Origin of the sequence: Sinorhizobium arboris LMG 14919 (assembly GCF_000427465.1) — a bacterium.
GTDB classification, from domain to species: Bacteria; Pseudomonadota; Alphaproteobacteria; order Rhizobiales; family Rhizobiaceae; genus Sinorhizobium; species Sinorhizobium arboris.
In genome coordinates this window covers 734,187-789,050 of record NZ_ATYB01000014.1, presented here as the reverse complement: position 1 = coordinate 789,050, position 54,864 = coordinate 734,187, and the positions used below count along the sequence as shown (strand labels likewise).

General features: G+C 62.7%; 60 protein-coding genes and 1 pseudogene (2 of these 61 running past the window's edge). 26 read left to right on the top strand and 35 right to left on the bottom strand.

Annotated features, from left to right (window positions below; genetic code table 11):
• From SINAR_RS0114895 to feuN, 10 genes are all read right to left on the bottom strand, one after another.
• Positions 1-496, bottom strand: partial view of a response regulator transcription factor gene (locus tag SINAR_RS0114895; RefSeq protein WP_027999845.1) — the 5' portion only. 206 nt of this gene lie to the left of the window's left edge; 496 of the gene's 702 nt are visible here — the first part of the coding sequence; the start codon lies at positions 494-496; its stop codon lies beyond the left edge, outside the window.
• Between the two features lie 148 nt (positions 497-644).
• On the bottom strand, positions 645-2,198 hold the full coding sequence (locus tag SINAR_RS0114890; protein ID WP_027999844.1) for a Do family serine endopeptidase: 1,554 nt from the start codon (positions 2,196-2,198) through the stop codon (positions 645-647).
• Positions 2,199-2,463: 265 nt separating this feature from the next.
• A complete protein-coding gene (locus SINAR_RS0114885) occupies positions 2,464-2,919 on the bottom strand; it encodes a cytochrome c-type biogenesis protein (protein ID WP_027999843.1) in 456 nt (151 codons plus the stop codon).
• Positions 2,916-4,898 carry a heme lyase CcmF/NrfE family subunit gene (locus SINAR_RS0114880; protein ID WP_027999842.1) on the bottom strand — a complete coding sequence of 661 codons (1,983 nt, stop codon included), beginning with the start codon at positions 4,896-4,898 and terminating at the stop codon, positions 2,916-2,918. The genes SINAR_RS0114885 and SINAR_RS0114880 overlap by 4 nt, the downstream gene beginning before the upstream one ends.
• Positions 4,895-5,347 carry a cytochrome c maturation protein CcmE gene (gene ccmE / locus SINAR_RS0114875; protein ID WP_027999841.1) on the bottom strand — a complete coding sequence of 151 codons (453 nt, stop codon included), beginning with the start codon at positions 5,345-5,347 and terminating at the stop codon, positions 4,895-4,897. The genes SINAR_RS0114880 and ccmE overlap by 4 nt, the downstream gene beginning before the upstream one ends.
• A complete protein-coding gene (ccmI, locus tag SINAR_RS0114870) occupies positions 5,344-6,480 on the bottom strand; it encodes a c-type cytochrome biogenesis protein CcmI (protein WP_027999840.1) in 1,137 nt (378 codons plus the stop codon). The genes ccmE and ccmI overlap by 4 nt, the downstream gene beginning before the upstream one ends.
• A gap of 173 nt (positions 6,481-6,653) precedes the next feature.
• Positions 6,654-7,100 carry an RT0821/Lpp0805 family surface protein gene (locus SINAR_RS0114865; RefSeq protein WP_027999839.1) on the bottom strand — a complete coding sequence of 149 codons (447 nt, stop codon included), beginning with the start codon at positions 7,098-7,100 and terminating at the stop codon, positions 6,654-6,656.
• Positions 7,101-7,316: 216 nt separating this feature from the next.
• On the bottom strand, positions 7,317-8,702 hold the full coding sequence (feuQ, locus tag SINAR_RS0114860) for a two-component system sensor histidine kinase FeuQ (protein ID WP_027999838.1): 1,386 nt from the start codon (positions 8,700-8,702) through the stop codon (positions 7,317-7,319).
• Positions 8,692-9,363, bottom strand: coding sequence for a two-component system response regulator FeuP (gene feuP, locus SINAR_RS0114855; RefSeq protein WP_027999837.1), 672 nt, complete (start codon positions 9,361-9,363; stop codon positions 8,692-8,694). Before feuP ends, feuQ begins: the two co-directional genes overlap by 11 nt.
• Before the next feature lie 40 nt (positions 9,364-9,403).
• On the bottom strand, positions 9,404-9,655 hold the full coding sequence (gene feuN, locus SINAR_RS0114850; RefSeq protein WP_027999836.1) for a two-component system FeuPQ modulator FeuN: 252 nt from the start codon (positions 9,653-9,655) through the stop codon (positions 9,404-9,406).
• Positions 9,656-10,144: 489 nt separating this feature from the next.
• On the opposite strand from feuN, the gene SINAR_RS1000000137370 reads away from it, so the two are divergent.
• Both SINAR_RS1000000137370 and SINAR_RS0114840 read left to right on the top strand, forming a co-directional pair.
• A complete protein-coding gene (locus SINAR_RS1000000137370) occupies positions 10,145-10,285 on the top strand; it encodes a hypothetical protein (RefSeq protein ID WP_167333601.1) in 141 nt (46 codons plus the stop codon).
• Positions 10,286-10,354: 69 nt separating this feature from the next.
• Positions 10,355-10,690: an MmcQ/YjbR family DNA-binding protein gene (locus SINAR_RS0114840; RefSeq protein WP_027999835.1), complete on the top strand. Its 336-nt coding sequence runs from the start codon at positions 10,355-10,357 to the stop codon at positions 10,688-10,690.
• Between the two features lie 64 nt (positions 10,691-10,754).
• On the opposite strand, the gene SINAR_RS0114835 is transcribed toward SINAR_RS0114840, so the two are convergent.
• Entirely contained in the window at positions 10,755-11,222 is a 468-nt protein-coding gene (locus tag SINAR_RS0114835; RefSeq protein ID WP_027999834.1) for a YcgN family cysteine cluster protein, read from the bottom strand.
• Positions 11,223-11,342: 120 nt separating this feature from the next.
• On the opposite strand from SINAR_RS0114835, the pseudogene SINAR_RS01000000133540 reads away from it, so the two are divergent.
• From SINAR_RS01000000133540 to SINAR_RS0114820, 3 genes and pseudogenes are all read left to right on the top strand, one after another.
• Positions 11,343-13,578, top strand: a pseudogene (locus SINAR_RS01000000133540) (transglycosylase domain-containing protein).
• A 97-nt stretch (positions 13,579-13,675) separates the two neighbouring features.
• Entirely contained in the window at positions 13,676-14,263 is a 588-nt protein-coding gene (locus SINAR_RS0114825) for a DUF1214 domain-containing protein (protein ID WP_027999833.1), read from the top strand.
• The gene (locus tag SINAR_RS0114820) at positions 14,256-14,801 is read left to right on the top strand and encodes a DUF1254 domain-containing protein (RefSeq protein ID WP_027999832.1); all 546 of its coding nucleotides are present in this window, start codon (positions 14,256-14,258) and stop codon (positions 14,799-14,801) included. Before SINAR_RS0114825 ends, SINAR_RS0114820 begins: the two co-directional genes overlap by 8 nt.
• Positions 14,802-14,907: 106 nt before the next feature.
• On the opposite strand, the gene SINAR_RS01000000133535 is transcribed toward SINAR_RS0114820, so the two are convergent.
• The 3 genes from SINAR_RS01000000133535 to SINAR_RS0114805 all read right to left on the bottom strand — a co-directional run bounded on the left by SINAR_RS01000000133535 (position 14,908) and on the right by SINAR_RS0114805 (position 16,448).
• The gene (locus tag SINAR_RS01000000133535; RefSeq protein ID WP_419761334.1) at positions 14,908-15,123 is read right to left on the bottom strand and encodes a hypothetical protein; all 216 of its coding nucleotides are present in this window, start codon (positions 15,121-15,123) and stop codon (positions 14,908-14,910) included.
• A gap of 241 nt (positions 15,124-15,364) precedes the next feature.
• Positions 15,365-15,649, bottom strand: coding sequence for a hypothetical protein (locus SINAR_RS0114810; RefSeq protein WP_027999831.1), 285 nt, complete (start codon positions 15,647-15,649; stop codon positions 15,365-15,367).
• 157 nt (positions 15,650-15,806) lie between these two features.
• Entirely contained in the window at positions 15,807-16,448 is a 642-nt protein-coding gene (locus tag SINAR_RS0114805; RefSeq protein WP_027999830.1) for an SH3 domain-containing protein, read from the bottom strand.
• Between the two features lie 248 nt (positions 16,449-16,696).
• Here SINAR_RS0114805 and SINAR_RS0114800 point away from each other — a divergent pair, with 248 nt between their 5' ends.
• Complete coding sequence (locus SINAR_RS0114800; protein ID WP_027999829.1) at positions 16,697-17,752, top strand: DUF2336 domain-containing protein; 1,056 nt, start codon at positions 16,697-16,699, stop codon at positions 17,750-17,752.
• Between the two features lie 51 nt (positions 17,753-17,803).
• Here SINAR_RS0114800 and SINAR_RS0114795 read toward each other — a convergent pair whose 3' ends face one another.
• The 3 genes from SINAR_RS0114795 to SINAR_RS0114785 all read right to left on the bottom strand — a co-directional run bounded on the left by SINAR_RS0114795 (position 17,804) and on the right by SINAR_RS0114785 (position 20,739).
• Positions 17,804-18,151: a DUF1491 family protein gene (locus SINAR_RS0114795; RefSeq protein WP_027999828.1), complete on the bottom strand. Its 348-nt coding sequence runs from the start codon at positions 18,149-18,151 to the stop codon at positions 17,804-17,806.
• 88 nt (positions 18,152-18,239) lie between these two features.
• Positions 18,240-19,193, bottom strand: coding sequence for a peptidoglycan-binding domain-containing protein (locus tag SINAR_RS0114790; RefSeq protein ID WP_027999827.1), 954 nt, complete (start codon positions 19,191-19,193; stop codon positions 18,240-18,242).
• The gene (locus SINAR_RS0114785) at positions 19,165-20,739 is read right to left on the bottom strand and encodes a sensor histidine kinase (protein ID WP_033057442.1); all 1,575 of its coding nucleotides are present in this window, start codon (positions 20,737-20,739) and stop codon (positions 19,165-19,167) included. Before SINAR_RS0114785 ends, SINAR_RS0114790 begins: the two co-directional genes overlap by 29 nt.
• Positions 20,740-21,251: 512 nt before the next feature.
• Between SINAR_RS0114785 and SINAR_RS0114775 the strand changes: the two genes are divergently transcribed.
• Complete coding sequence (locus SINAR_RS0114775) at positions 21,252-21,689, top strand: DUF5330 domain-containing protein (RefSeq protein WP_027999825.1); 438 nt, start codon at positions 21,252-21,254, stop codon at positions 21,687-21,689.
• A gap of 155 nt (positions 21,690-21,844) precedes the next feature.
• Positions 21,845-22,267: a SufE family protein gene (locus SINAR_RS0114770; RefSeq protein WP_027999824.1), complete on the top strand. Its 423-nt coding sequence runs from the start codon at positions 21,845-21,847 to the stop codon at positions 22,265-22,267.
• Between the two features lie 139 nt (positions 22,268-22,406).
• On the opposite strand, the gene mucR is transcribed toward SINAR_RS0114770, so the two are convergent.
• The 8 genes from mucR to SINAR_RS0114730 form a co-directional block, all read right to left on the bottom strand.
• Positions 22,407-22,838 (bottom strand): exopolysaccharide biosynthesis transcriptional regulator MucR, encoded by a 432-nt coding sequence (gene mucR, locus SINAR_RS0114765; RefSeq protein WP_027999823.1) that lies wholly within the window; start codon positions 22,836-22,838, stop codon positions 22,407-22,409.
• 405 nt (positions 22,839-23,243) lie between these two features.
• Complete coding sequence (gene mnhG / locus SINAR_RS0114760) at positions 23,244-23,594, bottom strand: monovalent cation/H(+) antiporter subunit G (protein WP_027999822.1); 351 nt, start codon at positions 23,592-23,594, stop codon at positions 23,244-23,246.
• On the bottom strand, positions 23,594-23,980 hold the full coding sequence (locus SINAR_RS0114755; RefSeq protein WP_027999821.1) for a cation:proton antiporter: 387 nt from the start codon (positions 23,978-23,980) through the stop codon (positions 23,594-23,596). Before SINAR_RS0114755 ends, mnhG begins: the two co-directional genes overlap by 1 nt.
• A complete protein-coding gene (locus tag SINAR_RS0114750) occupies positions 23,977-24,453 on the bottom strand; it encodes a Na+/H+ antiporter subunit E (RefSeq protein WP_027999820.1) in 477 nt (158 codons plus the stop codon). The genes SINAR_RS0114755 and SINAR_RS0114750 overlap by 4 nt, the downstream gene beginning before the upstream one ends.
• Positions 24,450-26,009, bottom strand: a complete 1,560-nt coding sequence (locus tag SINAR_RS0114745; RefSeq protein WP_027999819.1) for a Na+/H+ antiporter subunit D — start codon at positions 26,007-26,009, stop codon at positions 24,450-24,452. Before SINAR_RS0114745 ends, SINAR_RS0114750 begins: the two co-directional genes overlap by 4 nt.
• Positions 26,010-26,013: 4 nt before the next feature.
• Positions 26,014-26,391 (bottom strand): Na+/H+ antiporter subunit C, encoded by a 378-nt coding sequence (locus SINAR_RS0114740; RefSeq protein ID WP_027999818.1) that lies wholly within the window; start codon positions 26,389-26,391, stop codon positions 26,014-26,016.
• Complete coding sequence (locus SINAR_RS0114735) at positions 26,391-26,810, bottom strand: Na(+)/H(+) antiporter subunit B (protein ID WP_027999817.1); 420 nt, start codon at positions 26,808-26,810, stop codon at positions 26,391-26,393. The genes SINAR_RS0114740 and SINAR_RS0114735 overlap by 1 nt, the downstream gene beginning before the upstream one ends.
• Positions 26,807-29,182 (bottom strand): putative monovalent cation/H+ antiporter subunit A, encoded by a 2,376-nt coding sequence (locus tag SINAR_RS0114730; RefSeq protein WP_027999816.1) that lies wholly within the window; start codon positions 29,180-29,182, stop codon positions 26,807-26,809. The genes SINAR_RS0114735 and SINAR_RS0114730 overlap by 4 nt, the downstream gene beginning before the upstream one ends.
• Before the next feature lie 251 nt (positions 29,183-29,433).
• Here SINAR_RS0114730 and msrB point away from each other — a divergent pair, with 251 nt between their 5' ends.
• A complete protein-coding gene (gene msrB, locus SINAR_RS0114725; RefSeq protein WP_027999815.1) occupies positions 29,434-29,841 on the top strand; it encodes a peptide-methionine (R)-S-oxide reductase MsrB in 408 nt (135 codons plus the stop codon).
• 189 nt (positions 29,842-30,030) lie between these two features.
• Entirely contained in the window at positions 30,031-30,522 is a 492-nt protein-coding gene (locus tag SINAR_RS0114715) for a hypothetical protein (protein WP_027999814.1), read from the top strand.
• Between the two features lie 67 nt (positions 30,523-30,589).
• Here SINAR_RS0114715 and trhA read toward each other — a convergent pair whose 3' ends face one another.
• From trhA to SINAR_RS0114700, 3 genes are all read right to left on the bottom strand, one after another.
• Positions 30,590-31,252 (bottom strand): PAQR family membrane homeostasis protein TrhA, encoded by a 663-nt coding sequence (trhA, locus tag SINAR_RS0114710; RefSeq protein ID WP_027999813.1) that lies wholly within the window; start codon positions 31,250-31,252, stop codon positions 30,590-30,592.
• Between the two features lie 228 nt (positions 31,253-31,480).
• Positions 31,481-31,825 carry a TraR/DksA family transcriptional regulator gene (locus tag SINAR_RS0114705; protein ID WP_027999812.1) on the bottom strand — a complete coding sequence of 115 codons (345 nt, stop codon included), beginning with the start codon at positions 31,823-31,825 and terminating at the stop codon, positions 31,481-31,483.
• A 60-nt stretch (positions 31,826-31,885) separates the two neighbouring features.
• On the bottom strand, positions 31,886-32,308 hold the full coding sequence (locus SINAR_RS0114700) for a universal stress protein (RefSeq protein WP_027999811.1): 423 nt from the start codon (positions 32,306-32,308) through the stop codon (positions 31,886-31,888).
• Between the two features lie 368 nt (positions 32,309-32,676).
• Here SINAR_RS0114700 and SINAR_RS0114695 point away from each other — a divergent pair, with 368 nt between their 5' ends.
• Complete coding sequence (locus SINAR_RS0114695) at positions 32,677-33,567, top strand: VOC family protein (protein ID WP_027999810.1); 891 nt, start codon at positions 32,677-32,679, stop codon at positions 33,565-33,567.
• A 43-nt stretch (positions 33,568-33,610) separates the two neighbouring features.
• Here SINAR_RS0114695 and SINAR_RS0114690 read toward each other — a convergent pair whose 3' ends face one another.
• On the bottom strand, positions 33,611-33,886 hold the full coding sequence (locus SINAR_RS0114690; RefSeq protein WP_050577506.1) for a DUF2798 domain-containing protein: 276 nt from the start codon (positions 33,884-33,886) through the stop codon (positions 33,611-33,613).
• 130 nt (positions 33,887-34,016) lie between these two features.
• Here SINAR_RS0114690 and SINAR_RS0114685 point away from each other — a divergent pair, with 130 nt between their 5' ends.
• From SINAR_RS0114685 to SINAR_RS0114660, 6 genes are all read left to right on the top strand, one after another.
• On the top strand, positions 34,017-34,937 hold the full coding sequence (locus tag SINAR_RS0114685) for a LysR family transcriptional regulator (RefSeq protein WP_027999808.1): 921 nt from the start codon (positions 34,017-34,019) through the stop codon (positions 34,935-34,937).
• Positions 34,938-35,112: 175 nt separating this feature from the next.
• A complete protein-coding gene (locus SINAR_RS0114680; protein ID WP_027999807.1) occupies positions 35,113-37,221 on the top strand; it encodes a S9 family peptidase in 2,109 nt (702 codons plus the stop codon).
• Between the two features lie 12 nt (positions 37,222-37,233).
• Complete coding sequence (locus SINAR_RS0114675; RefSeq protein WP_027999806.1) at positions 37,234-37,764, top strand: DUF1697 domain-containing protein; 531 nt, start codon at positions 37,234-37,236, stop codon at positions 37,762-37,764.
• A gap of 180 nt (positions 37,765-37,944) precedes the next feature.
• A complete protein-coding gene (locus SINAR_RS0114670; RefSeq protein WP_027999805.1) occupies positions 37,945-38,901 on the top strand; it encodes a homocysteine S-methyltransferase family protein in 957 nt (318 codons plus the stop codon).
• 159 nt (positions 38,902-39,060) lie between these two features.
• A complete protein-coding gene (locus SINAR_RS0114665) occupies positions 39,061-40,566 on the top strand; it encodes a protein adenylyltransferase SelO (protein WP_050577505.1) in 1,506 nt (501 codons plus the stop codon).
• Between the two features lie 384 nt (positions 40,567-40,950).
• On the top strand, positions 40,951-43,284 hold the full coding sequence (locus tag SINAR_RS0114660; protein ID WP_027999803.1) for a glucose/quinate/shikimate family membrane-bound PQQ-dependent dehydrogenase: 2,334 nt from the start codon (positions 40,951-40,953) through the stop codon (positions 43,282-43,284).
• 50 nt (positions 43,285-43,334) lie between these two features.
• Here SINAR_RS0114660 and bla read toward each other — a convergent pair whose 3' ends face one another.
• Complete coding sequence (gene bla / locus SINAR_RS0114655) at positions 43,335-44,225, bottom strand: class A beta-lactamase (protein ID WP_027999802.1); 891 nt, start codon at positions 44,223-44,225, stop codon at positions 43,335-43,337.
• A 287-nt stretch (positions 44,226-44,512) separates the two neighbouring features.
• Between bla and SINAR_RS0114650 the strand changes: the two genes are divergently transcribed.
• Both SINAR_RS0114650 and SINAR_RS0114645 read left to right on the top strand, forming a co-directional pair.
• The gene (locus SINAR_RS0114650; RefSeq protein ID WP_027999801.1) at positions 44,513-44,926 is read left to right on the top strand and encodes a MerR family transcriptional regulator; all 414 of its coding nucleotides are present in this window, start codon (positions 44,513-44,515) and stop codon (positions 44,924-44,926) included.
• A 198-nt stretch (positions 44,927-45,124) separates the two neighbouring features.
• The gene (locus SINAR_RS0114645) at positions 45,125-45,628 is read left to right on the top strand and encodes a GNAT family N-acetyltransferase (RefSeq protein ID WP_027999800.1); all 504 of its coding nucleotides are present in this window, start codon (positions 45,125-45,127) and stop codon (positions 45,626-45,628) included.
• Positions 45,629-45,650: 22 nt separating this feature from the next.
• On the opposite strand, the gene SINAR_RS0114640 is transcribed toward SINAR_RS0114645, so the two are convergent.
• The 3 genes from SINAR_RS0114640 to SINAR_RS0114630 all read right to left on the bottom strand — a co-directional run bounded on the left by SINAR_RS0114640 (position 45,651) and on the right by SINAR_RS0114630 (position 47,976).
• Positions 45,651-46,562: a c-type cytochrome gene (locus SINAR_RS0114640; protein ID WP_027999799.1), complete on the bottom strand. Its 912-nt coding sequence runs from the start codon at positions 46,560-46,562 to the stop codon at positions 45,651-45,653.
• Between the two features lie 123 nt (positions 46,563-46,685).
• Positions 46,686-47,132 carry a c-type cytochrome gene (locus tag SINAR_RS0114635; protein ID WP_027999798.1) on the bottom strand — a complete coding sequence of 149 codons (447 nt, stop codon included), beginning with the start codon at positions 47,130-47,132 and terminating at the stop codon, positions 46,686-46,688.
• Between the two features lie 205 nt (positions 47,133-47,337).
• Positions 47,338-47,976 carry a LysE family translocator gene (locus tag SINAR_RS0114630; protein WP_027999797.1) on the bottom strand — a complete coding sequence of 213 codons (639 nt, stop codon included), beginning with the start codon at positions 47,974-47,976 and terminating at the stop codon, positions 47,338-47,340.
• 129 nt (positions 47,977-48,105) lie between these two features.
• Here SINAR_RS0114630 and SINAR_RS0114625 point away from each other — a divergent pair, with 129 nt between their 5' ends.
• Positions 48,106-48,819: a helix-turn-helix transcriptional regulator gene (locus tag SINAR_RS0114625; protein WP_027999796.1), complete on the top strand. Its 714-nt coding sequence runs from the start codon at positions 48,106-48,108 to the stop codon at positions 48,817-48,819.
• A 179-nt stretch (positions 48,820-48,998) separates the two neighbouring features.
• Here SINAR_RS0114625 and SINAR_RS0114620 read toward each other — a convergent pair whose 3' ends face one another.
• Positions 48,999-49,601, bottom strand: coding sequence for a superoxide dismutase (locus SINAR_RS0114620; RefSeq protein ID WP_003537242.1), 603 nt, complete (start codon positions 49,599-49,601; stop codon positions 48,999-49,001).
• A gap of 233 nt (positions 49,602-49,834) precedes the next feature.
• Between SINAR_RS0114620 and SINAR_RS0114615 the strand changes: the two genes are divergently transcribed.
• Positions 49,835-50,245 carry a VOC family protein gene (locus tag SINAR_RS0114615; protein WP_027999795.1) on the top strand — a complete coding sequence of 137 codons (411 nt, stop codon included), beginning with the start codon at positions 49,835-49,837 and terminating at the stop codon, positions 50,243-50,245.
• A 71-nt stretch (positions 50,246-50,316) separates the two neighbouring features.
• Here SINAR_RS0114615 and SINAR_RS0114610 read toward each other — a convergent pair whose 3' ends face one another.
• Positions 50,317-51,198 carry a branched-chain amino acid aminotransferase gene (locus SINAR_RS0114610; RefSeq protein WP_027999794.1) on the bottom strand — a complete coding sequence of 294 codons (882 nt, stop codon included), beginning with the start codon at positions 51,196-51,198 and terminating at the stop codon, positions 50,317-50,319.
• Positions 51,199-51,353: 155 nt separating this feature from the next.
• Between SINAR_RS0114610 and SINAR_RS0114605 the strand changes: the two genes are divergently transcribed.
• The 5 genes from SINAR_RS0114605 to SINAR_RS0114585 form a co-directional block, all read left to right on the top strand.
• A complete protein-coding gene (locus SINAR_RS0114605) occupies positions 51,354-52,394 on the top strand; it encodes a zinc-dependent alcohol dehydrogenase family protein (protein WP_027999793.1) in 1,041 nt (346 codons plus the stop codon).
• Between the two features lie 68 nt (positions 52,395-52,462).
• Positions 52,463-53,014, top strand: coding sequence for a tyrosine phosphatase family protein (locus SINAR_RS0114600; protein WP_027999792.1), 552 nt, complete (start codon positions 52,463-52,465; stop codon positions 53,012-53,014).
• A 176-nt stretch (positions 53,015-53,190) separates the two neighbouring features.
• Complete coding sequence (locus SINAR_RS0114595) at positions 53,191-53,853, top strand: haloacid dehalogenase type II (protein WP_027999791.1); 663 nt, start codon at positions 53,191-53,193, stop codon at positions 53,851-53,853.
• A gap of 13 nt (positions 53,854-53,866) precedes the next feature.
• Positions 53,867-54,640 (top strand): trans-aconitate 2-methyltransferase, encoded by a 774-nt coding sequence (gene tam, locus SINAR_RS0114590; RefSeq protein ID WP_027999790.1) that lies wholly within the window; start codon positions 53,867-53,869, stop codon positions 54,638-54,640.
• A 190-nt stretch (positions 54,641-54,830) separates the two neighbouring features.
• Positions 54,831-54,864, top strand: partial view of an aldo/keto reductase gene (locus tag SINAR_RS0114585; RefSeq protein ID WP_027999789.1) — the beginning only. It continues 794 nt past the right edge of the window; only the first 34 of its 828 coding nucleotides appear in the window; its start codon is at positions 54,831-54,833; its stop codon lies beyond the right edge, outside the window.

Here is a 54,864-nt window from a genome sequence, read left to right as displayed (position 1 = left end):
GATATTCGAGGAGCCGGAATTCGCGCGGCTGCAACGGGATCTCCTTGCCCTGCCGCCGGACGGAATGGGAAAGGCGATCGAGCTCGAGGTCGCCGACGCGATAGACCATGTCCTGCTCGGGTGCGCCCTTTCGCCGGCCGAGCACCTCGACGCGGGCGAGAAGCTCGCTGAAGGCGTAGGGCTTCGGCAGGTAATCGTCGCCGCCGGCGCGAAGGCCCGTGACGCGGTCGTCCACCTGGCCAAGTGCGGATAGAATGAGCACCGGCGTGTGGATGTCCTTGCGCCTCAATTCCGTGATCAGCGACAGGCCGTCGCGGCGGGGAAGCATGCGGTCGACGACAAGCACATCATAGGCATTCTCACTCGCCATGAACAAGCCGCTCTCACCGTCGCTCGCGTGATCGCAGACTATGCCTGCCTCGCGGAAGGCCTTGGCAAGATAGGCGGCGGCCTCGAGATCGTCTTCAACAATCAGAATCTTCATACGGGTGACCATAGTCCCGGACCTTTGTTCGTCTCAACCGGTTTCGGTTTGCTGTGGCTTGCGGGATTCGAAACACAAAGCGCCGCGACATGCGCTGGATGTCGCGGCGCTCTGAAGTCGGAGCGGGTTCGCAAAGTCCGCGCCCCCGCTCCACGGTGTCTCAGCTCTGAGCGATGGGAAGCGCGACGAAGCGGCTGCCTTCCTGGGCCTCGATCTGGAACAAAGCCTTGCTGCGCCCGTCCTTCTTGGCGTTGTTGATCACCTTAAGAACGTCGTCTGCCGACCTCACTTCCTGGTTGTTGACGGAGACGATCTTCTCGCCTTCCTTCAGGCCGCGATCGCCGGCGTCGGAGTCCGGATCGACGGATGCGATCGTGACGCCCTTGCCGTCGTCCGACGGCACCACCGTCAGGCCGAGGTCGGCCAGCGCCTCTTCGCCGGCCTGCCCTTCGTCGGGCTGCGCTTCACCGGTAGCCGGTGCCGTCTCCTTGGCATCGCTCGGCAGCGTGCCGATCTCGAGCTGGACCGTCTCGGACTTGCCGTCGCGCCACAGCGAAACCTCGGCGGTGGAACCGGGGCGCAAGGCCGCGACGCGCCGCGCAAGGTCGCGCGGATCCTTGATCGGCTCGCCATTCAGCGCCGTCACGACATCGCCGTTCTTGATGCCTGCCTTTTCACCCGGCGAACCTGCCTGCGGTTCGATGACGAGGGCGCCCTTCGCCTCGGAAAGGCCGAGCGACTCGGCGATATCCTTCGTCACCGGCTGGATCTGGACACCCAGCCAGCCACGCGAAACCGTGCCGTCCTTGATCAGGGCGTCCACGACGTCCTTCGCGACCGAGGCGGGAATTGCGAAGGCGATGCCGACATTGCCGCCGGAGGGCGAGAAGATGGCCGTGTTGATGCCGACGACCTCGCCTGACAGGTTGAAGGTCGGGCCGCCGGAATTGCCGCGGTTCACCGCTGCGTCGACCTGCAGGTAATCATCGTAGGGACCGGAGCCGATATCGCGACCCCGAGCGGAGATGATGCCCGCAGTCACCGTGCCGCCGAGGCCGAAGGGATTACCGACAGCCACGACCCAGTCACCGACGCGCACCTTTTCGTCGTCGGCGAAGGTGACGTGAGTGAACTTGCGCTTGTCATCGACCTTGAGCACGGCGAGGTCGGTCCGGCTGTCCTTGCCGACGAGCTTGGCGTCGAGCTCGGTTCCGTCGTTCATGATAACGGTAAAGGCCGAGCCGTCGGAAACGACGTGGTTATTGGTGACCAGGTAGCCATCCTCGGTGATGAAGAAGCCGGAGCCTTGCGCACGCGGACGGAGACGACCTTCACCGCGGGGACCGCGGCGGTCGCGCCAGCGATCGGCACGATCGTTTTCACGCGGAGCGAATTCGCGGAAGAAGCGCCGCAGCGGATGGTCTTCCGGCAGATCTTCGAATCCGCGGCCGCCGAAATCGAAGGTGAAGTTGCTTTCGTCGTCGCTGACGCGCTCACGCGCCTGCACGCGGACGGAGACGACCGCCGGCGAAACGGCGTCGACCACATTGGCGAAACTCGGAACGGCCGGGGCCTGCACTCTCACGGCTTCGGCGAAGGACTGCGCGACTTCGGCCGGCAGGCCGGTCGTCAGCAGCACGGCTGCGAGGCCGGCAACCGTCGTAGTCTTCAGCACAGTCTTCAAGGAGGGACGGGGAGCTTTGAACGTAGACATTCGTTTTGCCTTCTCTCTTTCATGAAGCCCGCCTGCGCGGCAGGCTACGAACCTTTTCCCCGAGCCGGGTCCAACGGCCTCACCGCCGGAGACCCGCTCGTATGGCTGTGACTGGAGGAAACAGCCCGTGCCGTAAGATGTAACGGGCGGGACATTACTGAGTTCTGTCCGGCGGATGAATTTTTGGTAATGTTCCGGTCAAGCAGACGAGGCAGGGAATGGATGGGCCGTTCGCGCAATGCCCGAGCGTACCTCCCGCCCGAGGTCAGGACCTCAGAAGCCTGTCCAGCCTTTCCTTTTCCTCGTCCGAAAGCGGCACGCCCGGAGCTCTTGCGCCGCGGCGGCGTGCTGCCACGACGAGGGTGAGGATGCCGACCACGAGCAGGATAGCGGGCATTCCCCACAACACGAGCGTCTTGGCTTCGAAGCGGGGGTTCAGGAGAACGAATTGACCGTAGCGCGAGACGACGTAGGAGATCACCGCCTCGTCGGTGTCGCCGTTCTTCAGGCGCTCGCGTACGAGCAGCCGCAGATCCTTGGCGAGTTCGGCATTCGAATCGTCGATCGATTGGTTCTGGCAGACCATGCAGCGGAGCTGGGCAGAGATCGCGCGGGCGCGCGCCTCGAGTGCCGGATCCGCGAGCACCTCGTCCGGGTTGACGGCAAAGCTCGGAACGACGGACGCCAGGAAAAGCAAGAGCGCAAGCAGCAGCCGGATCATTCGGCGGCTCCCACGGCAAGCGCCTTTCTGGCACGCGCGGGCGCGCCCACGCGAAGGCGCCGGTCACTGAGCGAAACGATGCCGCCGGCCATCATCACGAGCGCGCCGCCCCAGATGCAGAGAATCATCGGTTTCCACCATATGCGGACGACGACGCCGCCATCTGCCATATCGTCGCCCAAGGAAACATACAGCTGGCTCAGGCCGAAGGTCCGGATTCCGGCCTCGGTCGTCGGCATGCGGCGCGCCGAATAGAGCCGTTTCGACGACCAGATATCGGTAACCGCAACGCCGCCTCGGCTGACGGTGAAATGGCCGGCCTCCTCGGTATAGTTCGGCCCGCGCCCTTCACGCATGCCGTCAAAACGCAGGCTGTAACGCCCGACATCGACCATCGCCCCCGGTTTCATCTCGACGACCGTTTCCGTCTCGAAAGCCGTAACGCTGACAATCCCGATCAGGGTGATGCCAACCCCGATATGGGCGAGCGACGTGCCGAATGCCGAACGCGGCAGGCCCGAAAGCCGCCTCCAGGCGACGCCTGCGGCCACCTTGCCGAGACCGGATCGCAAAACAAGATCGGTGAGCGCTCCCAGGATCAGATAGACGCCGAGGCCGATGCCGAGGGGAGCCAGGACCGGACCACCGTTTAGCGCATAATAACAGATCGCCGCGGCAAGCAGACCGACGGCGGCAGCTGCGAACAGCCGTTGCGACGCACCGGCGAGGTCGCCGCGCTTCCAGGCAAGCAGCGGACCGAAGGGAACGACGGCGATGAGCGGCAGCATCAGCAGACCGAACGTCATGTTGAAGAAGGGTGCGCCGACCGAGATCTTGTCGCCGGTCAGTGCTTCCAGCACCAGCGGATAGAGAGTGCCGGTCAGCACCGTCGCCGTGGCCGTCGTCAGAATCAGGTTGTTCAAGACGAGTGCGCCCTCGCGCGAGATCGGCGCGAATATTCCCCCGGCCTTGAGATGGGAGGCACGAAAGGCGAAGAGCGAAAACGCGCCGCCTATGAAGACGACCAGGATGGCGAGAATGAAGACGCCGCGCGTCGGGTCGGTGGCGAAGGCATGCACGGATGTCAGCACCCCCGAGCGCACCAGGAACGTGCCGAGCAGCGACAGCGAGAAGGTCATGATCGCCAGCAGCACGGTCCAGATCTTCAGCGCTTCGCGCTTCTCCATGACCAGAGCCGAGTGCAGAAGCGCCGTTCCGGCAAGCCAAGGCATGAAGGAGGCATTCTCCACCGGGTCCCAGAACCACCAGCCGCCCCAGCCGAGCTCGTAATAGGCCCAGTACGAGCCCATGGCGATGCCGGCGGTGAGAAAGGTCCAGGCCGCGAGTGTCCACGGCCGCACCCACCGCGCCCATGCGGCATCGATCCGCCCCTCGATAAGCGCGGCGACCGCGAAGGAGAAGCATACGGAAAATCCGACATAACCGAGATAGAGCAAGGGCGGGTGGATCGCCAGCCCGATATCCTGCAGCACGGGGTTGAGGTCCCTGCCCTCGCCCGGCGCCGGCACGAGCCGAGCAAAGGGATTGGAGGTCAGCAGGACGAAGAGTGCGAAGGCTGTCGCGATCCAGGCCTGCACTGCAAGCACGTTCGCCTTCAACGTCTCCGGCAGGTTGCGGCCGAAGAGCGCCACCATGGCGGAAAAGAAGACGAGAATCAGCAGCCAGAGAAGCATGGAGCCTTCATGGTTTCCCCACACTCCGGTGATCTTGTAGATCAGCGGCTTGAGGGAATGCGAGTTCTCCCAGACATTCTTGACGGAGAAATCCGACGTTACATAGGCGAATGTCAGCACCGCGAAAGAGAAAGCGACCAGCAGGAAGCAGACGAGCGCCGCGTTTGCTGCCAGGCCCATCAAGGAAGGATCGCCGCGCCGCACCCCCAGTACCGGCAGGACGCCCTGGATGATCGCGGTCGCGAGCGCCAAGACCAGTGCATAGTGCCCGAGTTCGATGATCATCGGATGTTTTCCTCCCCGCCGAGCGTGACGCCCTGCGCTTTCAGGCGGTCGGCGACATCCTTCGGCATGTAGGTCTCATCATGCTTGGCGAGCACGGTGTCCGCAACGAAAACCGGGCTGCCGCCGACGAAAGCCCCTTCGGCCACCACACCCTGACCCTCGCGGAAGAGGTCCGGCAGGATACCCGTATAGGTCACCGGAACGGTCGCAAGCGTATCCGTCACCGCGAAGGTGACCGTCCTGCCCTCGCCACGCTTGACGGAGCCCTCCTCGACAAGTCCGCCCAGCCGGATACGCGTCCCCGGCGCGACGTCGGCCTTCGCAAGATCGCCCGGAACATAGAAATAGGCGACGGCCTGGCTGAAGGCGAACATGACAAGCAGCACCGCGGCCGTCAGGAATGCCACGCCGCCGCCGATTATTGCCAATCTTTTCTGCTTGCGTGTCATTCAGCCTCTCCGCTGGCGTCGATCCCCAGTTCCCGAGCCAGGGCCAGCAGCTGCTTGCCCTGCTCGCCCGTTGCCGGGAAAGCCCTCAGTCCTTCATGCAATGCATCCTTCGCCCTGTCTCTCTGGTCGAGCACCGCATAGGAGCGGATCAGGCGCATCCACCCTTCCAGGTTGGCCGGGTCGTCCTTCAGGCGGCTCGCGAGACTGTCAACCATGCCGCGGATCATCTCCTGCCGGTCGCCGGCATTCATTTCCTTTGCGGCCGCGATATCACCCGGCGCCGGATTCCCCGGCGTGGCGGGGCCAGGTCCGGCGGCGAGCTCCGCGATATGCTGGTTCACCAGAGACAGCCAGGGCGCATCGGCCGGCGAGCGCGCCGCAAGTTTGCGGAATGCCGCAAGCGCCTCGGCATGTTTGCCCTCCTGCTTCAGGCCGAGCGCGAGGTAGAATGCGGAGCGTGGATCGTCCGGATCGAGGGCAAGCGCCTTTTGCAGAGCGCTCTGCGCCTCGGATGTGACCAGGCCGCCGGCCTGCGCCACCAGAGCCTCGGCGTAACCGCCCATTCGTGTCGGGGTTTGCCCCAGCAGACGAATCGCGCGGTCGTAGGCGGCAACGGCATCGTCCACGCGGCCATGGCGCATGTAGATCGGCGCCAGCAGATCCCAGCCGGCGCCGTCTTCCGGATTGAGCGCCAGGTGGTTCTCGGCCTTCGCGATCAGAATGTTGACGTCGCCGCCCGGGTCGGCAAGCCGTGCCGCGAGCGGCTGCGCCGGTACGCCGGGGCTCCCGGTCGTCAAATACAGACAGAGGCCGACGGCCGGAAGACAGAGGAAAATGAATACCTGGGCGAGGCGGTTGGAAAGAAGCCGCTTCGGCGCGCGCTCCGCGGCCGCCTGATCTGCGGCACTGGCGGCCAGCATGCGGCGGGCGATCTCGGCCTTGGCAAGCTCGGCTTCCTCGCTGCCGATCAGTCCAGCCTCCCGATCCCTCGCCAGTTCGCCAAGCTGATCACGATAGACCTCGATGTCGTGACTATGGCGAGACGGCAATGGCGCTGCCGCCCGCATGAGCGGCAGAAGAAGCACGGCTGCGACAGCCGCCGTCAGAATGGCGACAAGGATCCAGAAAAACATGCTTGGGGAATACTATGAGGTCCATGTCATTCCAACTCGAAAACCGGCAATGACGGAGATTTGAGGCGTTTCGTCGCAAGAAGTGCGCCGAGCGAGAGGAATCCGCCCGCCCAAAACAATCCGGCCGCGCTCAACGCCCAGCCAAAAACGGCCGGAATGGGAGACGGACCGGCTCAGGTGAGCGGCGTCCAGCTTCCATCGCTGTTGCGGCATGCGGCGCCGCGTGCCGTGGCCTGTTGGCCTTTGACGGTGACGGTATGACTGTATTGTCGGCAATTCTGCGATCCGACCTGATAGGGAGCTGCCGCCACGACGGAGCCGCTGACGCCCCGCCCCTGCCAAGCGACCGGCTGACCGCCCGGTGCGGCCTCGAGCGCCCGATACTCCGCCTCAAGCGCCCTCTGCCGATCCGACCTGCCGAGATCGACGCCGCCAAGGCGCGAAACGACGCCGCCCTGGAGCGCCTCGATATAAGTCGCAGACGACGCAACGCGCGTGGAAGCTGCGCCAAGTCCGGCAATCGCCCCGCCTTGACCGGACGAGGTCGTGCCACAGCCAGCGAGGGCTACACCCGAAGCCACCACTGCGATCCTGCCGCGTGACGCGAAAGCTCGCGTCATTTGTGCGTAATTCCTCATGATACGCGCTACTCAATTCCTGTTGTCGGTCGCCGGCGTGCCTCGGGGCATATCCATCGAAACAGCGGGCTCCGGTCGAATTCTTTTTGCACCACCTGCGGTTAGAGGCAACTGCCGCTTGCCGGCACCGGCATTTTCAGACACGGGTGTGACCGCCGGATCACGATCGGCGCGCTTCCGCCGCAACCCGGCTTGCGCTCAGACCGCGGCCGGGAGTACGAGCGTTGCCCGCAGCCCGCCCACATCGCGGCGGCTCAGTTCCACGCTGCCCTGATATTCGCCCACGATCTCGCTTACAATCGAAAGACCGAGTCCGGTTCCGGGCTTGCTCTCGTCGAGGCGCTTGCCCCGCTTCATGGCCACCGCGATCTGATCGGGGTCGAGCCCCGGTCCGTCGTCGTCGATCTGGAGCACGATCCATTGGCGGCCCGGCTCCTTTTCGCGCGCATCTTCGGGGGCCGGCTCAACATTCAACGAGATCTTATCATGAGCGTAACGGGCGGCGTTTTCCAGCAGGTTCCCGACCGTTTCCTCGACGTCCTGCTGCTCCATCGCCAGCACCAGTCCGGGCGGGTTGATCGAGAGGCTGAATTGCTTCTCCGGGTTTAGGCGCCGCATCACCCGCATGATCCTTTCGAGTGCCGGCTGGGCTTCGGTCCGCGCCAGCACGGACCCTCTCTGGGCCGCGATCCTGGCGCGGCTGAGATAGGATTGCACCTGTGTCTGCATGGCGTCCGCCTGGGCCCTGACCAGCTCGCCGTGCGGTACCTCCAGCACTCTCGCCTCGTTGAGCAATACCGCAATCGGCGTCTTGAGTGAGTGGGCCAGATTGCCGACCTGCATGCGCGCGCGCTCGACGATGCGCCGATTGCTGTCGATCAGCGCGTTCACCTCGTTGGCAAGCGGCTGGATCTCCCGCGGGAAAGCGCCGTCCAGCCGCTCGCTCTCCCCCGTGCGGATCTTTTCGAGCGAACGGCGCACCTGGTCGAGCGGCTTCAGCCCGAAAAGGATGGTCAGTGCGTTCACCCCGAGGCCGCCAAGACCGAAAATCGACAAGGCGATCGTGAGGTTGCGCGTGAAGCGGTCGATATCCGCCTCGAGCACATCGCGGTTGCCGGCAACGCGGAAGCGCGCGGCGTGGCCCTGAATGTCGAGAACGACCTCGGTTTCGGCCACCTCGACCTCGTTTCCGAACGGATCCGTCGTCGTGTAGAACCGCTCGTAGCGGATATCGAAGGGGACCTCGTCAACGCTGACGATCGGCAGCTTCGCCGTACCGAGTGAAGTCGATATCAGCGGCGGCGTGTCGAATTCGCCGATCGGCTCGACGATCCAGTACCAGCCCGTCTGAGGCTGGGAAAAGCGCAGGTCTCCGAGCTGCGGGCTTCCGGAGAGCGCGGCCTTCTCGTCGACAGAGATCGAGTTGATGACGTTGTAGAGCTGCGCCCGCAACAGATCCTGAAAGCCGCGCTCGGACCCCTGCCGGTAAAGGGCGGAGATAACCACCCCGATAACCACGAGGGCAACGACGGCCCAGACGGTCGAAACCGCCAGAACGCGCGCCGTGAGAGATCTAATGGCCATTGCCGGGTGCTTGCATGCGGTAACCGAGGCCGCGCACCGTTTCGATCAGATCATTGCCGATCTTCTTGCGGAGCCGGCCTATGAAAACCTCGATCGTGTTGGAATCGCGATCGAAGTCCTGATCATACATGTGCTCGACGAGCTCGGTGCGGGAAACCACCTGTCCCATATGGTGCATGAGATAGGAAAGCAGGCGGAACTCGTGCGAGGTGAGCTTCAGCGCCACGCCGCCGACAGTCGCCTTGGAGCCCTTGGTGTCGAGACGGACGGGGCCGCAGACGATCTCGGAGCTCGCATGTCCGGCGGCCCGGCGAATCAGCGCACGGATGCGGGCGAGCACCTCCTCGACATGGAAGGGCTTCGCAACGTAATCGTCGGCGCCGGCATCGATGCCTGCGACCTTGTCGCTCCAACGGTCGCGGGCCGTCAGGATCAGTACCGGCATGGTCTTTCCGTCTGCGCGCCACTTTTCGAGAACGGTGATGCCATCCATCTCCGGAAGGCCGATGTCGAGAATGACCGCATCATAGGGCTCCGCGTCCCCGAGATAGTGGCCCTCCTCGCCGTCATAGGCCTGATCTACGACATAACCGGCCTCCTTCAGAGCTTCAGCCAGTTGCCTGTTCAGATTGGTGTCGTCCTCGACGATCAGAATGCGCATTCTCGTCCACTTCCCTTGCTTTCGGAGACCCCGAAAGAGCTTACATAGGCACTTTCACCGTGACTTTCTTGGGGCGCCCTCCATTGCCGGGGATCAGCACCGTCACCACGCACTGCCCGTCGCCGGTCGGTTGGGCAGAAAGCAGCTCGCCACCCGTCTCGGCGACCACCTGCGCGGCGGCCGCGCTGCAATCGCCAGCCACGCGGACGACAACCGCAGGCATGTTGACGGCAGGCGGCGAAAAGCCCGCGAGGCCTGCGGCGAGCGCGGCTATGGTCATTGCTGAAGACATGAACGCACTTTCGACTTGGGAAGCACTATGGCAAAATGTTTAACCGATACAGGCTGAATGGCAAATGAATGTCGGCCCCGAGGCCGGGCGCACCGCGTCCAGCGGATGCTTGACTTCCGATAGCAGAAAGCGACCATAGATTGTAGCCCGGCAGCCGCCACGCAAGCGTCCCTTCAGGGCGCAAGCCTCTTCCGGAATTGACGACCCTTCGAGCCGCTTGGCTGCGCTTACTCAATGGAAACCAGATTTTTCTGGACGCAGACCAAGTGAAGTCGGACTGCTTGCGAACGCACCTGTTCACTCGCAGCTTCTTTTCCGACCCGGCAAGGGCGCGGCACGAGGGCTGGCCTCGTTCCTGTGGATTGGCTTGAAAGTTAATCGATTTAAATATTTTTCAATCGTTTAAATCATTTAAACCGCTGATTTACAAAGTCTTTATCATGTGAAATCGTCCGCCCATTCCAATCGTCTCGCCCAAAGGAGGACCGGATGAAGACGCTCGCGAACAAGCCGCCGGTATCACCGCAGTCCAGAATTCCTCAATCGCTGCTCGAGCGGTTTGAAAACGAGTGGCGCGAAATGCGCACGGTCGGCGAGGCTGCACAGAAGCCTGTTCCGCCGGCGGAGTGAACTGCGCCGGCCGCGTCCCCGTCGGCGTGGGATTTTTGCCAAACGGCAATTCCATGCTAATCTTCCAGCATGCTGACCGAAGAAATCGAAAAGCTGGCCCTGAGCCTTCCGGGAACCCAGGAAAATGCCCATTTCGGTGCACGGGATTTCCGTGTGGGCAACCGGATTTTCATGTCCCTGCCGGAGGCCGGCCGCGCGGTATTCAAATTCACACCCGACCAGCAGCGCATGCTTCTGGAGATGGAGCCGGGCGTCTGCGCCGCAGTTCCCGGCGGCTGGGGTGCACGCGGTTGGACGTCGCTCTATTTCGTCGGCGCCGACGACGAACTCGTTCGCCAGTCCATGGAAACCGCATGGCGCAACGTCGCGCCGAGGAGCCTCGTAACCAAAGACGGCCGTCACTGACGACGATACGGCGTCTCGCGTCTCATCGGAGACGCAGAGCCGTTGCAGCAAGCGGCACCAAGCGCTACTCGGCCGGCTCCATGCCAACCTCGAGCGGCCACGTCACAAGGTAATCTTCATAGTCTTCGACATCGATGCCGTCCTCGGCAACGGTGCGCCCCCGCACGGATATGCCGGCCGCATGAACGGTCTCCGGGTCGCCGGAGACGAGAGGGTGCCACCAGTAGAGATCTCTTCCCTCGGCGACCAGACGATAACCGCAGGTCGGCGGCAGCCAGGCGATCTCGCGCACCGCCTGCGGCGTCAACTGAATGCAATCCGGAACGGTTGCCTGACGATTGTCATAATCCTTGCAACGACAGCTTTCTCCATCCAGCAGCGTGCAGCGGATCGAGGTCCAGGCGATTTCGCAGGTTTCCCAATCCTCAAGCTTGTTAAGGCAACAAAGCCCGCATCCGTCGCAGAGGCTTTCCCACTCGGCGCCGCTCATCTCCTCGAGACCCTTCGTCTTCCAGAAAGGCATTTCGCCCATAAAGTCACACTTTCGTAAAATCTGAACCAACATGGAAACTTCGCAGAAAATTGCCGGTTTTTTAAGGCGGGCTGCGCGATATGCAAGTAGATTGGATCGTCGCCCCGTGCAAATATCGTCATGAGGCAGAACCTTCGGGACATGAAAGCCGTGCAGGAACCGAGGAAAGAGGACAACCGGCCGAAAAGGCGACATATCTTTCTTCGGATCGATTCCTGGATCGACTCGACCGTATGGAGCGCCGGATTCCGGCTCGCCGAATGGTGGGAGGATACCACCATCTTCTTCCGCCGGTTTCGCGTACGCGGCTGGAAAAGAGCTCTCTTCGAAGTGCTTGGCGAAGGAATGACCCTGGGCGCAGCGGGCTCCGTGCTGATGCTGGCGCTCGCCCTTCCCGCCTTCGAGGAAACCAAGGGCAACTGGCGTGCGCAGAGCGATTTCGCCGTCACCTTTCTTGACCGCTACGGCAACGAGATCGGCCACCGGGGCATCATCCACGAGGATTCCGTTCCGATCGACGAACTGCCCGATCACCTCATAAAGGCGGTCCTCGCCACCGAAGACAGGCGCTTCTTCCACCATTGGGGAATAGACTTTCTCGGGCTCGCGCGCGCGATGACCGAGAACGCCCGCGCCGGCGGAGTCGTTCAAGGTGGCTCGACACTCACGCAGCAGCTGGCCAAGAACCTGTTCCTTTCGAATGAGAGAACGATCGAACGCAAGATCAAGGAAGCCTTCCTCGCCGTCTGGCTCGAATCCAACCTGTCGAAGAAGGAAATCCTCCGCCTCTATCTCGACCGCGCCTATATGGGTGGCGGCACCTTCGGCGCGGCGGCGGCGGCGCAATTCTATTTCGGCAAAGCGATTACCGACGTCAATCTTGCCGAGTCGGCAATGCTCGCCGGGCTCTTCAAGGCGCCGGCGCGCTATGCCCCGCATGTGAACCTGCCGGCGGCGCGTGCCCGCGCCAACGAGGTCCTGAGCAACCTCGTCCAAGGCGGTCTGATGACGGAGGGACAGGTAATCGCCGCCCGCCTCACCCCCGCCTCCGTCGTCGACCGCGCCCAGGTCAAGGCACCGGATTTCTTCCTCGACTGGGCCTTCGAAGAGGTTCAGCGCATTGCCGCCCCCTTTGCGCAACATTCACTGATCGTGCGCACGACGATCGACATGGGGCTGCAGCAAGCCGCCGAGGAAGCGGTCGAATCGGGCCTCAGGCAGTACGGCGAGAGTTACAAGGTCAAGCAGGGCGCTCTCGTCATGGTCGAGCATGGCGGCGCAGTGCGGGCGATGGTCGGCGGCCGCGACTACGGCGAAAGCCAGTTCAATCGCGCCACGCGCGCGCTGCGCCAGCCGGGTTCGTCCTTCAAGGTCTATACCTACGCTGCCGCGATGGAAAAGGGCATGACACCGGAAACCGTCGTGGTCGACGCGCCGATCACCTGGCGTGGCTGGTCGCCGCAGAACTACGGCCGCAAATATTCCGGCCGGGTAACGCTGATGAACGCGCTCGCCAGATCGATCAACACGATTCCGGTCCGCCTCGCCAAGGACAAGCTCGGCACGGAGATCATTGCCGAGACCGCCAAGAGAATGGGCGTCGAGACCCCGATTCGCACCGACAAGACAATGCCGCTCGGCACCTCCGAAGTCACGGTGCTCGACCAGGCGACGGCCTATGCGGTCTTTCCGGCCGGCGGGTTCCAGTCGCGGCGCCACGGCATCAGCCAGATTCTCAACTATGACGGTGATATTCTCTATGACTTCGGGCGCGACGCGCCGCCCGCACGCAGGGTGCTGAGCGAACAGGCGGTCTCCTCGATGAACCGCATCCTGACGCAGATTCCGGTCATTGGCACGGCCCGGCGCGCTGCCCTCGCCAACGGCATCGTCACCGGCGGCAAGACCGGGACGACACAGGCCTATCGCGACGCTTGGTTCGTCGGCTTTACCGGTGACTACACCACCGCCGTCTGGTTCGGTAATGACGACTATACCTCCACCGACGAAATGACAGGCGGTTCCCTCCCGGCGATGACCTTCAAGCGGCTGATGGACTATGCCGAACAGGGGATCGAGCACCGGGCCATTCCGGGCATCGAAATTGTCCCCGCCAAGCCGGCGAAGCAGCAGCCCGCCGAAACCGCCAAACCGGACGAAAACGCCCTGCCGCCGCTCGTGCGGCCGCGGTCACTCTCCGCGGACGCAACCCGGCTCTTGAAAAAGATCGGCAATACATTCGAGAACGCGCAACCGCTGAAGGCGCGCGAAGGGCCCGGCGGCAAAGTGGCCGTACTCGAGCCGACGGATCACGGCGTCGACTTGCGGCCCCATGTCGGGCACGACAAACAATTGACTTCGCAGTGAGAAATCCGTTCTCTGGCGAACAAGCCGGGCGGCGCCGCCATGCGCGCCGACAGGGTAAACGACACAACATTCGATAGAGCCGCCTCTTGTTTCGAGTTCCCCTCCTTGTCGCTCTTGCCCTCCTTGTCGCGTTCGGCGGCGGAATCGGGTCGGCCGTATGGGCACTGAAGGCAACGGCCGGTTTCGGCTCCATCGCTATCGGACCTTGGATCGCCTTTCCCGACGCGCAGACGGTATCCGCCGATCCCTATGCCAAGGCACACCGCGCCCGCGCGGGAGAATTGCTCTATGGCGGAGCCGAGGGACTGGCGTTCACCGCACTCACGGACGATACCGGCGCCCGCCTATCGGCCGGCTGCTCCTACGATATTTCCGGTATCACGCCGCCGGCGCGGTTCTGGACCCTTTATGCGGCGGCAGCCGACGGGACCGCGATGCTGCCTGGGCCCGAACTGCCCTCGGCGATCAATTCCTGGACCGTGCTGCGCACCGAGGACAGCCGCTTCGTCATCCACGTTTCCCCCGTGGCGCAGCCCGACAACTGGCTGGCGATCCGGCACACGGGCAGCTTCAAGCTCGTACTGACACTTCTCGACACGCCAACGGCAGGCTCCTCCGGCCTGATTGACCTTGCAATGCCAAAGATCGTCAAGACCGGGTGCGGCCATGCGTAGCATCTTCTTCGCCATTGTCGTCGGCCTCGTCGGAGCAGCACTCCTCCACATCGTCATCATACTCACCCTGCCACAGTTCACCGGCCGCGATGCCTATACGCGGGTGCTCGGCCTGCTTGAGATGGACAGTTTCTTCCCCTTGACGGCAGAACCCGGGCCGACCGGCATGAGCAACGCCGATCCCTTTTTGCGCACGGCCGTCTGCAGCTTCTCGGTGGCGGATGCGCCAGCCCGCTTCGTCGGACGCGGCGACGTGCCCTTCTGGTCGCTTGCGGTCTTCGACAGCGGGTCGAACGAGGTCTTCAGCATGAACGACCAAACGGCTGTCAACGGCGATCTCGATCTTGTGGTGGCCACACCGATCCAGCTCGTCGAACTGCGCAAGTCGCCACCCGAAGCGCTGGCGCAATCGATCATGATCGAGATGAAGGACGAGGAGGGCTACGCAGTCCTGCGAGCCCTGGCACCTCTCGACAGCTTCGAGGAACTGGTCCGCAATTTCCTCGCCGAATCAAGGTGCGAGCCGTTCCAGCGATAATGGCGAAGGCAATGGCGGGGCGGGACGTTGGGATGTGGGGAACTGAGACTTGGCGGCGAACGACCGCACCGCCCGGGCAGGCGCTGCCGGCGCTTCGCCCGCGCGTTTACTGTTTCTTGGCCTGACGGCCAGCCGGTGCAGTCGGTTGTGGCCCGCGACCGTCCAGGCGCTCGTAGCGGATACCCGTGAAGAACAACACCTTGGCGCTGCCCGTCGCGACGGGGCGCCGTCGGGGGCGTTTGACGATGCGATCCTGCATTCTGATTACGTCTGCCATGCTCGTCTCCATAGTCTCACGAGACGGATGAACTACCGTACAGATTTCACCCTGCCCTTTCGCGGGCTAGCGCATTTTCCGGATCCCCCGGACAGACGCGCCCTTCTCACTCACTCCTTCTTCCGGTCACCCGGATGTCGTCGTTTCCGCATCGGGGGCGAGGCGATAATAACCGCCCTGTCCCGATTGAGCCACAGCCTGGTTAACCATTTGTTAATCCAGACCATGACGCATCAACCTCGCGCAATCCTCAATCTTGGGGGTATGCAAATCCGGCAGCTGCCCGTCAGCGCCTCGCAATCAGACCGAAAAGGAAAGCCACGCCTGCAACCGTCAGCAACGTCGAAATCGGTTCCTCGCGGACGCGCTCACGGACACGCTGCGTCATCAGTTCCGCTTCCCCCTGCACGACCGCCTTGGCTCCGGTTCCGATAGCCGAGACTGTCTCAGTCAGTCGGGCAATCTCGGCCTTCAATTCCTGGACCTGGGACTCCAACTCGGCCTGCGCGTCCGAAGTCCGCGTTTCGGCACCCGTCTCTGCGCCAACCGCCGCGAGATTCTTTTCCGCCATCTCTCCGCTCCTTGCCATTCCGGTGTCACCCTTTGCGCGATTTCAACGCGTCGAGACCGGATTGGTTCCCACGGGGAACGACGCAAAGCCCATCGGCGGCAGGACGGGCCGGCGACAATCGCCGCCGGCCCGGAGCGAAGCAATCGGGTTGCCGCGCCTATTCTTGGCAGCGGAAATCGCCGATTTCACATTCCACGACGGTCCTCTGCCCTTCGTAGCGATGCGGCCGTTCCCCTTCGGCCCTCTCGATCCTGCGCCGCCAGCGATCAGCGTCACGGCCACGCTCCGGTTCCCATTCACGCCACTCCCTCTCCCGATCGCGCTCCCAGTTTCGACGTTCCCTCACCTGGCGGCGCTGCCATTCACGCAGGTCGCGTTCACGCTCGCGATTCCAGTTGCGGTCGTGCCGCCAACGGTCGCGTTCACGATAGAAATCACGGCCGCGATAGTTCCGATCCCAATAGCTGTCGAACTCGAAGACGACTGTCGGAATCCCCAGCGGTCGGTAGTACTCCGGCTCCACATAGACCCGCCTGCTGCGATAGGCGGCCTGCACATATCGGCCCGCCACCCATCCCCGTCCGCCGTAGAAGGAAACGTCGCACCAGGGGCGGTCCGACAGGCAGCCGTGGATTTCCACTGATTCGCCGGCCGGAATGACTGTAACTGCCGGATAATATGTGCTTGGTCCCGATCGCATATTGACGTTGGCCGTCGCAAAGCCTTCGGCCGCCAATGCGACCGCGGGCATGAGCAGCAGCGCACAGACAGCCGCTGCCCGCAAAAATACTCTTGTCACAAATCAATCTCCCACGTGAGGGGCCGCAGCCCGTCCTCGCTTCCGGCCATTTGCCGTCAGCCGGATCAGATAGGAGCGCTTGTGGACTTTTTATGACTGGGGACAGCGACCTTCCCCTGCAGGGAGGGCGCCAGTCACGGGAATGACGCAAGCCTGAATAAAGCCCCAACGTCCATAGTTAATGCTGCGCTAACGATTTCGATCTACTTTTAGACACGTGTGTCGTTCCGAGCCGTCGGAATGCCGTCATGCTTTGCGTTTTAGGATATGTCGTGACAAACCGGTTTCGTGAGTTGGAACGGCCGCAGACAGGGCGGCTGAAGGACGTCGTGCTGATGGCGACCGTCACCGGCTTCGAGAGCCTTCGGCTCCCCGGCAGGTCCGACATGAAACAGTTTGCCGAACTGTTCGAGCCGCTCTTCCTCGGCTCCAGCAACGAAGCCCGGCGGCAGGCGGCGGCGGCGCTATCCCAATGCCCCCATGTGCCCGAACCGGTGGCCCTGCTGATCGGCAGCATGCCCATTTCCATCGCCGCCGCTTTCCTCACCCGTGCGAAAGCCATTTCCGATCGCGTGCTCGTTTCCGTTATTCGCCATCAGGGTCCGGCCCATGCGAACGCCATTGCCCGTCGGGAAAACCTTTCGCCTTCGGTGATCGATGCCCTCGTCGAGCATCATCAGCCCCCTCACCTTGCCGCACCCCTCCATGAGGGCGGCGGGCGCTCCCTGGAGGGCGATCCACAGACGCAGGCGCCAGTGGCAGTCGCAGATCGCGAAGAAAAGCTGCGCGCTGAAATCAAGGCACTTGCGCGCGCCGGGTCACAGGAGAGGTCCGACACAGCGCGGGTCCAGCCCATCGGTGAGCTTCATTGCGCGCTGCTCGTCCGTTTTGCGCGCAACGGCGAAACCACGCTCTTCTCCACAGCCCTCGCAGATGCGCTCGGAGCAAGCCGCGCCCTCACCGACCGTATATTGCTGGATGTTTCCGGCCAGCAACTCGCCGCAACACTTGCAGCTCTCGCCTTCCCTGCGGGCGAGGAAAGGCGCGTGATCGAGGCGCTTTATCCGCATCTTTCCGAAAGGATAGGTGGCGGCAGCCGTGCCGAAGCGGTGATCGGAAGTCTCGACCGGCAAGCGAGCAGCGAAAGGGTGGCTTCCTGGCTTCGTGCCGATGCGGGACCGAAGCCAACCCGCCATGAAGGCCTTCTGGCGGAAAATCGACCCGCGGATCCGCGCCGTCACGAGGCGCATCCGTCAACTCAGAGCAAGTCGGCGCACGCAAAACTGGGCTTCGGCCGGCGCTAGAGCGGAATGAGGAAACTGCGTGAGTTTTCCGCCCTCATCCCTCGTCTGGGCTCATGCTCCGTCGCCCACGACATCAAACAGCGCCCCGCAGTCGTCGAGTTCGATCTCGACAATCCAGCAGTCCGGGTCGAAGCGGACCTCCGAGGAGAGCGCGCGTTCGACCGCTTCAGGCTCGGCGCCCCGCAACCGCACCTCGAACCGGCGTGTCGTATCTCCCTCTTCATCGAAGAAATTCTGCGGCGCCGGCGCGTAAAGCGTCTCATAGCCCGATCGTCCGCGCTGCCGGATGAAGATCGCGCCGGCGTCCTCCGCCCCTTTGCGCAGCACCGCCGCGTACCCGCCGCGGCCAAAGGCGTTCCGCAAAAGCGAGGAGACGAAAATATGGGACTTCAGGCGCATGCGGGCCTGATACACGCGCGACCGGCGAGATGCAAACCGAGCGACCGATCACCAGAGGGCCGACAACCGTCCTTCATGTCCCCCGCAGTCAGAGCGCTCCGATTTCCTTCAGTTTCTTGAGAACTCTGGCGCTGGGTTCTCCGGTCTGGGGAAGACGATAGTGTTTTTCGAAATGGCGGATGGCGGCGCGCGTCTGATCGCCGGCAACGCCATCGACGACGACATCCGCATAGGCAAGATTGCTCAGGCCCTTCTGGATGTTCATCACCATTTCGTTCGAGACGCTGGCGTCCGCGCGAGGGGCCAGCGCATTGTCCTTCTCGGCGCTGCGGATGGCAGCGGCAACCGGATCCGCATCGGCCGGAACCGTCTTCGGGTCGGCATAGGGCCGGTTGGCGGGCGTGGCAACGGCCGGCAGGGAGCCGCCGGCGCTGCGCAGCTCCCGAAGCAGCTCGACACTTGGCGCACCCGTCTCCGCACGGCCCGCCTGCTTCTCGAAGCGGAGGATCGCCGCCGAGGTCTTCGGCCCGCTTCGGCCGTCCGGCGCTCCTTCGTAGAGACCGATCCGTGCGAGTTCCTTCTGAATATCCGCAACCAGCGTCGATGCCGGTGCATCGAGCGAACCCGATACGTCCTGCGCCGGAAGACCTACCCGTTGCTCGGCGGACCCGGCCGCAGCCGAATCGTCGGCTGCCGCCTCGCTTTCCCGCTCTATGACAAAGGTCGTCACGTCGCGCTGCTCGACGGGTTCGCCTTTGGCGGCGGCAAGGCGCTCGGCCACTTCGGGACTGACGAGCGGCACGCGGGTACGAAGAAGCGGCGAGGGATGCGTACCGTTCTGATACCACATAGCGTTTGCTGCAACGAAACTGAAGACGACGGCAAAGATCGCCGACCCGCCGGCGCTCACCGGGTGACGGGAGATCAGGCGACCGGTGAGCACCAGGCCACGGCCGACGAAAGCGAGTCCGCGCAATGCAAGACCCGTTCCCCGCCGCGCCGCCCGCTTGCGCTCAGGCTGTCTTCGCTTGCGCGGCGCCATGTCCCCCTTCCCTGCTCATGTCGTTGTGGAGAGCCTCGGCCACTGCCGGCTTTCCCGTATCGCTCTTTCCGTCTCCGCGCAGCTTCAGTCGCGGCGGGAACTCCACTGTCACAGCCGCGCTCGCGCACCCCCTTTCGGCCGCGCCGGAGGCATCGCAGGGGATGGAAACAACGATCACGGTGCCTTCCCCTTCCGCGCTGCGGATCGAAAAATCGCCGCCATGCAGTTCAGCAAGTCCCTTGACCAGCGACAAACCGAGTCCGGTACCCTCGTAGCGTCTGGTATAGTCATTCTGAATCTGGACGAAAGGTTGGCCGAGCAATTGCAACTTGTCGGCGGCGATACCGATTCCGGTGTCGCTGACCGTAAGCTTCAGCAGGTTGCCTTCGAGCGCGGCATCCACGGTGACAAGCCCGCCCCGTTCGGTGAACTTGATGGCATTGCCGACGAGATTGATGAGGATCTGCTGGAAGGCACGCTGGTCTGCATTGATTTCGCCGACCGATCGGGTCACGCGGCTCGCCAGCCGCACGCCTTTCTCATGTGCCTGGTGCGACAGCATGGCCTCACAGGCAGCGATGGCTTCGGCGACACGGAAGGGCTCGCGGAGAAGCTCGTAACGGCCCGCTTCGATCTTGCTCACATCCAGCATCGTATTGACCACCGAGAGGAGATGCGTGCCGGACTGATGGATCAACGACACATATTCGCGCTGGCGGTCGTTTTCGAGCTTGCCGAAATATTCGCCGGCAAGAACGTCGGAAAAGCCGAGGATGGCATTGAGGGGCGTGCGCAACTCGTGGCTGACCGCGGCAAGGAACCGTGTCTTGGCGTCGTTGGCCGACTCCGCGTGTGCAGCCTTGGCGGCTGCCTCTGCCCGCAAATGAGCCTCTTCGGAAACGTCGCGCGACTGGGCGACAATCGCCAGGAGATTTCCTTCAGCGTCTCGGAGCGGCGTCATCTCGCAATAGATATGTGCGAATTGGGCGCCATCCGCCGACGTCCGTTCCAGGCGGATGTCCACGGCAGACCGCTCGCCGTCCAGCCTCAGCGAATCGATCGCTCTCATGAAGGCGATGCGATCGGAAACGTGGATCTGCTCGATGAAGCCACGCCCATGCGGATCGCGCATGAGCTTTAGATACTCGTTCGCATCGCGGCCGTGGACGGACAGGACGTGCCCCCGGGTATCGTGCACGGTCACCAAACCGGCGAAAAGGTTATAAGCCCTATTGAGATCAGGCAATTCCGGTGCAGACGCGGTTTCCATCTGGACCGCGCTCGGCAAGCCGCGCCCGCCGGCCAATGCTGCAGCCGCCGCCAGCAGGGACGCCGAGGCCCAAAGCGCTGCTCCCGCCGGCAGCGCGGCGGACACGGGCAATGCCAGCGTCAATGCGAGCGGGACGATCGGCAACGCGGTCAAGGATACGGCAGCGACGGCACGCAAATGCCTGAAGTCGTGACGCGCAATTGCCGACCCGGGAGCGCCGCGCGGAAGCCGAGGTGCGGCCGCTTCATCCACAAGGGATGTCCATTTGCCAGCCATGTCACGCAGTAAACTCACGCCTTGCCCTGCCGCATTTGTTGTTTTTGCGAGGCAGTTTCGGAGCGTTCCGCGTCGCCGCGGACGACCGCCTCGTGATGACCCGAATCTCGCATCCCCGACTTAATGAAAGAATAAACGGCCGCTCTCCGGGGGCGCGCCGGACGGTCGAAAATTCCCGATTTGAGGCAATCCGGGCGAGCATCGTCAGTTGTGGTTAACGGCGCGTAAGCAGCGGATTTTCGTGGATTTTTTGGTTTGCATTAACGATTTGGGCAGAGTTTCGACGACAGGTGCCGAGGATTCAGGCGTCGAAACGGCGCGGTCGCGCCACGAACGTTAACGACGATCGCCAAAATCAGGGAAAAGCGGCTATGCGAAGACGGGAACGCTGCATTTCATTAGAATTTGAAGCAAATACCGTTGTTTTTGGAAAAACGGCCTTGTGATTCCTGCGCTAGTTTCCAAGCGTAAACACCACGGCCGGAGCCGCAGGCAAAAAAGGATGGCGCAAGATGTGGTTTCTCGTAAAGGCGACCTTCTGGTTCTCGCTGGTGCTGGTGCTGCTGCCGTTTCTTGACCCATCGAGCAGCGAGAAACTCGAGCACGGTCCGAAGATGGAGATCGGCGGCACCTTCTCCGCAGCGAACGAAGCCTTCCAATACATAAGCGCCATCTGCGTGGAGAAGCCGGACGTCTGCGAGAAGGGTGCGGAGACTTTCGTCGCTCTCGGTCATCGCGCGCGCGAAGGCGCTCGTATCGCCTATGAGTTTCTCAACACCCAGTTCGCGGAAAGCGAAGCCGTCGATCCCGACGTCAAGGTCATGACCGGTACCGTCACACCGGCGGAAAATGTCCCTTCGATGGAAGCGGCGGACAAGAACGAACCGACCTTCAAGCGTATGCCGGTTCCGGAACGTCGCCTCGATCCGGAAACAGCTTCCGGGAGCTAACTCCCGCCCGCCGCCGGCGAATACGATTGCCTGTTCTCTTTGCGCCTCGCGTCTCCTATATGATGGTGAGATGACGATGCGCCCGAAAGGCGGTTGAGGCAGTCAGCTTTCATGCGGATTGCGCCACGCCGCGGGCACCCAAAGCCGGACATAGCATGACCTCACTCGACCAGATCATCGACGATTTTGAGTTCCTCGACGAATGGGAGGACCGCTATCGCTATGTAATCGAGCTCGGCAAAAGCCTGCCTGAGATGGCGGAAGCCTCGAGGACGAGCGAGAACAAGGTTCAGGGCTGTGCGAGCCAGGTCTGGCTCGTAACCCATGCGAGCGGCGATCCTGAAGACCCGCTCCTCACCTTCGAGGGAGAATCGGATGCGCACATCGTGCGCGGCCTTGTGGCGATCGTCCTCGCAATCTTCTCCGGCAAGCGCGCCTCGGAAATTACCGCGATCGACGCTCTGGACGTCTTCGGCAAGATCGGCCTCATCGAACATCTTTCCTCGCAGCGCGCGAACGGTCTGCGATCGATGATCCGGCGCATCAAGAGCGAAGCCGAAGAACGCCTGCCCGCCTGACCGACGCGCTCGGCCTCTCGAGACCCCGCATTTCACAAAAAACCGGCCTTGATCCGGCCGGCCTTTGTAACAGCAGCTCAGCTGGTCGCCTGTGCGACCCCGGCTGATCGGATGGCAGTTTGCAACGTTGCTGCCCGGATCACTTGCCGCGGCGCTTCCGACGCTGTCCGAGACCCATTTCCTTGGCAAGCCGCGAGCGTGCTTCCGCGTAGGCCGGTGCCACCATCGGATAATCCGCAGGCAGATCCCACTTGTCGCGGTATTCTTCCGGCGAAAGATTGTGGTGGGTCATCAGATGCCGCTTCAACGACTTGAAGGTACCGCCGCATTCGAGACAGGTGATCTGGTCGTCCTGCACCGACTTTCGGACCGAAACCGCGGGCTTGGGCTTCTCCACCGGGACGACCACCGGCGCGGGCGCCGTGGTGTTGTTGAGGGCCGAATGCACGTCGGCTATGAGCGTCGGCAGCTCGGCAACCGGAACCACGTGGTTACTTACATAGGCGGCAACGATCTCCGCCGTAAGCTCAACCAGGAGTTCGTTGCTCGCACCGAGCGAAGTCTCTGTCATTTCTTTCTCCTATCGGAATCCAGCGACGAAACCTGAAACACCGTTTCAGGGGGAGGATGTACAAAATGCCGTCGAATAGCGTTTGCCGCCTCGGAACCGACCGCTATCCCGCCATGGAGACCGCGGTTCTGCCCCAACATCAAGGCTCGAATTGCGAGAGGGAAAATCCATCACCAAGGTGCCAAGTCGGCCGACACCTCAAAGCAACGGACAAGCATCACAACTCAGGCTGGAATTTCAGTTCGAAGTATTTGCCACGACGACACTTTGCATTTACTGCATTAACACTGATCCGCCAAAAGTCCAAACATAAATTTATCGGGATGGAGCAACTCTATTCCGAGTCGCTAAAATTGTCACGCTCGGCAAAATTGTCATCAAATACAGAGACAGAAATGCTGCCGGTCAATGCCGGCGCGGCTCTTCCTTACGGGGAAGCTGATCTATCACCGATAGTTTCGACAGCCTGTAGCCCGCTTGATGCGCGGCTTTTGCCAATAAATGGGCCGAGATCGGTGCAGTCAGCACGAAGAAAACAAACCCCGCAAGTGCGCGCACGAAGACCGCGGGATCGAGCGAATGCAGTCCGGCGGCAAAGAGCAGCAGCCCGGAACCAACCGTTCCGGCTTTCGAGGCCGCGTGCATGCGGGTGTATAGATCGGGAAACCGGACGAGGCCGAGGGCTGCAAGCAGCGAGAAACAGGCACCGACGACCATGATCAGTGCAACGACATAGGCAATGATTTCCAGCGTCATCAGCGGCCCCCCTTGCGTTTGCGGCGCCGGGTCTGTCCCGTACGCGGACGCGCCGGGTCCTGCTTTGTCTGGGGCATCTCCGCCGCGCTCCGCGACATGCGCTCCGGCGAGAGACCGCGCGCCAGGATAAAGCGGGCGAAAGCGACCGTCGCGAGAAATCCGACAAGCCCCAGGGCAATCGCGATATCGATGTAGAGGTAGAACCCGGTTCTGACAGCGATCACCGCGATCAGGCCGATCGCAATCGCCACCAGCATGTCAAGACCCAGCACCCGGTCTGGAAGCGTCGGCCCGCGAATGATGCGCAGCACCGTCAAAAGCAGCGCGAGAGAGAGAAGCACGAGCGCGACGCCGGAGGCCGCGCTCAAAACTGCAGCGGACATCATCGTTCGAAGGCCTCCCGGATTCGACGCTCGAAACCAGCGGCGATGTCCCGCCGCAAAACTCCCGGATCGGCGCAATCGAGTGCATGGACGTAGAGCGTCTTGCGATCTTCGGAGACATCCACCGACAACGTACCCGGCGTCAGTGTGATCAGGTTGGCAAGCAGCGTTATCTCGAAATCACTCTTGACCGCGAGCGGATAGGCAAAAATGCCGGGCTTCAGCGCCATATTGGAGCGGAGCACCAGAACTGCGACCTTCGTCGCGGAAATCGCGAGCTCCCTGAAAAACAACAATGCGAGCAGCAGGAGACGCAACGGCCGCAGCGGGTATGTGACCGGTCGCAACTCACGCCGGATGAGCCAGAGCGACAAGGTGCCCACTGCGAAGCCCAGCAGAAGGTTCGCCGGCGTGAAGCTGGCACTGATTGCTCCCCAGATAAGCGTGAAGACCAGGTTGGTCAGCAGGAATTTCATTGCGGGCCCCCTGCGGGAAAGACCGAATTCAGATAGGCGGAGGGCTCCGCGAGTCCAGCGGCCGCACTCTGGATCGTCGCAAGGAGCGGCTCGGGGTACAGACCGAGCGCAAGCGCCAGAAGCGTAAGCGCGGCAAGCGGACCCAAGGCCGTCGTGGGCAAGCGGGGTGCGCTGCCGGCCGCGTCAGGGCTTGCGCTCTCGCGCCAATAGGCCAGGAGGAACAGGCGGCCCGTGGCAATCATGGTGAAGAAACCCACGAGAAGCAGTGCGGCGGCAAGCCACCAGGCGCCGATATCGAGGGCCGCCTTCACCAGCATGACCTTCGGCCAGAAACCCGAAAAGGGCGGCAGGCCCGAAACGGCAAAGCACAGCATCAGGGTGAGCGCCGCAAATCCGGCGTGCTTGCGGTAAAGGCCCGAAAGGGTTGCGATCGACACGTCCGCCCCAAGGCGCATGGCGATCCCCGAGGCAAAATAAAGGCCCGTCATCACCAGCATCGAGTGGAGCGCGTAGAAAATGGCGCCGCCAATGCCGCCCGGTCCGCCGATGGCGATGCCTGCGAGCATCGAGCCGATACCCGAAACGACGAGATAACCGAGAATGCGACGAAAATCCGTCTGCGCGAGCGCACCGAGAACGCCGACCATCATCGTCAGCGCACCGACGACTGCCAGGACAAAGCTCAATTCCTCCCTTTCGACCGGGAAGAGCATGACGGTCACCCGGATCAACGCATAGATACCGACCTTGGTGAGCAGGCCGGCAAAAAGCGCCGACACGACGACGCGAGGCGTATGGTAGGAAGCCGGCAGCCAGAAGTTCAAAGGAAAAGCGGCCGCTTTCATGCCGAATGCAAGAACATAGAGTCCGACCAGCGTCATCAGCGGCGCACTGACGCGCAGTTCGTCGGCCTTGCGTGCTATATCGGCCATGTTGAGCGTGCCGAATACGGCGTAGAGGAATCCCGTAGCCACAAGGAACAGCGTCGTTGCGACCAGATTCAAAAAGCCGTACTTCACCGTTCCATCGATCTGCTCGCGCTCGGAGCCGAGCACCAGAAGACCGAAGGACGAAATCAGCAGGACCTCGAACCAGACGTAGAGGTTGAAGACATCGCCCGTGAGGAAGGCTCCCGAAACGCCGGCCACCAGCAGCATCAGCAGTGGATAGAAACCATAGCGCCGGCCGCTGTCGTTGATATCGGCGAGTGAAAAGACGCCGGCAGCAAGAGCAGCCACGGCTGCCACCAGGGCGAAGAGCGCGCCGGTCAAATCGACCGTGAAGGCGATACCGAACGGCGGCAGCCATCGGCCCATCACCATGGTCGCCGGCCCGTTTCTTGCGACATGATCGAGCAGGGCCACATCGATCAGCACCAGCACGGCGAGGCTCGCGAGCGCAATTGCCGCCTGGAGGCCGGCCCACCGACGAAGCATCACGAGAAATGCGCCGACGGAGAGGCACCAGGCGACCGGCAGGACGACGAGCCATTCGGCAGCCGACGTCGGGGCGAGCACCAGTGCTACCGAAAGGTCGGCGGGAGCGGAGGTAGCCATGGCGTCAGTATCCCAGCGGCGGTGCCGGCTCGTTCACCGGTTCCGCAACACGCATTTCGTCCGTGTTGTCCGTCGCGAGGTCTTCATAGGCGCGCCAGGCAAGAACGAGGAGAAAGGCGAAGAAAGAGAAGGAGATGACGATTGCGGTGAGGATCAGCGCCTGCGGCAAGGCATTGGCCGCCGGACCGGCAAGCACATCGGCGCCTTGCGCGATGACCGGCGGGACGTCGCGAGTCAGGCGGCCGCCGGTGAAAATCAACAGATTCACCGCGTTGCCCAAAATCGCCACGCCCAACAGGATGCGGATGATGGACTTCGACAGAAGCAGGTAAATGGCGACGGTGAAGAAAACCGTGACCAGCAGCGAAAACCAAGCTTCCATCAGGCGCCTCCTCTTTCTTCGAGCGAGAGTGCGATAGAGCTGATGGAACCGACGACGACCAGGTAGACCCCCGTGTCGAACAGCGTCACGGTGGAGAGCGGAACTTCGACGCCGAGGATGGAGGGATAGATCCACAGCCCCGTCATGAAGGGCACACGCGCGGCAAGAGACACCAGCCCGGCCACAGTAGCGGCGAAGAGGCCGGCGCCGGCGATAGCCATCGGATGGAAATAAATCGCTCGCCGTACCGTCTCGACGCCATGGGCGATACCGTAGATCGCCAGTGCCGAGACGGCGATCAATCCGCCGATGAAGCCGCCTCCGGGCTCGTTGTGTCCGCGCAACAGCACGAAGATCGAAAAGAGCATCATCAATCCGGCGAGGAAGGGTGCGACCGTCCGAAAGATAATCGACTTCATACCGGCTCCTTCGTATTCGCAACAGCGGCAGCGATCTCGCTCTGTTCGCCCCGTCTCAACGACCCCGCCCGCAGGCGCACGAGCGAAAGGATGGACAGGCCCGCAACCAGCACGACGGCAATTTCGCCGAGCGTATCCGTGCCGCGGAAGTCGACGATGATGACGTTGACAACGTTCGCGCCGTGCGCAATCGATTTCGAATAGAGATTGAAGAAATCCGTCAGCGTCGAATCGAACGGCACGCCTGTGACCCGGAGGAGGAAAAGACCGAACCCGATCCCGCAAACGAGCGCTATCGTGAAGTCGGGGAGCTTCTGTCTGAACGGCCGATGGTCCGAAGGAGACAGCCGCAGCCGGGTCATCACCAGTGCCAGCACGACGACGGACAGCGTCTCTATCATGAATTGAGTGAAGGCAAGGTCCGGAGCGCCATAAAGCAGAAAAAGCACCGCAACGGCGAAGCCCTGGATTCCGAGCGATACGATCGCCGTCAGCCGGTCTGCGGCCAGCAGCACGGCGAGGAGGCCGAGGACGGCGATCGCCATTATCGCGAATTCGTGCAGCGGAACATCGCCCGAAAAGAACGGCGCGCGTGGGAATTCGCCATAGCGCAGCGGCAACGCCAGCATCACGGCGGCGACCAGCACGAAGGTCAGGGTCATATAGCTGTCCAGCCGGCCGCTTTGCAATCGGCGGGTCGTAGCAACCGCAAACCGCACGAGGCCACGCATGAACTGGTCGAAGCCTCGATCCGGTCCCCAGCCGATGTCGGCAAGCACCGCCGCCATGGCTGCCCGCAGCCGCGCCAGATTGAGGAATAGAGCGACGCCGACCGCCAGCGTCACGACGGAGAGCAACAGCGCGACGCTGAGATGAGGCACCAGCGAAATCGTCACGGTCCTCGGCTCGCCCGCAACGGCCGAGGCCATGGGCGAGGTAACGAATCGATGAGCGAGGCCCGACAACAGCGCGATGGAAAGGCCCGTCGCGGCCAGGATAGCCGGTCCGAGCCAGAGGAGCACCGGTGCTTCGTGGGCATGTCTCGGCGTCTCCACCTTCGGGCCGAGAAACGGCTTTAGAGCAATTGCGAAACCGACGGCAAACATCAGGCCGTTGCCGAGGATGGTCAATGCCGCGAAGACCATGGAACGGCGGTCGAAACCGGAGAGAGCGCCATAGATTTCCTCTTTCGCGAGAAACCCGAAGAAGGGCGGCAGGCCACCCATCGACAGGGCCGCCGCAAGGGCTATGCCAAAGGTCAGAGGCATGGCCCTGCGCAGCCCGCCGAGCTTCGTCAGATCGCGCGTGCCGGTTTCATGATCGATGATGCCGGCCACCATGAACAGCGCCCCCTTGAACAGGGCGTGCGCTACCAGATACAGCACGGCGGCTTCGACAGCGTGCGGCAGGCCGAGGCCGGTCAGCATGACCAGAAGGCCGAGCGACGACATCGTCGTATAGGCCAGCATCATCTTCAGGTCCGTCTGGCGCACTGCCAGGGCGGCTCCGGCGACGAGCGTCGTCACGCCGAATAGCGGCAGCAGAATCTGCCACTCCGTCGTGCCGCCGAGCACCGGGTTAAGCCGCATCAGAAGATAGACACCCGCCTTCACCATCGTCGCCGAGTGCAGATAGGCCGAAACCGGCGTCGGCGCTTCCATGGCATTCGGCAACCAGAAGTGAAACGGAAACTGGGCCGACTTGGTGAATGCTCCGCCGAGTACGAGGAGCAGCACTGCGAGGTAGAACGGGCTTTGCTTCAGTTCGTCGCCGAACGACAGGAGCAGCGAAAACTGGGTAATGCCGCTGACGTTCCACAGGATGAGGAGCCCGGCGAGCAGCGCGAGCCCGCCTCCCCCGGTCACGACCAGGGCCTGCAAAGCAGCGCGGCGCGCCGCCTCGCGGCTGTGATCGAAACCGATCAGCAGGAACGAGGTGATCGACGTCAGTTCCCAGAAGACGAAGAGCATCAGGAAACTGTCCGAGAGGACGAGACCCTGCATCGATCCCATGAACATGAGGATGAACGAAAAGAAGCGGCCCTGGTCGGGATGCCCCTTCAGATAACCGCCGGAATAGAGAACGATCAGCGCCCCGATACCCGAAATCAGAAGCGCGAAGGTGAGCGACAAGCCATCGACCAGCCAGGAGAAGCTGACATTGAAGGACGGTATCCAGACATAGCCGCCGGTAACGAACTCACCAGCGGCAACTTCCGGAATGAAGCCCGCGAAATGCGCGAAGATCGCGAGTGGCGCAAGCGCCAACAGCCAGGCGGCATCCCCGCCGAGGAGCCGGGTCAAAGCCGGTGCGACTGCCGCCGCGGCAAAGGGTAGACCGAGGGCCAGAAATGTCAGGGCCGCGGCATCCATCGTATCGACACACTCCTTCTCGCCGATCGTTCAGTCAAGCTGTAACCGGACATAGAAGAAGGGCGGGCCCGCCTCAAGGGAAATCGGCCGCAGTGAGAGGTTATGCCGCGTTTATACTATGTAGAGCGCTGCGGCTCCGTCTCGAACCGTCATCAGGCCCCTGTCAAAACATGGCGCTGCCGGCGTTGCCCCCTTTGTCCTCAAGCGGGCGCCGTCCTATATATTTTGCTGCAATCAAAAGGAGCGTTACGATGCCGGAAAGCCGGATGCCGAAGATCACGAAGACGGACGAGGAGTGGCGGGCATGTCTGACGCCCGAGCAATACCGCATCACGCGCGAGCATGGCACGGAACGCGCCTTCACCGGTCCCTTCCTCGACAACAAGCGGCACGGCACGTACAAATGCGTCTGTTGCGGCCGTCCGCTCTTCCGCTCGGACACGAAATTCGATTCGGGCTGCGGCTGGCCCAGCTATTTCGCCCCGGTCGATCCGGACGCGATCGCCGAATATGTCGACCGATCGCACTTCATGGTCAGGACGGAGATCCGCTGCGCCGCCTGCGACGCACATCTCGGCCACGTCTTCCCTGACGGCCCTCCGCCGACGGGTCTGCGTTACTGCCTCAACGGTACGGCAATGACATTCGAGGAGGATTGATGGCACGGTCTGTTCCCGCGCCGCTCCCCGGCTCGCGAGCGGCCTGTCGCATGCCCTTAAACCTGGATCGATTCGAAGATACGATGACAGAAAAGTTCAAAGCCGCTGCGGCCGCCGTAGCGCGTCCGCGTAAACGCGCGGCGCTTTGAGCGGAAGCGGCAGGTCGAACAAGCCGAGAGGACGCCCCGCATGCGCCGTGCCTTTATCGCATTTCTGCTCCTCGCGGTGTCGGCCTCGCCCGCTGCAACGGACGACGACTGGCATCCCTATGCCAATCCCCGCTTCGGTTACACGGTCGACATCCCGCCAGGTTTCGCCATGGGCCCGGAGGCAGACAACGGCGACGGCGCCAGATTTCACGCCGAGGACAACGGCGCGACGCTCATGGTGTTCGGCACCCATCCCCTGGACGGCGACTTCGAAACCGACGTCGCCGAAAGGATCGGCTACGAAAAACAGGACGACTGGCGAATCATTTTCTCGCGCGTGACGCCCGCCTGGGCGAGCTTTTCCGGCGCGCGCGAGAGTGACGTTTTCTATACGCGGGCAATTGCCCTGTGCGACGGCAGTGCCGCCTATTTCAGGCTCCAGTACCGCAAGAGCAAGCTGACCAGCTTCGACGGGGTCATCTCGCGCATGGCCTCAGCCCTCCGGCCGTCGGATGGATGCCGAGCGAATTGAAACTCTCCAGCTCTTTAAACCACGGACTTCCCGCCGAAAATCCGGCCCACGCTTTCCCGAAAGCGCTCTACGTTGCGGTGGAACTGCTGATGCAGGTCAGCACCGCGGAATAATGCACAGCCGACCCGGCGACGACGAAGCCGTGCCAGATGGCGTTCTGGAAGCGCAGACGCTCCCAGACGTGGAAGATGACCCCGATCGAATAGATGATTCCACCGATGACGATCAGCGTGAGCGTCGTCGGGCTCAGGGCCGTAAACAGGGACTTTGCGGCGAGCAGACCGCTCCAGCCCATCGCCAGGTAGAGCAGGATCGCCAACCGATCGAAACGCCCGGGCAGGAGGCATTTCAGGGCGATGCCGGCGACCGCGATAAGCCAGATGCCGATCAGCATCGAGAAGAGGAACGGGTTATCCCAGCCGCGCTGCAGGAACGGCGTGTAGGTTGCCGCGATCAGGACGAATATGCCGGAGTGGTCCAGACGGCGCAGAAACCACTTGGTCCGGGATACCGGAAAGAGATTATAGAGAAAGGAAACCGACAGGGTTGCGATGAGCCCGCCGCCATAGATTGAAGCTGCTGCCAATTGCCCGGAGGTGCTCCAGACGGTGGCGTAAAAAATCAGCGCGGTAACACCGACAAGTGCCGCCGAAAGGCCGATCCCATGGACGATCGCATCGGCGATCAACTCCGATCGGTCGTAGTCCCATTTGACGCCGGCAACTTTCACGCGGCCCCTCCCGCTCCGCTCAAGCTCGATGATGGCGTTTCGGAGAGGGTGAACCTCACCGCCCCATGAGCTCCCTTTGTGTCATCGTGCCACAGAGCATCGACACGGCAAAGCACCAGGATCGGGCGAAAGGATCAACTTTTGCAACGCATTACAACAAGGATCGTATCCTCCGTGGGAGCATGCGGTTCTGAAGCGACGGAGGAGCAGATGTCATCGATTTCCGTCTCATCGACCCCCGGCCGCGATTTCGGCGGCGCAGGTCTGACAGAGCGGCGCATGCGGCACGGCACGCAACCGTTCCGGGGAAATGGCGTCGCCGCAACGCACGCAAACGCCGAAGGTTCCCGCTTCGATGCGGTTGAGCGCGGCGTCGATCGCGCGTATCTCGCCCTGGCCCGCCAGGCCGAGGCCCTCCAGGACCTCGTCGCTCTCCCGTTCGGTTACGCGATCCGGCACATCGGCGTTCATCGGCTGCTCGAGGTCCTCCTCTATCTTCACCAGCCGGCCATAAAGTTCGCGTTTGCGGCGCAAAAGTTGCTCGCGAAAGTCGTCAAGCGCGTACTTGTCCATTGCGTGACTCCTTCGAGTCGCGGCACAGGTGGCCTGCACCGCTCCCTTTTGTTCTTGTGTTTACCGATCGACGAGAACCGCGCAGGGGCAATGGCTGACGACGCGGCTGGCTGTCGACCCGATGAAGTAATCGATCAGTCCCGGTCGGTGGGACGCGATGATTACCAGGTCGGCATTCTCTTCCTCGGCGAGAGCATTGATGCTGCCGGCGGCTCCGCCTGTGCGGATTTCCACGCGTCCCTTGATGCCGTGCTTTGTCTTCAACGCTTCCAGGGTCTTGACCGCGTGCTTGCGCGATTCCTCAATCATCTCCAACGGAAAATCGACGATCATGTAGCCTTGTGCATAGGCATTGAGATCCTCGACGACGTTGAGGAGAATAATCTCGCCCCCGTCATCGATCAGTTTTTCGGCGATGCCAAGGACGGACTCGCCGTGCTCCAACTGATCCATGGCGATCGGGACGATGATCTTCCTGTACATGCTGCTGCGTCCTTTTCCTATGTTACCACGTCGTACGCCGAATGCGACGCCGATCCCTCAGCTTGCGGCCGGTCATCTCCGACCCCGGCCCGGTACCGACGGAAAAACCAGGTAGCGCACCACGTCTTTTGCCGGACCGAAATTGAACGGTCACGGCAGTTCGGGCCTTGACTTGGATCAACGTGACCGCCCCTCTCGTGCTCCCATCGTTAAAGGTAGCGCGGGTGCCACGACTGTCAACGTTCATCGAACACAACATCAAGTAATATAAGAGTTTTCGTGTATCTGTTCACGTGCTCATATTGGATTAGGCGCAGCAGATCACACTCTCGGGCGTCGCCCACCCGCTGTCCGAAAAGGCGAGCATGATGAAGGACACGTCACAAACGAAGCCGCAGGCCAGCCTCCCCGTCGATCACGCGACCGCGATGCCTGCTTATGTAGACCGCTCGCATCTTGTCGTCAGCGACCTGGAGACGGTCTCGTCCTGGTATCGGCGCATACTCGGTCTCTCGCCGGTCGAGACGAGCGCGAGCGGCGTGACGCTCGGCGTCGCAGGAAGGCCGCTCCTGACGCTGACGAGCGACGGCAGTGCCGCAAAGGCACCGCGAAACGCACCCGGCCTCTTCCATCACGCCTTCCTGGTTCCGGACCGCACCGGGCTCGGGCGCTGGCTGGTGCACGCAGCCGAGAACGGAGTTCGACTGGAGGGCGCGTCCGATCACCTCGTCAGCGAGGCAATCTATCTCGCCGACCCGGAGGGCAATGGCATCGAGATCTACCGCGACCGCCCGCGCGAGGAATGGAACTACGGAGCGGACGGCATGGTTGCAATGAATACGCTGCCGCTCGATTTGCAGGCGCTCTACGACGAGGCGCCCAAGAACGGGTGGGACGGCCTGTCAGCGGGGACCACGATCGGGCACATCCACCTCCAGGTCTCCGGCATCCCGCAAGCGGACGCCTTTTTCCGCGATACGCTGGGCCTTGACCTCATGGCCCGTTATCCGGGAGCGAGCTTCTTCGCGACGGGCAAGTATCATCACCACGTGGCGGCCAATATCTGGAATTCGCGCGGGGCGCCGAAGCGCCAGGGCAACATGACCGGTCTTGCCGACTATACGATCCGCTTCCGGGATCCGGCGGCGCTCGACGCCGCGGTCCGGAAGCTCGATGCCCTCGAAATAGCGGTGGACAGGCGGAGCGGCGTTCATAGCCTCACCGACCCCTGGGGCATCGGCCTGAAGCTTTCAGCCTGACCGACGAGCTGTGCCGGCGATGCACCGCGCATCCGATCGACCCTCAGCGCGGGAGATCGCAGACCATGGACACGAGCCGCATGACGAGCGGGCGAACGATCAGGACGCAGACGAAGGCAACCGGCATGGCAAAGGCGTAAGCGCCGAACACACGTGCCGGATAGCCCTGATCGAAGCCGCTATTAGCGGCGACGATCACGCCCGACATCAGCAGAGCCATGATCGCAGACATAAAAAAGGCGAACACGATCGGGACCGCTCGCGGCGAGAGCTTTCGGCGTCGCGCCGCATAGGGCCGGACCATCGTGTCTTCAGACATGTCATTCTCCTCGTGGGTTCGGGAATTGCCGCCACTATACCGACGGCGGCGGGCTGCGGTAGCGCGTTGCCGCCTGATTCAGTTTTAGGTAAAACTATCGAATGTCGGTCAACATTCGATGGAATACGTTATGGACACGTTGCGTGGCGTCGAGAGCTTCGTTCGAAGCGTCGAAGAAGGCAGTATCGCCGCGGCGGCCCGCAGGCTCGCAATCACGCCGGCCGCCGCCAGCCAGAACATCGCGCGACTGGAACGCGTGCTCGGCGTCCGGCTTCTCAGCCGCACCACGCGTCAACTGGGATTGACCGAGGCCGGGAAGCTTTATTACGACCGCGTGCACGGCGTGGTCCACGATCTCGAACAGGCGGCGGCCGCAGTTTCGGCGCTCAACGAGGAGCCGCGGGGGCAACTGAAGATTGCCTCCTCAGTCGCCTTCGGCCGTCACGTCATCGCGCCCTTGGTGCCATCATTCGCGGCGCGGTACCCGGACGTCTCGATCGAACTGGTGATCACGGACCGCAGCATCGATCACATCGGCGAAGGCATAGACATCAGCGTCCGCTTCGCCCAGCAGCTCGAACCCGGGCTTATCGCCCGCAAGATCGGCTCGGTGCCCCTGATCATCTGTGCCGCGCCCTCCTACATTGCGCGGCGTGGCCGGCCGGAAACGCCGGAAGATCTGCGGCACCACGATTGCCTCGTCTACCGCTTCGCCGTCAACGGCCGGCTGTTCCGCTGGGCATTCGTACGCGACGGCCTGCGCTTCGAACCCGAACTGCGCCCCACCATCGTCAGCAATGACATCGACACTCTGGCCCAGATGGCGATCGCCGGCGCCGGCATTACCCGGCTCGGCACATTCATCGCCAACCCGATCCTCGAACAGGGTCTGCTCGTGCCGCTCTTCAGCGGCGATCCGGCGAAGGGAATCGCCAGCGTCGATCACGAGCCGCTGGAGTTCTATGCCTGCTTTCTCGACCGCCAGGCAGAGACGCCGAAGGTACGTGCCTTCATCGACCACGCGGTACAATCGCTGAAGGGCCGGTGGTGATCGGTCTTTGCGCTTGATCGCCGGCAACGCGCCCTCTATCTCAGTGTCTCCCCTTGCGGCGTTGCCGCGTCTCGCCGGATGCGCATGACCGCTGCAGAACTTGAATTGCTGTATGGCTCCCAAATCGTGTCCCCGCCAGGGAAACATGCAGCAGGACCGATCCCGGAGACATGCCTTGTCCGTATTCAAAAACCTGCCCGCCGCGCCCGTCGCCCCGAAGAAGCCGGTTGCGGATACCCGCCACGGCGTGACCCGCACCGACGACTACGCCTGGCTCAGGGCCGACAACTGGCAGGCAATGTTCAAGGATCCGTCGATCCTGGATCCTGAGATCCGCCGCCATCTGGAGGCGGAGAACGCCTATATGAACGCTGCGATGGCGGACACGAAGGATTTGCAGAAGACCCTGTTTGCCGAGATGCGGGGCCGGATCAAGGAAGACGATTCATCCGTTCCGATGAAGGATGGGCCCTTCGCCTATGGCACGTTCTACGTCACCGGCGGCGAGCATCCGCGCTATTTCCGGATCGCGCGAGAGGGCGCAGCGGGAGACGAGACGATCCGCCAGGTGCTGCTCGACGGCGACAGGGAGGCTGAAGGGAAGGCCTATTTCCGCATCGCCGGGCTGGACCACTCGAGCGATCACTCCCGCGGAATCTGGGGTTACGACGACAAGGGCTCGGAATATTTCACGCTCAAGGTGCGCGATCTTTCGACCGGCGAGGACCTCGAGGATCTGATCGAAAACACGGGGGGCGGCGGTGCCTGGGCGCCCGACGGCAAGAGCTTCTTCTATACCGTGCTCGACGAGAACCACCGGCCATCGAAGATCTTCCACCACATCATCGGCACGCCCCAGTCGCAAGACCGGCTGGTCTATGAAGAGCCCGATGCCGGTTTCTTCATGTCGGTCGGCGGCTCGCTTCTCGACGATTTCATCTATATCGACATTCATGACCATGAGACGAGCGAGTACCGGCTCCTCCCGACCAGCGACCTGACGGCCGAACCGAAGGTCGTGGCAGAGCGCGTAACCGGCCTTGAATATTCGATGACCGAGGGCGGCAAGGTCTTCTACATTCTTACCAATGCGGACGGCGCCAAGGATTTCAAGATCATGGAAGCGCCGGTGGAAGCGCCGCAGAAGGAAAACTGGCGCGAGGTCGTGCCTCACAAGCCGGGAACGCTGATCCTCAGCCACATGGCCTATGCCCGTCACCTGGTCTGGCTGCAGCGCCGCAACGGCCTGCCGGAAATCGTCGTCCGCAACCGCCGGACCGGCGAGGAACACGCCATTGCCTTCGACGAGGAGGCCTATTCCCTGGGACTTTCCGGTGCGGCCGAATACGACACCGACATCATCCGATTCTCCTATTCGTCGATGACGACGCCGTCGCAGCTTTTCGACTACGACATGCAGACGCGCGAGCGCACGCTGCTCAAGACGCAGGAAGTACCCTCCGGCCATAACCCGGACAATTATGTGACCCGCCGCGTTTTCGCTCCGGCTCCGGATGGCGAGCAGGTGCCGGTCACTCTTCTCTACCGCAAGGATACGCCGCTCGACGGATCCGCCCCTTGCCTGCTCTACGGCTACGGGGCCTATGGCATCACCATTCCGGCTGGCTTCAACACCAATTGCCTTTCGCTCGTCGACCGCGGCTTCGTCTACGCAATCGCCCATATCCGCGGTGGCAAGGACAAGGGTTTCCACTGGTACGAAGACGGCAAGATGGCGAAGAAGACCAATACCTTCAAAGACTTCATCGCGGCGGCCGACTATTTGAATCAGGAAAGGTTCACCTCCTACGCGAACATCGTCGCCGAAGGCGGCTCGGCTGGCGGCATGCTGATGGGGGCCATCGCCAATATGGCTTCGGAGAAGTTCCGCGGCATCATCGCCGCGGTGCCCTTCGTCGACGTGCTCAACACGATGCTCGACGACACGCTGCCGCTGACGCCGCCCGAATGGCCCGAATGGGGTAACCCGATCGACAGCCCCGAGTTCTACAAAATCATCGCAAGCTACTCGCCCTACGACAACGTCGATGCCAGGCCCTATCCCGCCATTCTGGCGCTCGGGGGGCTCACCGATCCGCGCGTCACCTATTGGGAGCCGGCGAAATGGGTAGCGAAGCTGCGCGAGGAGACGACCGGCAGCGAGCCGATCCTGCTCAAGACCAACATGGACGCCGGCCATGGCGGCGCTTCCGGCCGATTCCAGCGGCTGGAGGAGATCGCTTTCGAATATGCCTTCGCCATCAAGGTCGCAGGCAGAATGTAAGGGGCGGAGCCGATGCCGGTTTATGCAGCACTGCTCAGGGCCGTCAATGTGGGCGGCACCGGCAAACTGGCGATGGCGGATCTCAAGGCGGTCTGTGACGGGCTCGGCTTCACCGGTGCCAAGACCTATATCCAGAGCGGCAATGTGGTCTTCCGTTCGGAGCTGTCCGAAGCGACGGTGCAGGCGAAGCTTGAACAGGCGCTTGCGGCGAAATTGGGAAGGGCTCCGGAGGTGCTGCTCCGCAGCCGCCGGCAACTGGAGGACGTCGCGGCCAAAGCGGAGCGGTTTCCCGATGCCAAGCCGAACTTCCTGCTGATCACCTTTCTGCCGGAGCCGCCCCCAGCCGACGCGCTCGACAGGCTCGTCGCGCCCGATGAGGAAGAAGTGCGGATCGACGGGCGCGAAATCTATATCCATTATGTGAATGGGTCCGGACGATCGAGGCTGAAGCTTCCCGCGCTCAAACCCGGCACCGCGCGTAACCTCAATACCGTGCGCAAGCTTGCGGAAATGGCGGCCGCTATGGAAGCCGGTCTGGACTGATCGGCCGCCGGCGCGGCAGCCGGGCAGAGGACGAGTGCATTTGCGCACCGTCCGCACACCCTTCACCACTCCGGGAAGTTCCTGACGTTACAGCGCGACGCTGATGGCCGGGCATATTCTCCGCCGTCCCGCTGTATTAGCAGGACTTGAAAAACAGGAGAGATCGAAGTGGAGGAGAACTTGCCCAGGTCCAGACGTCATCTGCCGCTTGTATGGGGCGGCATGTTCTTGAGCGACGGCGGCATGGAGACCGTGCTGACGTTTCAGGAGGGAATCGAACTTCCGCACTTCGCGTCCTTCGTCCTGCTCTCATCGGCGGAGGGCCGACGCCGGCTTTTGCGTTACTACACGCGCTATCTCGAAATCGCCAAGCGCCACGGCACCGGATTCGTGCTCGACACCGCAACGTGGCGCGCCAGTGCCGATTGGGGCGAAAAGCTCGGCTACGATGCGCAGGCGTTGAGAAAGGTCAATCAGGATGCGGTTTACCTGCTCACCGGATTGCGCGCCGAGTACGAACGGCCGCAGGCGCCTGTCGTCCTCAACGGCGTGATCGGTCCGCGCGGCGACGGCTATCAGGCAGGCCGGATGACGGCCCGCGAGGCGGAGGACTACCACTCCGCTCAGGTCGCGACCTTTGCCGCCAGCGAAGCCGACATGATCACGGCAGTCACGATGACGAACATCGAGGAGGCCGTCGGAATCGCCCAAGCTGCGAGGGGCCGTGATATGCCCTGCGCCGTATCCTTCACGGTCGAGACGGACGGCCGCCTGGTTACCGGTCGTTCGCTGCAGCACGCGATCGAGGCGGTGGACGCCGAAACCGGCGGCTATCCGCTCTACTACATGATCAATTGTGCCCATCCGAGCCATTTCGACAATGTGCTCGAACAGCAGAGCGGCTGGGTCCGACGGATCGGCGGCATTCGCGCTAACGCCTCGGCCAAGAGCCACGCCGAACTCGACGAGAGCGAGACATTGGATGTGGGCGACATGCACGATCTCGCCGGACATTATTGTTCTTTGAGGGGCCGCTTGCCGCAACTTCGCGTTCTCGGAGGCTGCTGCGGCACCGACCATCGCCACATCGCCGCGATATGCGAGGCCTGCCTGCCGCCGCCGGCACTCAGCGCCTGAAGCCTGGCCCCCCCCCCCGCGCTGATCAGGCGCGGGGGGCGTTGGATCGTTTCATTTCAAGAGAAGGCCAACGAAAAGTCTCGACCCTCGCGAAAATGCCGGGGCTCGTGTAGACTTGGTGCGAAAGGGCGGCGGCTTATCCTGTGCCGCTGGATAGTGATGAATTCCGTGCCCCCGCAGTCAGCCACCGAGACAATGCCGTTCCGCTTCGACAACAGCTACGCCCGACTCCCTCAGAATTTCTACGCCCGCGTGGAGCCGGGCCCGGTGGCGGAACCCTGGCTGATCAAGTTCAATCGGCCGCTGGCCGAAGAGCTTGGACTCGACATCGAGGCGCTCGAACGCGATGGCGCGGCCATTTTTTCGGGCAACAAAGTTCCTCCCGGCGCCGAGCCGCTCGCCATGGCCTATGCGGGCCACCAGTTCGGCACCTTCGTGCCCCAACTCGGTGACGGCCGAGCTATCCTGCTCGGGGAAGTAACAGACGCAAGCGGCCGGCGACGCGATATCCAGCTCAAGGGAGCCGGGCAGACCCCCTACTCCCGCCGCGGCGACGGTCGGGCGGCGCTCGGGCCTGTTTTACGCGAATATATCGTCAGCGAGGCGATGCATGCGCTCGGGGTGCCGACGACCCGCGCTTTGGCCGCCGCCGTAACGGGACAGCCCGTCTACCGCGAACAGATCCTGCCCGGCGCCGTCTTCACCCGCGTCGCGGCAAGCCATATTCGTGTCGGCACGTTCCAGTTCTTCGCCGCACGCGGCGATATGGACTCGGTCAGGACGCTCGCGGATTACGTGATCGACCGGCACTATCCGGAGCTGAAAAGCGACGAAAAACCTTATCTTGCGCTCTTCAAGGCGGTCGCGGCGCGTCAGGCTGCATTGATCGCGCGCTGGCTGCATGTCGGCTTCATCCATGGGGTCATGAACACGGACAATATGACGATTTCGGGCGAAACGATCGATTACGGCCCCTGCGCCTTCATGGACGCTTACGATTCCAAAACCGTGTTCAGCTCGATCGATCAGTTCGGCCGATACGCCTATGCGAACCAGCCGGCAATCGGTCAGTGGAATCTCGCCCGCCTCGCCGAAACTCTGGTGACGCTGTTCGATCCCGTGGCGGACACGGCCGTGAACCTCGCCAACGACGCACTTGGGGAATACGGATCGATCTTCCAGAAGCAGTGGCTCAATGGCATGCGGCGCAAGATCGGCCTGTTCACCGACGAAGACGAGGATCTCGATCTGGTGCAGTCGCTGCTCACGCTGATGCAGAAGGGGAAAGCGGATTTCACCCTCACCTTCCGCCGCCTGGCGGCGTCCGCGGAAAACGGAGCGGCCGATACGGAACTTGCAAGCCTCTTCGAGACACCGGAGACAATCTCGCCCTGGCTCGAGGATTGGCGCCGACGGCTCGGCAGGGAAACGCAGACGGCGAGCGAGCTGGCTGCCGCGATGCGCGCCGTCAACCCAGCCTTCATTCCGCGCAACCACCGGGTGGAGCAGGCAATCGACGCGGCAACCGAAGATGCGGATTTTTCCCTCTTCGAGGCGCTCCTCGACGTGACATCCCGACCTTACGAGGACCAGCCGGACCACGCAGCCTATGCCGCGCCCCCCGAGCCGGGCGAGGAAGTGCTGCAGACCTTTTGCGGCACGTGATTTCAGCTCCGCCGGACGTGTTCCTCATCCGGCCTGCCGGCCAGTTCCTCCCCGGAAACGCGGGAGGGGAGGCACTTACCGCGGAGTCTCGGTTCCCTCTCTCCGTGCTTAACGCGGCGCTGTAGGGGTCAAACCGGAGAAGAGACGCGTCGCATCCGTGCCCTTCATCAATGCGGCAATATTTTTGCCACCGTCGGATTGTGGTCATTGAAAGGCACGCGCTTTGCGTTAATTTCGTGGTAGCGCTGCCGGCCGGACCCCCGCCCCGAGAGCCGGGGGGTTCCCATACCTGTCGGTCAATGCGCTTTCTCTCCAGGCCTGGCCGGGCCTGCCCGCGGAATCAGTCGTGCCGACGGCACGTTCTCAACTCGGGAGCTCTAATTGATGCTCATCGTCCTGACCGCCATCGTCTTCGCCGTGATCGGTCTCGCCCTGGGTGCGGGCGGCACGCGGCTCCTGCTGCTCGGCGGCAGCCCGTACTATCTCATCGCAGGCCTTGGCTTTCTGCTCACCGCGTTTCTGCTTATTCGCCGCCGCGCCGCCGCACTTTGGGTTTATGCGCTGGTCGTTCTCGGGTCGCTTGCCTGGGCGATCTGGGAGGTGGGCTTCGATTGGTGGCAGCTCGGACCTCGGGGCGGCGTCATCATCCTGCTGGGCCTGTGGCTGCTCACCCCATGGATCCGGCGACCCCTCGGCTTCGTCAGCCCCACCGGCGAGCGATATGGCGCAAGCGCCTGGCCGCTTGCGCTGGTCAGCCTGATCTCGGTCGGCGTCGCCCTGTATTCGATGACCCAGGACCCCCACGACATTCGCGGCGACCTGCCCAGTCAGGTCGCGGCTAACGCGAGCCCCGGCGGCAATGTGCCGCCCGGCGAATGGCACCAATACGGTCGCACGCCCTTCGGCCAACGCTACTCCCCGCTCGACCAGATCCGTCCGGAAAACGTCGCGAACCTGCAGGTGGCCTGGCAATACCAGACCGGGGACGTGAAGCTGCCCGAAGACGTCAGCGAGACCACCTACCAGGTGACGCCCCTGAAGGTGAAGGACACGCTCTATATCTGCACGCCGCATAACTGGGCGATCGCGCTCGACGCCGCCACCGGTCAGGAGAAGTGGAAATACGATTCCAATTCCGGCATGAACCCCGACCGCCAGCATCAGACATGCCGCGGCGTCACCTACTGGGCCGATCCGGCCGCAGTTTCCGGCAGTCCCTGTGCCGAACGCGTCTATCTGCCGACTTCGGACGCTCGCCTGATCGCGCTCGACGCGGAGAATGGCGAGGTCTGCACCAGCTTCGCCGACAACGGGGTTCTGCATCTCGAGCAGGGTATGAAGTACAACCCCGCCGGCTACTACTATTCGACGTCGCCGCCGGTCGCCGTCGGCGACAGGCTCATCATCGGCGGGGCGGTCAATGACAACTATTCGACCACCGAACAGTCCGGCGTGATCCGCGCCTTCAACATCAGCACCGGCGCGCTCATCTGGAATTGGGACAGCGGGAATCCGGACGTGACGACGCCGCTCCCTCCGGGGCAGCACTATACCACTAATTCGCCGAACAGCTGGTCCGTCTTCAGCTACGACGAGGGACTCGGCCTCGTCTACATCCCCATGGGCAACCAGGTGCCCGACCAGCTCGGCATGGGCCGCAGCGAGCATGTGGAGAAATATTCCTCCTCGATCGTCGCGCTCGACATCAATACGGGCGCGGTTCGCTGGGTAAGACAGACAGTGCATCACGACCTCTGGGATATGGACGTACCTGCCCAGCCGGTCCTGCTCGACATTACGAGAGAGGACGGGACCGTCGTCCCGGCGCTGGTCGGGCCTACCAAGCAGGGCGACATCTACGTACTCGACCGGCGAAACGGCGAGCCGATCATCCCGATCGAGGAAGTTCCGGCTCCGGGCGGCGCGATCCCCGAGGACTTCGCGGCGCCGATGCAGCCCGTGTCAGGTCTCACCTTCATGCCGCCGCCGCTTATGGAGCGCGACATGTGGGGGATCACCATGTTCGATCAGCTCGCATGCCGGATCGAGTTCAGATCGCTGAAATACGAGGGACGCTACACACCGCCGTCCCTGGAGGGGACGATCGTCTACCCCGGTAATTTCGGGACCTTCAACTGGGGCTCGGTCGCCGTTGATCCGGAGCGCCAGATCATGTTCGGGATGCCGACCTATCTCGCCTTCACCTCACGGCTCGTTCCGCGCGATCAGATTCCCCCGAAGGGCGAGGGTGAAAAGGGCAGCGAACAGGGTCTCAACCGCAATGAGGGCGCGCCTTACGGGGTCTATATGGGCCCGTTCCTCGGCCCGCTCGGGATTCCCTGCCAGGCCCCGCCATGGGGCTATGTCGCGGGCGCCGACCTTAGAACCGGCAAGATCGCCTACAAGCACAAGAACGGCACGGTATACGACATGACGCCGCTGCCGCTGCCCTTCAAGCTGGGCGTTCCGGGTATCGGCGGACCCATGATCACCAGGGGTGGCCTCGCCTTCCTGGGTGCCGCGGTCGACAACTATTTCCGGGCCTATGACCTGACCACGGGCGAGCAGCTCTGGGAGGCGCGGCTTCCGGCCGGCGGTCAGTCGACGCCGATGAGCTATACGGCCGGCGACAAGCAATATGTGCTGATCGTCGCGGGCGGGCACGGTTCGGTCGGCACGAAACCGGGCGACTATGTCATCGCCTATACGCTGCCGTGACACACAAACCGGAACGGACGGGCGCGTCCGCATAAGCGCGCCCGTCGCCGTCAGGCCATGCCGGCGACGATTCTGCCTATATCCGCGAAGACCGGGTTCACATCATCGAGCGGTGCCTTGGCTTCGCCGGTATAGACGCAGATCAGGATCGGGCCGCGGCCCCGCGGCCAGGCGGCCGCGATGTCCGAAGCGGCACCGGTCATACTCGTCCCCGTCTTGTCTCCGATCCGCCAGTCTTTGGGCAGGCCCGCCCGAAGCCGCGAATCCCCGGTCTTGTTCGCAACCAGCCAATCGATGAGCTGCTTGCGTCCTTCTTCCGAAAGGACTGAACCCAGGACCAGTTTCCCGAGCGTGTCGAGCATGGCGGCCGGTGTGGTGGTGTCGCGCGGATCGCCCTTCGTGGCTTCGTTCAGGTCGGGCTCCGTTCGATCGAGACGCGTGGTCTCATCACCGATCGAGCGCAGCCAAGACGTCAGGCCCTGGGGGCCCCCGAAGCTTTCCAGCAGCAGGTTGCCGGCGGCATTGTCGCTGATGGTGATCGCCGCCTCACAGAGTTCCGCGACCGTCATGCCGTTGCCGCCCACATGCTTTTCCGTTACCGGCGAATGAGGAAGCAGGACCTCCTCGCCGAAGGTGATCCGCCGGTCGAGCTCTTCCTCCCCGCGATCGACGCGGGCGAGCGCGCAAGCCGCCGCAAGCGCCTTGAAGGTCGAACACATGGCAAAACGCTCGGCCTCCCGATGTCCGAACGAGATGTTGGTTTCGGTGTCGAGCACAGCGACGCCGAGGCGTCCGCCGGTACGCTCCTCAAGCCGGCGGAGCCGTTCCATCACGTCATCCTCCGCCGCGCCCGACGCAAGGGCGGGCGTTCCCAGGACGAATGACGGATAGAGCATGGCCGACGCGGCCAGCATTTCTCGGCGGTTTATGTGCAAAGGCATATCTTCCTCCGTCTGTGCGGCTCAAGCGCCGAGACATAGCTAAATTATTGAAATGGAATATTATTCCGTCGACGCCGACTGTCGAATCGCTAAAGGAAGATTGCGGCGCGCTTGTGCCCGATGATGCGCTCTTCGATACGGAACGAACCCCGGCTGCCCCCTTTTTCAAGGCTTGATCGACGACAGGTGCTGCCCATATAAAACTCTAGAGACTAGAGCATAAGACAGGTGACGGTTTTCCGTCCGGAAGTGCGTGGTTTCAGCATGTCAGTGCAATGGAGCATCGCATGTATACGATCGGCGATCTTTCCCGGCGAACGGGCGTAAAAATCCCGACCATCCGCTACTACGAGCAGATGGGCCTCCTCGCCGCGCCGGAGCGCTCGGAAGGCAACCAGCGGCGCTATCAGAAGCGCGAGCTCGAACGGCTCGCCTTCATCCGCCACGCACGCGACCTCGGCCTTTCGATAGAAGCGATCCGCGATCTTCTGAGCTTGAGCGAGCATCCGGAGCGCCCCTGCGGCGAGGCGGACCGCATCGCGGCCGAGCATCTTGCCTCGGTGCGCGACAAGATCGCCCAGCTCAGAAAGCTGGAACGTGAGCTCGAGCGCATCGTCGCCTGCCATGGAGATCACACGATCGGAGACTGTTATGTGATCCGCGCGCTCGCCGACCACTCGCTGTGCGAAAACGAGCATTGAGAGCTACGCAGATTCCCATTGACAAATTTCCGGATCTGGACAATCTACGCCCATGATCAAGAACGCGCCCATTGCCTGCGTATATTTTTGGCTGTTCCGATAGGAGCGGCCTGCTGATCATATTCAACAAGGCCGCCATCAGGCGGCTTTTGTTTTTCACGGCACCTGATGGCGGCAGAGGACCATGAGGAGCCGAGAATGCTGCAGACCGTCACCCCTTCCCTTCAGCCCGTTCCGTCGGCGCGTGCGCCGATGGTGACAATCCGTTGCGCCAAGCCACGTGATCTCGCCGAACTGCGCGAGATGGTCTCAGAGCTTGCCGCCCATCATGGCGATGCCGCAACGATCACGCCCGAACAGCTCGAACGGGATCTTTTCTCACGCACGCCCTGGATCACGGCGCTGGTCGCCGAAGCCGGCGGCGCATTGATCGGCTATGCCATTCTCGTCCCGCAATACCGGGCGACCGAAGGCGCGCGCGGCATGGAATTGCACCACCTCTTCGTCCGCCCGGTTCACCGCGGCACCGGTATCGGGCGCCACCTCGTGGCCAAGGCTCGCGAGCAGGCAAAAATGGCAGGCTGCGACTATCTTTCTGTCAGTGCCGCCACGGGAAACTTCCAGGCGCACCGTTTCTACGAGTCCGAGCGCTTCGTGCCGCGCCCGGTAACCGGCATGCGCTACCTGCAGAAACTCGGGTGACGGGAGGCGCGGCCGTTCCAATCTACAGCGCCGGCAGCGCCTTGAGGTAGGCCGCGATCGCGTCGCGGTCGGAAGCCGGCAGCTTGGCCATGTTCTTCTGGACCTCGACCATCGAACCGCCGACCGTGTCGAAATCCGGGGTGAAGCCGGTCTCGAGATAGGAGGCGATGTCGGATGCACTCCAGCCGCCGATGCTTTTCGAAGCCGGCGTGATGTCGGGGATGCGGCCCTCGCCTTCGGGATTGGGCGCGCCGGCAAGCCACCGGCGATCCTCGAAACCGCCAAAGGCGTTGCGCGGCGTGTGACACTCGCCGCAATGGCCAGGGCCCTCCACGAGGTACTGCCCGCGAGCGAGTTTGGTGTCGGCGGTATTGACCTGGGCATGCGGCTTATCGGTAAGATAAAGCAGCTTCCATGCGCCGAGCGCCAGGCGGACATTGTAGGGGAACGCCAGATCGTGCGGAGGTGTCGCATTGCCGCTCTTCGGCAGTGTCTGCATGAAGCCCCAAAGGTCGTTGACGTCCTTTACGGTCATCCGACTGTAGGATCCATAGGGGAAGGAGGGGTAGAGATGCTCGCCCTGCTTTCCAACGCCGCGGGTCATGGCGTCGCCGAATTCCGCAAGCGTCCAGCTGCCGATGCCGGCGGATTCATCGGGCGAAATGTTGGGCGGATGGAACGTCCCGAAAGGGCTTTTCAGAGTCCGGCCCCCCGCTAGCGTGAGCCGCTGGTCGCCCTCGGCGCCCGGAGCGGCGTGACAGCTGACACAGCCGCCCGCCCAGAAAACCTGTTCACCATTGGCGAGGTCGGGCTCGCCGAGCCCCTCCCAATGGGCCGCGTCCCAGCGGTCGGGTTTGGTCAACCAGGCGAGCCCCACTCCCGCCGCCACCAGCAGGGCCAGACCAAAAAGCAGATAGCTTGCACGCCCGCCCATGGGCTCCTCTTGAGATCACGAATGCGGGTGACAACGACCGGAGGGCATTTCGACCTGCTTGCGGAGAGATCGCGCCGGCGAACCGGCGTGTTGCAAATCCTGAGTCGAAGAAATGCCTGATCGTCAATTCTTCTTCAGGCGATAGGTCTCGTGACAGCTGCTGCAGTCTTTTCCGAGAATGCCGAGCGCGGCACCGACACCGGCCTGATCCGCAGGCAGCTCGGCAAGGATCTTTTCCGCATCGCCTCCGAGCTTGGCGGCCTTCTCCTTGAAGTCCTCCATGTTCTCCCAGATCTTCGGGCTCGCTTCGGTTTCCATTCCCGTTTCAGAACCGGCCGGGAAGTGATCCGGGAAGACCTTCACCGTCTCGCTGATCGTCGCCAGCGACGCTTTGACGATCTCGGCGTCGTAGGGTTTCTCACCCTTGGCGATGCCGCTGAGCGCGCCCGTGGCTGCCCCGACTTTCTTCATCAGCTGCTGACGTACCGCCTGCGGCTCGTCGGCCGCCGGCACGGCGGTCACACCCAGGCCCGCCAGGGCTGCGGCAAGCATAAGAGCTCGTATCTTCATCGTGATCTCCGGTCTGACCCGCTTCCGCGGCGTACTGTTGAAGCGCCGGCATGATGGCATTTTGGGTTTTCGACGGAAGTAACTTTTTTTTGATGTGCTTGTCATTTCAGCACAATTCGCCGCGCAATACCTGACCGCGCGGCGACGTCTTCGAAAATTCAATATATGAATACAGAACTCATCTTTTTGCTTGATCGAAGACGTCTCAGGCCTCCACGCTCCAGCCATGCCATGCCGTGAAGATGGCAATAACGATCAGAAGAAGACCGGCGCCACGGCCGATGGCGACCGTGGCGCCGGGGCTGCCCACGAGGAAATCACGCCCGCGCCCGGCGGCAAGTGCAAGCCCGCCATAAACCGCAAGCTGCGTCAGCGCGATCATCGCGGCCATGACGGCAGCCTGCGACCAAACCGGACCGAACTGCGGCTTGAGGAACTGCGGGTAGACGGCAAACATGAAGAGATAGGCCTTGGGATTCATCAGGCTCGTCAGCGCCCCCTGCCGAAAACTTGCCCAGCGCGACAGCCGCGCCCCTCCCTCGATGCCGCCGATCCTGATGGAACTGCGAAGAAGCGAAACACCGATCCAGGCGACATAGGCCGTACCGGCGGCGAGCAGCAGATTGAAGAGCTGAGGCACCAGATGCAGGACAACGCTGACGCCGAGGACTGCGTAGAGCGTGTGCAGCACGCCGCCCGCCACGATGCCGGCCGTTGCCGACAGCCCGGAAGCTCGCCCACCGGTCATCGCATTCGCGAGGACAAAAACCATATCCATACCGGGAACGATTATGATGCCGAAGAGAAGGGTGAAAAAGAGCCAGAGGTTTTCCGCATAGGTCATGTCAGTTGCTCGTCCGGTTTTCGTGATTGTCCCAGGGGCGGATCGTTTAGTTTCAATCCGTTGATGCGTGCTATATCTCCCTCCAACTGACAAGGTCGTGTCAGGAGTGAGCAGACAGGGGCCGCTTCCATGCGCAAAGCGTCACGTCTTTTCGAAATCATCCAGATGCTGCGGCTGGCCCGCAAACCGGTGACGGCCGCGCAAATCTCCGACGCACTGGAGGTCACGCCCCGTTCGATCTACCGCGACATTGCCGCCCTGCAGGCGATGCGCGTCCCGATCGAGGGCGAACGCGGCATCGGCTATATACTGAGGCCGGGTTTCGACCTGCCGCCGCTGATGTTCTCGATCGAGGAGGCGGAGGCGATCGTGCTGGCGCTTGCTCTGCTCGCCCGCACCGGCGACGAGGAGTTGAAGGCAGCGGCACGAAGGGTCAATCAGAAGATCACCGGCGCCGTGCCGGAGCCGCTGCGCAAGGTCTTCCAGTCGCAGGCGCTACACGCCTGGGGCACGATCGCCTCGCCGCCGCCGGCGGTCGACTTAGCCATAATTCGGCGGGCGATCCGCGACGAGCAGAAGCTGGTGCTGGACTATCGCGACGAGCTTGGCCGCGCGACCGAGCGGACGGTGCTCCCGCTTGCGCTGATCTACTATTCCGAACATGCAATGATGGTTGCCTGGTGCGAATTGCGGCAGGATATCCGCAACTTCCGCGCCGACCGCGTAGAACACTGCGAACGCGCCGACGACTATTTCCGCGGCGAAGGCAACCGGCTGAGGCAGATGTGGATTTCGGGTTGGCGGACAAACGTGGTTCGGCCGCTCGAGGGGGCGGACGGATAGAAACTGTGACGAGATGGTCGCGAAGGCTGCCCTCGTTCCGCTGCTGCGACCTTCTCCCGTTCGCTAGAGCGGGGGGCAATTCGCTGCCTTCACAAAGCGCGAGGGCTCCCGGTTGCCGGCACCCAACGAAATTGCCCGACGCAAGCGCCGGGCAATTTTTCAGGAAGAAGCACAAAAGCTTACTTTGCAGCCGCTTCGTACAGCTCGAGGACGTAATCCCAGTTGATGAGATTGTCGACGAAGGCTTCCAGGTATTTCGGGCGCGCGTTGCGATAGTCGATGTAATAGGAATGCTCCCACACATCGACGCCGAGGATCGGGGTTGCGCCGTGGACGAGCGGGTTTTCGCCGTTCGGGGTCTTGGAGATTTCCAACTTGCCGTTCTTCACGGAAAGCCAGGCCCAGCCGGAGCCGAACTGACCTGCGCCGGCGGCAATGAAATCGGCGCGGAACTTATCGTAGCCGCCGAGGTCCGATTTGATGGCTGCGTCGAGCTTGCCGGGGAGGCTGGTGCCGCCGCCGCCCTTCTTCATCCACTTCCAGAAGTGGACGTGGTTGTAGTGCTGGCCGGCATTGTTGAACAACGGCTGATTGGTGCCGTAGGATTTCTTGACGATATCTTCCAGCGAAAGATCGGAAAGACCGGCTTCCTCAGCGAGCTTGTTGCCGTTCGTCACGTAAGCGAGGTGGTGCTTGTCGTGATGGTATTCGAGCGTTTCGCGCGACATATAGGGCGCAAGCGCATCGTAGTCATAGGGAAGGTTCGGCAATTCGAAAGCCATTGTGGCATCTCCTCTTGGCATGGATTTCGTCGGGGAAATCTGTCAGCGGAACATAGGCACCGCCTCGCGGGGAGGCAACCGATGCTGCGCCAAAATTTCGCTAACCCACGCAAAATACGTTCATTGCCGCCGCGACTTGCGCCATCGCGAGCCAGAGCCTCGACGCGCGGCCTTGCGGTCCTATCTTACCTTACCAAAGGGCATGACGCCCAACCGGGCCACAGGAGAAAACGATGGAATTCCATCAGGGGCGGCTTATCGATCACGTGCACCTTCGCGTCGGGGATCTTACCGCAAGCAAGCGGTTCTACCGGGCGGTACTCGGCGCGCTGGGCCACCAGCCCACCTACGAGACCGACGAATTCTTTGCATTCGACGAGTTCTTCGTCGATGCAGCGCAGGACTACCGCACCCGCGTCCACCTCGCCTTCCAGGCGGCCGGTCCCGATGCGGTGCAGCGGTTCTACGACGCGGGACTGGCCAATGGCGGCACCGACAATGGGCGGCCCGGAGAGCGAAGCTACCATCCCGGCTACTATGCAGCGTTTCTCCTCGACCCGGACGGCAACAATGTCGAAGCGGTCTATCACGGGCCGAACACGCGCTCGTCCGCCGATGTCGTCGTCCGTCCGCTTGAACCGTGACCTTCGGAGAACGGGAGATTGACGAGCCGTTGCGCGTTCAGGCGGCGGAGAAGCGGGCGGATCGGAGCAGATCACTCCCCTCCGGTCGCATGCGCCCATTCCATATAAAGGTCGCGCGCCTTCGCCGTTACGGGACCGGCCCGCAATTCGCGCTGCTCGAGACTGGTGACAGGCAGCACCTTGGAATAATTGCCCGAGGTGAAGATTTCGTCGGCCGCCTCGAAATCGGGCATGGTCAAGCTGGTCTCGATCACTTCGAAGCCCGCCTCACGCAGAAGGCCCATGACGCGCGAGCGGGTGATGCCGGCGAGGAAGGTCCCGTTGGCGGCCGGGGTGAAGACGACGCGGTCCCTCACCATGAAAATATTCGAGGAGCCGGTTTCGGCGATGTTGCCGAGCATGTCGCGCACCAGCGCATTGTCGAAACCGCGCGAACGCGCCTCGTTGAGGATGCGGGCGTTGTTGGGATAGAGGCAGCCGGCCTTGGCGTCCGTCGGCATGCATTCGAGCGTCGGCCGGCGGAAGGGCGATAGCGTCAGCGACGAGCCGGCATGACCGTTGCCCATCGGCGCCTCGAAAAGGCACAGCGCAAAGCGGGTCGAATCGGGGTCGACCGCCACGACACTCCAGGACCCGTGTTCGCCCCAATACATGGGCTTCACGTAGATCGCCGTTTTGCCGTCGAACTTCTTCACACCTTCCCTGGCCAATGTCTCGATCGCCTCGGCCGACATCGTCGGCTTGAGACCGAGAGCCTCGGCGGAACGGTTGACGCGCTGGCAATGAAGGTCGAGGTCCGGCGCGATGCCGTCGAACCAGCGGGCGCCGTCGAACACCGTCGAGCCAAGCCACATCGCATGGGATGTCGGGCCGATCAGCGGCGGATTGCCGGCCAGCCATTCGCCGTCGACATAGGTCCAGGTGGTGGATCGGGGGGATGTATCGACGGCCATCGGCGTCTCCTTCTCTTCTTCGCGCACTTCCGCTCTACCCGGAAAAAGCAGCATGTAGGTGAATGGGTACATCAAAAAATGTCATGGCGTCCATTCTGGAGCCCACCCGAGCGACGTGCCAGAATAATGAAAACACCCAAAGAGAGAGATCGCCGATGAAAGCGATGTATTACGATGCCTTCGAGAGAATGCCTGAGATCCGGACGCTGCCCGATCCCGTGCCGACCGAGAACGGCGTCGTCGTCAAGGTCGAGGCGACCGGTCTTTGCCGCAGCGACTGGCACGGCTGGATGGGACACGACCCGGATATTCGCCTTCCGCATGTTCCCGGCCACGAGCTGGCGGGCACGATCGCGGCAGCCGGTCGCGGGGTCCTCCGCTACAGGATCGGCGATCGGGTGACGGTGCCCTTCGTTTCCGGCTGCGGCCGCTGCTTCGAATGCCGCTCCGGCAACAGCCAGGTCTGCGAAGCGCAGTTTCAGCCGGGATTCACCCATTGGGGCTCGTTCGCCGAATATGTGGCGATCGATTTTGCCGACCAGAACCTCGTCCGTCTGCCCGAGAGCATGGATTTCGCAACGGCGGCGAGCCTCGGCTGCCGCTTCGCCACCTCGTTCCGTGCGGTGGTGGACCAAGCCCGCGTCCAGGGTGGCGAGTGGGTGGCCGTGCACGGCTGCGGCGGCGTCGGCCTCTCGGCGATCATGATCGCCGCCGCGCTCGGGGCCAATCCCATCGCCATCGACATCTCTGCGGAGAAGCTCGACTTGGCACGCAAGCTGGGCGCCGTCGCCGCCATCGACGGTCGCGTAACGCAGGACGTCGCGAGCGCCGTCCGGGAGATCACCCGAGGGGGTGCCCACGTTTCGCTGGACGCACTCGGCTCGCCGGTCACCTGCTTCAATTCGATCAGCAATCTGCGCCGTCGCGGCCGGCACGTTCAGGTCGGCTTGATGCTGGCGGAGCACGCAACGCCTCAGATCCCGATGGCGCAGGTGATCGGCCATGAACTCGAGATCTATGGCAGCCACGGCATGCAGGCCTGGCGCTACGATGCGATGCTGGCAATGATCACCTCCGGGAAGCTGAACCCCAGACAGCTGATCGGCCGCGAAATTTCGCTCGACGAGGCCGTACCGGCGTTGGCGGCGATGGACCGGGCAATCGACCTCGGCATCAGCGTCATCACGCGTTTCTGATCCGGATTCCGGTTGCTCCCCGGCGCTGCTATCCTGCCGAAGACCGGGACGAATCAGGGAGGCACGTCATGGCTCTTGCGGCGCAGGCTATCGGGGACGCGTATTACCGGCCGGTTCTCGACACGAATCAGGCGCATCCGAACGGCTGGCCAGTGCGCCTGATCGTGAGCTCGCAAACCGAGGCGCGGCACAATCGCGCGCTTTGGGCACCAACGCATCTCGTCTCCATCCGAGCGCCCGCGACGCGTCTGCTTTCGATGATCGACCTGCCGCCGGAGCGGCACCTGGAACTCCGATTCGGCGACACCATCGACCCGGACGCCCCGGATGCTGCGCGTCCGGCGGCGGTCGAGGCGACATTCGCTTTCATCGACAGCCTGCCCGAAGAGGCGCACCTGCTGATCCACTGCCTCAGAGGCATCGGGCGCTCGACGGCCCTGACCCTCGGCGTTCTGGCGCGCTACATGGGGCCGGAGGAGGCCGCGGCGACGCTTCACGCGTTGCGCCCGGAGGCGAAGCCGAACCGGCATGTGCTCGGCCTTTGCGACGCGGCTCTCGGGCTTAAGGGCAAACTTGCGAAACAGGCGCTGCGTTTCCCGGCAAAGGTTTGGAAAGATTGAACGAAGACCGGCGGCGAAGGCATTGTGCGGCGCACAAAGTTTTGACATGATGCGCGCAAAAGAATGCTGAGGCACAGCGTCTCCGACGTAATGCCACAAGCCCCTGCCCAGCGGCTGCGCGCAATGGTGGAATCTTCCAGCATGCCGCCCGGGCGGTGGATAGACGGGAGAACTCGATGTCTTACGCGGCCTATGTCTTTGACGCCTATGGCACGCTCTTTGACGTGCATGCGGCCGTACGCAGGCATGCCGAGGCGATCGGTCCGGACGGCCAGGCTTTTTCAGAGCTCTGGCGTGCCAAGCAGCTCGAATATTCCTGGGTGCGCTCGCTGATGGGCGCCTATCTCGACTTCTGGGAATTGACCGAACAATCGCTCGACTACGCTTTTCAGCGTTTCCCCTCAGCCGATCCCAAGCTTAAAAAACCGTTGCTCGATGCCTATTGGACGCTCGACTGCTATCCGGAAGTTCCCGCGGTCCTCAGGGGGTTGAAGGAACGTGGCGCCCGCATCGCCATTCTTTCCAACGGTTCGCCGGCCATGCTGGCCTCGGCCGTCAAGAACGCCGCACTCGACATCATCATCGACGACGTCTTCTCGGTCGATGCCGTCAAGGCGTTCAAGACGGCGCCGGCCGTCTACGATCTGGTGACGACGAGCTATCGGCTCTACCCGCAAGCGGTCTCGTTCCAATCCTCGAACCGATGGGACATCGCCGGGGCTACCAAATTCGGTTTCCGCACCGTCTGGATCAACCGTGCCGACATGCCGGACGAATACAGGGATCATGGTCCCTCGTTGATCCTGCCCTCGCTCGAAAGCCTGCAGTTCGGCGTATGAAGGAGCCACGCCCATGGCCTGGTCGGCAGCGCAATATGCCAAATTCGAGGACGAGCGGACGCGTCCGGCGCGCGACCTGCTGGCGCAGGTACCAGACCTGCCCGCCGGCCCCGCCTTCGACCTCGGCTGTGGCCCGGGCAACTCGACCGAGCTGATCCTCGATCGATTTCCAGGCAACCCGCTTACCGGCATCGACAGCGACGGGGACATGCTTTCGGCCGCGCGCGCGCGTTTGCCGGATCTGCGCTTCGAAGAGGCCGACCTTGCGGCCTGGACGCCGCCGGCGGAGAGCGCGCTCTTCTTTGCCAACGCGGTTTTCCAGTGGCTGCCGGAGCACATCACGCTATTCGAGCGGCTCATGGCTGCGCTTGCGCCCGGCGGAACGCTCGCGGTGCAGATGCCCGACAATCTCGATGAGCCGACGCATCTGCTGATGGAGGAAACGGCGGAAGAGGCCGCCTTCGCCCCGGCGTTTGCCGGCCGTACCACACGGCGCAAGTCCCTGCCCTCGCCTGCGACCTATGTCGAAAGGCTGACCTCGAAGGAGGCCCGGGTCGATGTCTGGCACACCGTGTATTACCACCAACTCGCAAATGCGAACGCCATTGTCGAATGGGTGAAGGGCACGGGATTGCGCCCCTATCTCGACGCGCTGCCCGCCACGCAGCGGGCCGGTTACCTTGCCGCCTATGCCGAGAAGATCAGGAAGGCCTATCCGGCGATGAAAAACGGGCGCGTGCTCCTGCGTTTCCCGCGGCTTTTCATCGTCGCGACAAGAAATCGCTAGGGCGGGATGAGGAGAAATTTGTTCGATTTTCCGCCCGCATCCCGCGTCTCAACTTCCAGATCAACGAATCCGGGTCAATGGGCAAGTCAGGCTGGCGCGTCCCGTTTTCCAAAACAAGCTTGAAGGCGCGCCTTGCGCGGACAAGTATAGGGGGTCGCGTCGCCGGGCGCTCGCAGCGAAGGAGTTCTCAATGCATGCAGTCAGTTCCAATGGCGCCAATATTC

Coding starts and splice junctions, on each gene's coding strand:
- SINAR_RS0114890 (WP_027999844.1), bottom strand. CDS start 2,198: ATGTCTACGTTCAAAGCTCCCCGTCCCTCCTTGAAGACTGTGCTGAAG.
- SINAR_RS0114885 (WP_027999843.1), bottom strand. CDS start 2,919: ATGATCCGGCTGCTGCTTGCGCTCTTGCTTTTCCTGGCGTCCGTCGTT.
- SINAR_RS0114880 (WP_027999842.1), bottom strand. CDS start 4,898: ATGATCATCGAACTCGGGCACTATGCACTGGTCTTGGCGCTCGCGACC.
- ccmE (WP_027999841.1), bottom strand. CDS start 5,347: ATGACACGCAAGCAGAAAAGATTGGCAATAATCGGCGGCGGCGTGGCA.
- ccmI (WP_027999840.1), bottom strand. CDS start 6,480: ATGTTTTTCTGGATCCTTGTCGCCATTCTGACGGCGGCTGTCGCAGCC.
- SINAR_RS0114865 (WP_027999839.1), bottom strand. CDS start 7,100: ATGACGCGAGCTTTCGCGTCACGCGGCAGGATCGCAGTGGTGGCTTCG.
- feuQ (WP_027999838.1), bottom strand. CDS start 8,702: ATGGCCATTAGATCTCTCACGGCGCGCGTTCTGGCGGTTTCGACCGTC.
- feuP (WP_027999837.1), bottom strand. CDS start 9,363: ATGCGCATTCTGATCGTCGAGGACGACACCAATCTGAACAGGCAACTG.
- feuN (WP_027999836.1), bottom strand. CDS start 9,655: ATGTCTTCAGCAATGACCATAGCCGCGCTCGCCGCAGGCCTCGCGGGC.
- SINAR_RS1000000137370 (WP_167333601.1), top strand. CDS start 10,145: ATGAAGACGCTCGCGAACAAGCCGCCGGTATCACCGCAGTCCAGAATT.
- SINAR_RS0114840 (WP_027999835.1), top strand. CDS start 10,355: ATGCTGACCGAAGAAATCGAAAAGCTGGCCCTGAGCCTTCCGGGAACC.
- SINAR_RS0114835 (WP_027999834.1), bottom strand. CDS start 11,222: ATGGGCGAAATGCCTTTCTGGAAGACGAAGGGTCTCGAGGAGATGAGC.
- SINAR_RS0114820 (WP_027999832.1), top strand. CDS start 14,256: ATGCGTAGCATCTTCTTCGCCATTGTCGTCGGCCTCGTCGGAGCAGCA.
- SINAR_RS0114810 (WP_027999831.1), bottom strand. CDS start 15,649: ATGGCGGAAAAGAATCTCGCGGCGGTTGGCGCAGAGACGGGTGCCGAA.
- SINAR_RS0114800 (WP_027999829.1), top strand. CDS start 16,697: ATGCTTTGCGTTTTAGGATATGTCGTGACAAACCGGTTTCGTGAGTTG.
- SINAR_RS0114795 (WP_027999828.1), bottom strand. CDS start 18,151: ATGCGCCTGAAGTCCCATATTTTCGTCTCCTCGCTTTTGCGGAACGCC.
- SINAR_RS0114790 (WP_027999827.1), bottom strand. CDS start 19,193: ATGGCGCCGCGCAAGCGAAGACAGCCTGAGCGCAAGCGGGCGGCGCGG.
- SINAR_RS0114785 (WP_033057442.1), bottom strand. CDS start 20,739: ATGGCTGGCAAATGGACATCCCTTGTGGATGAAGCGGCCGCACCTCGG.
- SINAR_RS0114775 (WP_027999825.1), top strand. CDS start 21,252: ATGTGGTTTCTCGTAAAGGCGACCTTCTGGTTCTCGCTGGTGCTGGTG.
- SINAR_RS0114770 (WP_027999824.1), top strand. CDS start 21,845: ATGACCTCACTCGACCAGATCATCGACGATTTTGAGTTCCTCGACGAA.
- mucR (WP_027999823.1), bottom strand. CDS start 22,838: ATGACAGAGACTTCGCTCGGTGCGAGCAACGAACTCCTGGTTGAGCTT.
- mnhG (WP_027999822.1), bottom strand. CDS start 23,594: ATGACGCTGGAAATCATTGCCTATGTCGTTGCACTGATCATGGTCGTC.
- SINAR_RS0114755 (WP_027999821.1), bottom strand. CDS start 23,980: ATGATGTCCGCTGCAGTTTTGAGCGCGGCCTCCGGCGTCGCGCTCGTG.
- SINAR_RS0114750 (WP_027999820.1), bottom strand. CDS start 24,453: ATGAAATTCCTGCTGACCAACCTGGTCTTCACGCTTATCTGGGGAGCA.
- SINAR_RS0114745 (WP_027999819.1), bottom strand. CDS start 26,009: ATGGCTACCTCCGCTCCCGCCGACCTTTCGGTAGCACTGGTGCTCGCC.
- SINAR_RS0114740 (WP_027999818.1), bottom strand. CDS start 26,391: ATGGAAGCTTGGTTTTCGCTGCTGGTCACGGTTTTCTTCACCGTCGCC.
- SINAR_RS0114735 (WP_027999817.1), bottom strand. CDS start 26,810: ATGAAGTCGATTATCTTTCGGACGGTCGCACCCTTCCTCGCCGGATTG.
- SINAR_RS0114730 (WP_027999816.1), bottom strand. CDS start 29,182: ATGGATGCCGCGGCCCTGACATTTCTGGCCCTCGGTCTACCCTTTGCC.
- msrB (WP_027999815.1), top strand. CDS start 29,434: ATGCCGGAAAGCCGGATGCCGAAGATCACGAAGACGGACGAGGAGTGG.
- SINAR_RS0114715 (WP_027999814.1), top strand. CDS start 30,031: ATGCGCCGTGCCTTTATCGCATTTCTGCTCCTCGCGGTGTCGGCCTCG.
- SINAR_RS0114705 (WP_027999812.1), bottom strand. CDS start 31,825: ATGGACAAGTACGCGCTTGACGACTTTCGCGAGCAACTTTTGCGCCGC.
- SINAR_RS0114700 (WP_027999811.1), bottom strand. CDS start 32,308: ATGTACAGGAAGATCATCGTCCCGATCGCCATGGATCAGTTGGAGCAC.
- SINAR_RS0114695 (WP_027999810.1), top strand. CDS start 32,677: ATGAAGGACACGTCACAAACGAAGCCGCAGGCCAGCCTCCCCGTCGAT.
- SINAR_RS0114690 (WP_050577506.1), bottom strand. CDS start 33,886: ATGTCTGAAGACACGATGGTCCGGCCCTATGCGGCGCGACGCCGAAAG.
- SINAR_RS0114685 (WP_027999808.1), top strand. CDS start 34,017: ATGGACACGTTGCGTGGCGTCGAGAGCTTCGTTCGAAGCGTCGAAGAA.
- SINAR_RS0114675 (WP_027999806.1), top strand. CDS start 37,234: ATGCCGGTTTATGCAGCACTGCTCAGGGCCGTCAATGTGGGCGGCACC.
- SINAR_RS0114665 (WP_050577505.1), top strand. CDS start 39,061: ATGAATTCCGTGCCCCCGCAGTCAGCCACCGAGACAATGCCGTTCCGC.
- SINAR_RS0114660 (WP_027999803.1), top strand. CDS start 40,951: ATGCTCATCGTCCTGACCGCCATCGTCTTCGCCGTGATCGGTCTCGCC.
- bla (WP_027999802.1), bottom strand. CDS start 44,225: ATGCCTTTGCACATAAACCGCCGAGAAATGCTGGCCGCGTCGGCCATG.
- SINAR_RS0114650 (WP_027999801.1), top strand. CDS start 44,513: ATGTATACGATCGGCGATCTTTCCCGGCGAACGGGCGTAAAAATCCCG.
- SINAR_RS0114645 (WP_027999800.1), top strand. CDS start 45,125: ATGCTGCAGACCGTCACCCCTTCCCTTCAGCCCGTTCCGTCGGCGCGT.
- SINAR_RS0114640 (WP_027999799.1), bottom strand. CDS start 46,562: ATGGGCGGGCGTGCAAGCTATCTGCTTTTTGGTCTGGCCCTGCTGGTG.
- SINAR_RS0114635 (WP_027999798.1), bottom strand. CDS start 47,132: ATGAAGATACGAGCTCTTATGCTTGCCGCAGCCCTGGCGGGCCTGGGT.
- SINAR_RS0114630 (WP_027999797.1), bottom strand. CDS start 47,976: ATGACCTATGCGGAAAACCTCTGGCTCTTTTTCACCCTTCTCTTCGGC.
- SINAR_RS0114625 (WP_027999796.1), top strand. CDS start 48,106: ATGCGCAAAGCGTCACGTCTTTTCGAAATCATCCAGATGCTGCGGCTG.
- SINAR_RS0114620 (WP_003537242.1), bottom strand. CDS start 49,601: ATGGCTTTCGAATTGCCGAACCTTCCCTATGACTACGATGCGCTTGCG.
- SINAR_RS0114615 (WP_027999795.1), top strand. CDS start 49,835: ATGGAATTCCATCAGGGGCGGCTTATCGATCACGTGCACCTTCGCGTC.
- SINAR_RS0114610 (WP_027999794.1), bottom strand. CDS start 51,198: ATGGCCGTCGATACATCCCCCCGATCCACCACCTGGACCTATGTCGAC.
- SINAR_RS0114605 (WP_027999793.1), top strand. CDS start 51,354: ATGAAAGCGATGTATTACGATGCCTTCGAGAGAATGCCTGAGATCCGG.
- SINAR_RS0114600 (WP_027999792.1), top strand. CDS start 52,463: ATGGCTCTTGCGGCGCAGGCTATCGGGGACGCGTATTACCGGCCGGTT.
- SINAR_RS0114595 (WP_027999791.1), top strand. CDS start 53,191: ATGTCTTACGCGGCCTATGTCTTTGACGCCTATGGCACGCTCTTTGAC.
- tam (WP_027999790.1), top strand. CDS start 53,867: ATGGCCTGGTCGGCAGCGCAATATGCCAAATTCGAGGACGAGCGGACG.